Origin of the sequence: Ruminococcus sp., from assembly GCF_024691275.1 — a bacterium.
GTDB lineage: Bacteria > Bacillota > Clostridia > Oscillospirales > Ruminococcaceae > Ruminococcus.
On the sequence record NZ_JAILNU010000006.1, the window covers coordinates 1 to 47,007 of the forward strand.

General features: G+C 46.3%; 44 protein-coding genes, 1 tRNA gene and 2 pseudogenes. 27 read left to right on the forward strand and 20 right to left on the reverse strand.

Features of this window, described 5'->3' with window-relative positions:
- The first annotated feature begins 152 nt into the window (after positions 1-152).
- The gene (locus K6G33_RS00625; protein WP_296775116.1) at positions 153-479 is read left to right on the forward strand and encodes a hypothetical protein; all 327 of its coding nucleotides are present in this window, start codon (positions 153-155) and stop codon (positions 477-479) included.
- A gap of 225 nt (positions 480-704) precedes the next feature.
- Here the strand turns inward: K6G33_RS00625 and K6G33_RS00630 are convergent, their stop codons facing one another.
- Together K6G33_RS00630 and K6G33_RS00635 are read right to left on the reverse strand one after the other, a co-directional pair.
- Positions 705-1,235 carry a 3'-5' exonuclease gene (locus tag K6G33_RS00630; RefSeq protein WP_296775117.1) on the reverse strand — a complete coding sequence of 177 codons (531 nt, stop codon included), beginning with the start codon at positions 1,233-1,235 and terminating at the stop codon, positions 705-707.
- A 168-nt stretch (positions 1,236-1,403) separates the two neighbouring features.
- Positions 1,404-3,143, reverse strand: coding sequence for a hypothetical protein (locus K6G33_RS00635; RefSeq protein WP_296775119.1), 1,740 nt, complete (start codon positions 3,141-3,143; stop codon positions 1,404-1,406).
- A gap of 273 nt (positions 3,144-3,416) precedes the next feature.
- Here K6G33_RS00635 and K6G33_RS00640 point away from each other — a divergent pair, with 273 nt between their 5' ends.
- Genes K6G33_RS00640 through K6G33_RS00660 form a run of 5 tightly spaced genes read left to right on the forward strand, consistent with a single transcriptional unit; the run spans position 3,417 to position 9,167 of the window.
- Complete coding sequence (locus K6G33_RS00640) at positions 3,417-3,614, forward strand: hypothetical protein (RefSeq protein ID WP_296775121.1); 198 nt, start codon at positions 3,417-3,419, stop codon at positions 3,612-3,614.
- 26 nt (positions 3,615-3,640) lie between these two features.
- Entirely contained in the window at positions 3,641-5,548 is a 1,908-nt protein-coding gene (locus K6G33_RS00645) for a phage/plasmid primase, P4 family (RefSeq protein WP_296775122.1), read from the forward strand.
- Positions 5,545-7,383, forward strand: coding sequence for a DEAD/DEAH box helicase family protein (locus K6G33_RS00650; RefSeq protein WP_296775124.1), 1,839 nt, complete (start codon positions 5,545-5,547; stop codon positions 7,381-7,383). Before K6G33_RS00645 ends, K6G33_RS00650 begins: the two co-directional genes overlap by 4 nt.
- Before the next feature lie 42 nt (positions 7,384-7,425).
- Positions 7,426-7,650, forward strand: coding sequence for a hypothetical protein (locus tag K6G33_RS00655; protein WP_296775126.1), 225 nt, complete (start codon positions 7,426-7,428; stop codon positions 7,648-7,650).
- A gap of 56 nt (positions 7,651-7,706) precedes the next feature.
- Entirely contained in the window at positions 7,707-9,167 is a 1,461-nt protein-coding gene (locus K6G33_RS00660) for a tyrosine-type recombinase/integrase (protein WP_296775127.1), read from the forward strand.
- Between the two features lie 283 nt (positions 9,168-9,450).
- On the opposite strand, the gene K6G33_RS00665 is transcribed toward K6G33_RS00660, so the two are convergent.
- The 5 genes from K6G33_RS00665 to K6G33_RS00685 all read right to left on the reverse strand — a co-directional run bounded on the left by K6G33_RS00665 (position 9,451) and on the right by K6G33_RS00685 (position 12,519).
- A tRNA-Met gene (locus K6G33_RS00665) sits at positions 9,451-9,527 on the reverse strand.
- A gap of 149 nt (positions 9,528-9,676) precedes the next feature.
- Positions 9,677-10,183: a GNAT family protein gene (locus K6G33_RS00670; RefSeq protein WP_296775129.1), complete on the reverse strand. Its 507-nt coding sequence runs from the start codon at positions 10,181-10,183 to the stop codon at positions 9,677-9,679.
- A 10-nt stretch (positions 10,184-10,193) separates the two neighbouring features.
- Complete coding sequence (locus K6G33_RS00675; protein WP_296775130.1) at positions 10,194-10,628, reverse strand: GNAT family N-acetyltransferase; 435 nt, start codon at positions 10,626-10,628, stop codon at positions 10,194-10,196.
- A 63-nt stretch (positions 10,629-10,691) separates the two neighbouring features.
- Positions 10,692-11,156 (reverse strand): GNAT family N-acetyltransferase, encoded by a 465-nt coding sequence (locus K6G33_RS00680; protein WP_296775132.1) that lies wholly within the window; start codon positions 11,154-11,156, stop codon positions 10,692-10,694.
- Between the two features lie 79 nt (positions 11,157-11,235).
- Positions 11,236-12,519 carry a galactokinase family protein gene (locus tag K6G33_RS00685; RefSeq protein WP_296775133.1) on the reverse strand — a complete coding sequence of 428 codons (1,284 nt, stop codon included), beginning with the start codon at positions 12,517-12,519 and terminating at the stop codon, positions 11,236-11,238.
- Positions 12,520-12,910: 391 nt separating this feature from the next.
- Between K6G33_RS00685 and K6G33_RS00690 the strand changes: the two genes are divergently transcribed.
- The 12 genes and pseudogenes from K6G33_RS00690 (at position 12,911) to K6G33_RS00745 (ending at position 27,475) form a co-directional block, all read left to right on the forward strand.
- Entirely contained in the window at positions 12,911-13,930 is a 1,020-nt protein-coding gene (locus K6G33_RS00690; protein ID WP_296775135.1) for a glycoside hydrolase family 130 protein, read from the forward strand.
- Between the two features lie 575 nt (positions 13,931-14,505).
- A complete protein-coding gene (locus tag K6G33_RS00695) occupies positions 14,506-15,579 on the forward strand; it encodes a D-alanine--D-alanine ligase family protein (RefSeq protein WP_296775137.1) in 1,074 nt (357 codons plus the stop codon).
- Positions 15,580-15,655: 76 nt separating this feature from the next.
- The gene (locus tag K6G33_RS00700) at positions 15,656-16,078 is read left to right on the forward strand and encodes a DUF1934 domain-containing protein (protein WP_173450089.1); all 423 of its coding nucleotides are present in this window, start codon (positions 15,656-15,658) and stop codon (positions 16,076-16,078) included.
- 23 nt (positions 16,079-16,101) lie between these two features.
- The gene (gene argS / locus K6G33_RS00705; RefSeq protein WP_296775139.1) at positions 16,102-17,871 is read left to right on the forward strand and encodes an arginine--tRNA ligase; all 1,770 of its coding nucleotides are present in this window, start codon (positions 16,102-16,104) and stop codon (positions 17,869-17,871) included.
- A 251-nt stretch (positions 17,872-18,122) separates the two neighbouring features.
- On the forward strand, positions 18,123-19,208 hold the full coding sequence (locus tag K6G33_RS00710; RefSeq protein ID WP_019680782.1) for a helix-turn-helix domain-containing protein: 1,086 nt from the start codon (positions 18,123-18,125) through the stop codon (positions 19,206-19,208).
- Between the two features lie 71 nt (positions 19,209-19,279).
- Positions 19,280-19,948 (forward strand): annotated as a pseudogene (gene ftsE, locus K6G33_RS00715) (cell division ATP-binding protein FtsE); the annotation flags it as partial.
- A 341-nt stretch (positions 19,949-20,289) separates the two neighbouring features.
- Entirely contained in the window at positions 20,290-21,201 is a 912-nt protein-coding gene (gene ftsX / locus K6G33_RS00720; RefSeq protein ID WP_296775141.1) for a permease-like cell division protein FtsX, read from the forward strand.
- Between the two features lie 80 nt (positions 21,202-21,281).
- Complete coding sequence (locus K6G33_RS00725; protein ID WP_296775142.1) at positions 21,282-22,679, forward strand: murein hydrolase activator EnvC; 1,398 nt, start codon at positions 21,282-21,284, stop codon at positions 22,677-22,679.
- 68 nt (positions 22,680-22,747) lie between these two features.
- Complete coding sequence (locus K6G33_RS00730) at positions 22,748-23,932, forward strand: S41 family peptidase (RefSeq protein WP_296775143.1); 1,185 nt, start codon at positions 22,748-22,750, stop codon at positions 23,930-23,932.
- A 362-nt stretch (positions 23,933-24,294) separates the two neighbouring features.
- A complete protein-coding gene (gene greA / locus K6G33_RS00735) occupies positions 24,295-24,765 on the forward strand; it encodes a transcription elongation factor GreA (RefSeq protein ID WP_296775145.1) in 471 nt (156 codons plus the stop codon).
- Positions 24,766-24,783: 18 nt separating this feature from the next.
- Positions 24,784-26,403 (forward strand): lysine--tRNA ligase, encoded by a 1,620-nt coding sequence (lysS, locus tag K6G33_RS00740; RefSeq protein ID WP_296775147.1) that lies wholly within the window; start codon positions 24,784-24,786, stop codon positions 26,401-26,403.
- Between the two features lie 157 nt (positions 26,404-26,560).
- Entirely contained in the window at positions 26,561-27,475 is a 915-nt protein-coding gene (locus K6G33_RS00745) for a hypothetical protein (RefSeq protein ID WP_296775150.1), read from the forward strand.
- 48 nt (positions 27,476-27,523) lie between these two features.
- Here K6G33_RS00745 and hemW read toward each other — a convergent pair whose 3' ends face one another.
- The 10 genes from hemW to K6G33_RS00795 all read right to left on the reverse strand — a co-directional run bounded on the left by hemW (position 27,524) and on the right by K6G33_RS00795 (position 36,242).
- Positions 27,524-28,615, reverse strand: coding sequence for a radical SAM family heme chaperone HemW (hemW, locus tag K6G33_RS00750; protein ID WP_296775152.1), 1,092 nt, complete (start codon positions 28,613-28,615; stop codon positions 27,524-27,526).
- Entirely contained in the window at positions 28,612-28,956 is a 345-nt protein-coding gene (locus tag K6G33_RS00755) for a hypothetical protein (protein WP_296775154.1), read from the reverse strand. Before K6G33_RS00755 ends, hemW begins: the two co-directional genes overlap by 4 nt.
- A gap of 2 nt (positions 28,957-28,958) precedes the next feature.
- Positions 28,959-29,384 carry a hypothetical protein gene (locus K6G33_RS00760; protein ID WP_296775156.1) on the reverse strand — a complete coding sequence of 142 codons (426 nt, stop codon included), beginning with the start codon at positions 29,382-29,384 and terminating at the stop codon, positions 28,959-28,961.
- A gap of 16 nt (positions 29,385-29,400) precedes the next feature.
- Positions 29,401-31,203, reverse strand: coding sequence for a translation elongation factor 4 (gene lepA, locus K6G33_RS00765; protein WP_296775159.1), 1,803 nt, complete (start codon positions 31,201-31,203; stop codon positions 29,401-29,403).
- Positions 31,204-31,327: 124 nt separating this feature from the next.
- Positions 31,328-31,783, reverse strand: coding sequence for a hypothetical protein (locus K6G33_RS00770; RefSeq protein WP_296775161.1), 456 nt, complete (start codon positions 31,781-31,783; stop codon positions 31,328-31,330).
- A gap of 221 nt (positions 31,784-32,004) precedes the next feature.
- Positions 32,005-33,867 (reverse strand): cellulase family glycosylhydrolase, encoded by a 1,863-nt coding sequence (locus K6G33_RS00775; protein WP_296775164.1) that lies wholly within the window; start codon positions 33,865-33,867, stop codon positions 32,005-32,007.
- A 152-nt stretch (positions 33,868-34,019) separates the two neighbouring features.
- Positions 34,020-34,571 (reverse strand): SecY-interacting protein Syd, encoded by a 552-nt coding sequence (locus K6G33_RS00780; protein WP_173449758.1) that lies wholly within the window; start codon positions 34,569-34,571, stop codon positions 34,020-34,022.
- A 64-nt stretch (positions 34,572-34,635) separates the two neighbouring features.
- Complete coding sequence (locus tag K6G33_RS00785; RefSeq protein ID WP_296775167.1) at positions 34,636-35,295, reverse strand: sigma-70 family RNA polymerase sigma factor; 660 nt, start codon at positions 35,293-35,295, stop codon at positions 34,636-34,638.
- Positions 35,285-35,722 carry an anti-sigma F factor gene (spoIIAB, locus tag K6G33_RS00790; protein ID WP_296775170.1) on the reverse strand — a complete coding sequence of 146 codons (438 nt, stop codon included), beginning with the start codon at positions 35,720-35,722 and terminating at the stop codon, positions 35,285-35,287. Before spoIIAB ends, K6G33_RS00785 begins: the two co-directional genes overlap by 11 nt.
- A gap of 214 nt (positions 35,723-35,936) precedes the next feature.
- Positions 35,937-36,242 carry an STAS domain-containing protein gene (locus K6G33_RS00795; protein ID WP_296775171.1) on the reverse strand — a complete coding sequence of 102 codons (306 nt, stop codon included), beginning with the start codon at positions 36,240-36,242 and terminating at the stop codon, positions 35,937-35,939.
- 187 nt (positions 36,243-36,429) lie between these two features.
- Between K6G33_RS00795 and K6G33_RS00800 the strand changes: the two genes are divergently transcribed.
- Both K6G33_RS00800 and K6G33_RS00805 read left to right on the forward strand, forming a co-directional pair.
- Positions 36,430-37,257, forward strand: coding sequence for an EFR1 family ferrodoxin (locus K6G33_RS00800; protein WP_296775173.1), 828 nt, complete (start codon positions 36,430-36,432; stop codon positions 37,255-37,257).
- Positions 37,250-37,843 (forward strand): flavin reductase family protein, encoded by a 594-nt coding sequence (locus tag K6G33_RS00805; RefSeq protein ID WP_296775175.1) that lies wholly within the window; start codon positions 37,250-37,252, stop codon positions 37,841-37,843. The genes K6G33_RS00800 and K6G33_RS00805 overlap by 8 nt, the downstream gene beginning before the upstream one ends.
- On the opposite strand, the gene K6G33_RS00810 is transcribed toward K6G33_RS00805, so the two are convergent.
- Complete coding sequence (locus tag K6G33_RS00810) at positions 37,838-38,179, reverse strand: hypothetical protein (RefSeq protein WP_173449752.1); 342 nt, start codon at positions 38,177-38,179, stop codon at positions 37,838-37,840. The genes K6G33_RS00805 and K6G33_RS00810 overlap by 6 nt on opposite strands.
- 190 nt (positions 38,180-38,369) lie before the next feature.
- Here K6G33_RS00810 and K6G33_RS00815 point away from each other — a divergent pair, with 190 nt between their 5' ends.
- From K6G33_RS00815 to K6G33_RS00825, 3 genes are all read left to right on the forward strand, one after another.
- A complete protein-coding gene (locus tag K6G33_RS00815) occupies positions 38,370-41,054 on the forward strand; it encodes a transglycosylase domain-containing protein (RefSeq protein ID WP_296775178.1) in 2,685 nt (894 codons plus the stop codon).
- Positions 41,055-41,074: 20 nt separating this feature from the next.
- Positions 41,075-42,190 carry a class I SAM-dependent RNA methyltransferase gene (locus K6G33_RS00820; protein WP_296775180.1) on the forward strand — a complete coding sequence of 372 codons (1,116 nt, stop codon included), beginning with the start codon at positions 41,075-41,077 and terminating at the stop codon, positions 42,188-42,190.
- 132 nt (positions 42,191-42,322) lie between these two features.
- Positions 42,323-43,027, forward strand: coding sequence for a ComF family protein (locus K6G33_RS00825; RefSeq protein ID WP_296775183.1), 705 nt, complete (start codon positions 42,323-42,325; stop codon positions 43,025-43,027).
- 74 nt (positions 43,028-43,101) lie between these two features.
- Here K6G33_RS00825 and K6G33_RS00830 read toward each other — a convergent pair whose 3' ends face one another.
- Positions 43,102-44,721, reverse strand: a complete 1,620-nt coding sequence (locus tag K6G33_RS00830) for a dockerin type I domain-containing protein (protein ID WP_296775184.1) — start codon at positions 44,719-44,721, stop codon at positions 43,102-43,104.
- Positions 44,722-44,765: 44 nt separating this feature from the next.
- The gene (locus tag K6G33_RS00835; protein ID WP_296775186.1) at positions 44,766-45,509 is read right to left on the reverse strand and encodes a glycosyltransferase; all 744 of its coding nucleotides are present in this window, start codon (positions 45,507-45,509) and stop codon (positions 44,766-44,768) included.
- A gap of 374 nt (positions 45,510-45,883) precedes the next feature.
- Here K6G33_RS00835 and rpmG point away from each other — a divergent pair, with 374 nt between their 5' ends.
- The 4 genes and pseudogenes from rpmG to K6G33_RS00855 all read left to right on the forward strand — a co-directional run.
- Positions 45,884-46,033, forward strand: a complete 150-nt coding sequence (gene rpmG / locus K6G33_RS00840) for a 50S ribosomal protein L33 (RefSeq protein ID WP_164163891.1) — start codon at positions 45,884-45,886, stop codon at positions 46,031-46,033.
- Between the two features lie 15 nt (positions 46,034-46,048).
- Positions 46,049-46,282, forward strand: a complete 234-nt coding sequence (secE, locus tag K6G33_RS00845) for a preprotein translocase subunit SecE (RefSeq protein ID WP_296775190.1) — start codon at positions 46,049-46,051, stop codon at positions 46,280-46,282.
- A 27-nt stretch (positions 46,283-46,309) separates the two neighbouring features.
- On the forward strand, positions 46,310-46,837 hold the full coding sequence (gene nusG, locus K6G33_RS00850; protein WP_296775193.1) for a transcription termination/antitermination protein NusG: 528 nt from the start codon (positions 46,310-46,312) through the stop codon (positions 46,835-46,837).
- Positions 46,838-46,933: 96 nt separating this feature from the next.
- Positions 46,934-47,007 (forward strand): annotated as a pseudogene (locus K6G33_RS00855) (50S ribosomal protein L11); the annotation flags it as partial.

Below are 47,007 nucleotides of genomic sequence, written 5' to 3' on the forward strand. Positions count from 1 at the left end.
TACCACTATGTAACACGCCTAATTATGTAAGAACTGGCTGTTGTCGTAAACTTTCTCTTCCTGTAAATACAGGTCGTGAACTTTTACAGTGGTGTGAGCTTCACGCTATACGCAATACTCCGTACATGCTGATTGAAGAGAATGGAGATCTTATGGCTTGGTATAGTCTTTCAAGAAAGTATAAGCAGATGATCCGTGCAGCTCATGTCAGACCGCTTGTATTCGATGCATTGAGAAACACATTTGTATTCAACGCCTTGAATGCAGGGCTTTCCGTTGATGTCATAGAGTTGATACTTGGACTTCAGCCAAGCTATGAGCTCTCAGAAGCAGAATCAGCACAGATCGGGCAAAAACTTGCCTGTGGCTTCTCTGCATCACTAATTGGCGTATTCCCGAGAGTAGACTATACCCCTATCGCTCCTGAAATACAGGACATTCGTCAAAAGAACGAAAGAATGCTCAGACTTATGTATTGATCCACCCGCAACCTATAAGTGAAAGATTCCCTGTGGCGATTGCTACAGGGAATCACTTTGTCTCGTCATTCAAATCGCCTCTACAGTGCGCTATGTAGCCATCTTTAGGCAATCATACATGGATGCCTCTCAAACGCTCTTCTCGTAGAAGTGGGAGTTCCCAACAACGCCTGCACAGGAAGTCTCAGGAACTGCACATGGCAGATTTCTATGCTCATGTCTATCTTATAACCAGTACTGTCTCAGGTACTGGCTTACATCTACGCCGCTCTCCATGTACCTCAATAGTATCTCTGCACAGGCACGGCTATCGCTGTCAGCTTGGTGGTGATTCAGGGCTATATCGTAGTATTCGCACATCACGTCAAGGTTATGCTTCATGTTCGGAAGTACACGCCGACCTATCTGTACCGTACATAAATAGTCAGCAGCAGCTTTCCATGAAATACCGTAACTCCGTAGACATTGACGAAGAACACTCATATCGAATACAGCATTGTGAGCAACAAGAATGCCTTTGCTCATGATAGGCTCGATTTTCTCCCACAGTTCAGCAAAGTTCGGAGCGCTTTTGACCTTCTCGGCATCTATGCCTGTTAGCTGGGTGTTGAAGTAGTCGAAGTGAGTTTCCGGGTTGACGAGAGAGTAGTAATTGGCAACAATCCTGTTATCCTTGATTGCAGATATGCCTATCGCACTCATACGGTCATTGGCACGGTTGGGTGTCTCAACGTCGAAAGCTATGTATATTGCCATCAAGTATCACTCCTTGATCGATAATTGAGGTTGGATGCAGCTACAGTGCATTCTGTGTATGACTGTAAGCAGATGCCTCTTACAATTGATGCTAGCAGAATCAGGGGGTCTTCAGAGCCTCTGTACTGGTACTTTCAGCATTCGCCTATGATAGTTTTCATACATCATTTAGAAATCAGTCATCATATCCTTGATCTTCTGGATATATCTCTCAAGACTCGCTTTAACTTCCTCAAACACGTTACAACGAGAGCTTCTCCAGTCTCCCCACCTATACGATTCCTGACCATCGTATCCATTCTTACATTGTTCATTCTGTTCATCCATACGCTCCAACTCTTTGTTCATTTCATCAATCGCACCAGCAAGTTGTTGGCTTTCGGCATACTCCTTCATCTTCTTACCGTGTTCTTGTATACTGCTATCTGCGGTCGAATAAGTATAATTCTTTGGTAAGCTGTTAGCGAATTTATTGATTTCGGCTCCTACCTCTCCTATCCATTGTAACAAAGCAAATGATAGCTCGGATGCACTGAATGAATGTTCTTGATTGATCTCTTGTTCCTCTATTTGGCCTTGTTCTAATACATCATATAGCTTATCAAGCTTACTGAGTTCGGGTTCAATCAACATAGGCAACTCGGTATACAGTCGATATGAAGCATTGTTAAAGTGGTTTTCGATGTACGATTCCATATATGATTGGGCAACGCTTTCTCGTTCATACTCATTATTACAGAACAATTGTATCATATCTTCGTTAACAACAGTTTCATGTATCAGTGAACTCAGATCCAGTGAGATTATCAATTCCATAAGTTCTTCTATGTATCTCTTAGTACATCGATATTGTTCAATGTAGTCTTGGATAAACCTACTATAGATCAATTCTTGAATCTCGCTATGGGAATACCTACTACCTGACGCCTCATTCCTCTTGTAGTATACACGATAGTTAGAGTCTTTAGGAGCCTTGATCATATCCGACATGTCAATATTGGGGTAAAGAACTTGTGATTTGTACTTCATTGACGGAATGCATATACTTGGAGGAACAAGAATGTCATCGATAATGTGCCATCCTAAAGTATTATCTAAGTTCATGTCAACCTCATCAAATTTCTCATACTTGCTATCTAAGACAATGATGTATTTGAACTCGTGGTGATGCAGTCGCCTTCCTTCCCATTCACCTGTTATCATATTACGCCTGCCGTATAGGATTTGCAACAGTTCACGTTTCGAGTACTTATATAATTCCTTAAATCTATAACGTAGATAACTATAGTCATTATAACAATCAATGTCAAATAGTAGTGGTATGAAGTTTTGGCAAAGAAGCTCATATATCTTTGTGGCCATGACTGTTCCATACATATCATCTTTTTCAAGTAACTCCAACAACGGGATACTTCCAATTCTACATTCCTGATCCTGTTCACAACTAGTTGCTACCTGTGCTTCACTGCAGCATACTACAATCTCACCATATGGAGCGTATGCACTTGGTGTTTTAAGTACTTCAAATGGTGAATCTGCCGTTCTTACATATGTATAGTTGTATCGTGGATTCAACACATCAACATTCTTGATGCCGACTGCCGAACAAAAATTAGCTATGCAGTGAAGATCATCGAAATCCTTACTTGTGGGGTCAAACATGACCTCAGTGCCAGGGCGATTAACAAAAGTGAGCCCAAATATTTCCATAAGCTTAGCCTGATATGTAGGAGTAAATCTAAGTTCATCCATAAAGCCTGTGCCATGTCTGCCCTTACAGATTGTCTTTACATTACTATTATTCTCATCAACATAAAAGTTAACATGTTTGACGCCGTAGATATCTTTCATCAGTGTTTCGAGGCACTCCATCTTTACACTTTCATGTTCACTCATCTGCTTACTCATACTATACCTCCTGTACGTTCGGAAAGTTTCCGAACGTACTCAAAAATTTTTTTATAGGTTCTGAATCTTCCGCTACCCCTTTGTTAAGCAAGTAGTTTATAATATAATCATACCAAGCTGATACAGCGTATTCATTCTGTTATCTCTATGATAGCAGAAATCAAGGAGCAGGTAAAGGGTGTAAATGTAAACTTTGCCTCTCATTGGTCGAAGAAAACGCTGCACGCTGGCATAACACAAACCCATATACTATCACAAAGGAGGCGTATCTGTATGGATACTAACAAAAAGAAACGTGACGTAACAAAGTCACAAACACGCGAGAGTAACACAAAAGAGCCGTCCAAGGCAAAGGCTTCATTGTTGGAAGCAACAGCAATGGGAATCGCATCAGGTCTTCCATTCGAGCTTGTTGAGCCTATAAATCTCGACGAGAACGAAGGTCCGGGACTGACCATGATCGTATTCTAAGAGCTATATGGAAGGAGGAAATCTAAATGAATCCGAACGACAACTCGGCCAATAATGGCTTCACTGTCACATCGTCAGAAGGCATTTCTCAGGGAGCTGTGGAAGGTGGAACAACATCATCGGCGACAATTGTTCCTAAAGCTGATACAAGTAGCCCTCCATTAAGAATTGCTGGAGCTATAACTCCAGAAGGAGAAATAGTTCCTGTGCCTACTGATTCAACAATCCCTCGGTCGCCGTTTAACATTGTTAATCCTCTTACTAATGAGGTATTCATACAACTGACAGGGCAATCTGATAATAGCACAGCTGCCACAGGTGTCACTGCTAATGCACCACCGTTGAGTGTAGGAGGCTCTCCTCCTACACAGCCACCGTTTCCTCAACTTAGTTATGATGAGCGGAAAGCACTTGCTGAAACGACAACAGGCATCAGTGGCACAGCTGCAATGGGTGCCGTTGCCAATCCACCACCGATGAATGTAGGAAATCTACCTCCACCAAATAATCTTCCATACGTCAGCAGCACAGCTGTAACTGTAGCCACTGCTAACGCACCGCCGCTGACGATGAATGGAGTATACTATCCTACAGCATCAGATTCTTACAGTTACATAAGGGACTCGCTCAATGACGAGCAACGATACGAAATAGAGCAAAAGCTCGTTAGGGAGCGTTGGATAGTTCTGTATAACTCGAAACCATATATGTTTTATAACAGGAGATATGTTCCGATCAATGACATACTTATCATACGTATGATTCTATGGATGATACATGTTACATTCGGAATAGATCCTGAACCTATTGATGTTTGTCACAGTATCCTAAAATCAGCGATACCTCGTGCATTTCTTGTTACTGTTCAAGCAAACGATGATCGCTACACTATCTTTATAAATGGTAGCTTTGATAACACAACAGGCGATTTTTATGAGAACCAAATTCCTGGAGACTACTTCCATACTATGATCGTCGAAGCAAACTTTCTTGGTTTCGATGTTCAGCTTGATCACCCTGTTACAGATAAATTCTTCGGTACGATATCTGGTGGAGACACTCTTTTGATAGAGCTTCTTTATGAGGTTATCGGTTACTGCATCTCTCCTGATGCCAAAGCAAAGGCTATTTTCGTTCTCTATGGTCCTAACGGTGACAACGGCAAGTCAACCTTCCTGAGAATGCTTGAATCATTCATCTCTGATTCTGGAGTTGAACACAAGTCAATGAAGACGCTTCTCGGTGATAGATTTGCCATTGGCGAGCTAACCGACAAGAGGATAAACATCTCCGGTGACGAAGGCGCTGTAGATATAAGTAAAGATGCTATTGGTAAGCTGAAATCTCTATCAGGTGGTGATAAAATATCTGCACCTGTTAAGTTCCAGAATCAAGTAAAGGTTCAACCGTCCTGCAAGATTCTTATTGCCTCCAACTACAACATTGGCATGGCATACTCTGCAATAGATAAAGCTTTCGCTAGAAGGATCGTACCGATACCCTTCGATTATTCTGTTCCCAAGGATCAACAGGATCCATATCTATTGAATAAGCTGTTGGCTGAGCGAGATGCTGTTTGCACCGAAGCTATGAGGCATTACATGAAGCTTAAGAACAACAACTACAAGTTCACCAACAGGGACGCTTATCTACAGGAGTTGACATTCGGACCGAGTACACAGCCCTACGAACTGGTACGTCAGTTCAGCAATGAGTACTGTGAGTTCACAAATCCTGAAACATTCATATACTCGCAAGAGTTATATGAGGCTTTCGTAAAAAAATACGGTGGTGATGTGTTCAAAGACCTATCTGCCTTTTCACAAGCGTTCTACAAGACAAATGAGCATCGAGTAGATAAAGACAGAAAGCGCACAGGAAATATCAACCAACGTGGCTTCTACGGAGTCCGTCTAAAGGAGGTACTACAATGATAGTAAAATCCAAGCATACTGAGAAGCACATGAGCAAGAATCTAGAAGTTGTGCTTGTTGAAGAAGAAAAGCGGTGTAAACTGAACCCCGATTGGGACGACTGCAGGACTTGCTGCTATAAGGTAGGATGTAAAGATGTCGCAGAATGGTCGCAGCTTATTACTGAACGTAAGAAAGAAGCAGCTGAAGCTACATCAAACGAAACCTTAGTTAACGCGAGTGGACTTGTTGAGACAACAGTAGTCCCCTCTAACAAATATCTTGCAGATTTCTTCGATAAGGAAAAAATACGTGAACTTATCTGGGGACAAGCAAGCTTCATATGTACTCAAACTGGCTCAGGCAAGAGCTATGCATTAGAAAACATTACATTTGATCTTTCTGGAGAGTACTATGTACTAGTACTCTCCCCTCGATTATGTAATGACCTTCAGTTCTTAAAAGAACTCGCTGAGAAGATGGGCGTTCCTATTGAGACGCTGAAGGAACTACAGAAGCATATGAGGGTAACAATTACTACATATCAAAGCTTTGTCGGACGAGAATCCGAGTTTACGGACAAGAAGCTTATAGTAATATGTGACGAGGTTCACTGCTTAAGTGAAGATGCAACCTTTTCATCATATCCTCAGAGAGTGATACGGTGGCTTAAGAATAATCGTGACAGAACCATAAGGATATATGTTACAGGAACACCAGCTGACATAGCTCCTTTGCTGTGGGATCTTGAGTTTGAGCCCAAGGAAGGTTCTTTATATCAACCTCTTACATCAAAAGGGATTCTTAATGCTTCATCAAAAGATGTTGTTACGCATAGGCTTGGACAACATACGCGCATCCAACATCTTTACCTGATGAAGTCAGATTATAACTACATTACGTTCAAAACATATGATAATCTGCAGCAGCTTGCTGATTTCACTAACAAGAACTCAGCAGATGGTCATAAGACATTGATGCTGATCAACGATATCGATAAAGGTCGTGAGTTCAATGCTCTACTAAATCCGCCTGGACAGCAGATCTACTCAGACAGTCTGAATGACGAGCTTAACGAGGAGATTGAGAAGATCACGATGAACTCCTGCTTCGATTCATCAGTACTGATAACGACCAAGGTCGCAAATAACGGTTTATCGATTCATGATGACAAAGTGACGATTATCGTCGCTCACTCTTATGATCCTATTGCCATTCAGCAGATCATAGGTCGAGTTAGAGTTAACAGGAAGAATCCGCGAAATATCACGGTTCTCATTCCTGATTACAACAGTGGTGATTTAGGTCGAATAGAGCATATGCTTTGTGAGCAGCTGAATAAATTCAAAAAAGCGAAAGCTAATCCATACGCATTTGATTGTGAGCCATATAGATATTCTTCGCCAGAAGGAAGAATACTTGTTCCTAACGAGCTTGCTATCAAGACTCTTGAAATCAAGCTCAAGTTCATTCAAAAGCTCAAAGCTGAGGAGCAGGAGAACCCACATGCATTTGTGAGATACATCCTCAGCTTATACGGCAAGGGAAATGTATACAGTGATAAACTGCGTATCGACTATGATGCCATTATCGATTGTAAGTCACGTATACAGGAAGCAGCAAAAGTGTTCGAGAAAAGTGATGGCAGTGCTGCTGCATTAGATAAGTTGAGAGATGGGTTAAGAGCTGCTTTTGAAGCAACTGGAACCGACTTTAAAAGACGTAACAGTAAAAAGGCATTTGATCTTAGCACCAACTTTCAAATTAATACTATCAATGACATACTTGAGTATGGTGAAGTAGAACGGCCTGTTCAACAACGCTATATCATGTGTGATAAGGAACCGATAGAGTAGTACGAATCGTCTATATACTATATAAAGGAAGGAGGTGTCATCATGAAAAAGATGAACAGTATCAACGAAACTTATAAGCTCTGCTGTGAGCACAGTGTGGGCATAAGCAGAGGTTTACTTCTCAATCTCGTTAACAGCGGTGAGATACCATGCGTTAAAGCCGGTCGCTCAACACTTGTTAACTGGGAGAAGCTCGTGGAATACCTTGACAATCATACACTGCCGCCAAGTGATCCTGAGTCAAAAATCAGAAAGATCTCAGCCTGACCGATATATATGGGGCATTCTCAGGAATGCCCCATATTCATAGAAAGGAGGCCATTATGGCTACTGCAAAGAAACACATATCAAAGGATGGAAAGGTTACATATTATATTCGTGCATATGACGGATATGATAGCAATGGAAAGCATATCGAACGCTGCATGACATGGATCCCACCCGATAAGATGAAACCTGACCAAATCGAAAAAGAGCTTGAACGACAGAAGATCAGATTCGAGGAACTTGTCAGGAACGGAACATACTTTGACGACAATACACGATTCAGCGAATACGCAGAGACATGGCTTGAAAACAACAAGCCTATGCTTGCGCCTAAGACATATGAACGATATAAGGCACTGCTGAAAAATATCAATCTCGCTATCGGTGATACAAAGCTAACCAAACTGCAGCCCCATCATCTGAAAGCTTTCTACAACAATCTTCGTGAGAAAGGCATCAAGCAAGTTGGGGCATATGCCCATTCCGATAAGCTGAGAGATCTTATATCAGAAAAGCATCTCACAATCAAAGCTGTAGCCAGCAAAGCAGGACTTTCCGCTGCGACTGTCTCAGCTGCCTGCAAAGCAGAACACATAAGCATAGAATCTGCTGAGAAGATAGCAGCTGCACTGGGAAGAAAGACAGATAAGCTTTTTAAGCTACACACCGAAACGACTGGCCTATCATCGAAGACCATACTTCACCATCACAGGCTCATTAGTTCAATTCTTGCTGAAGCTACCCGTGACGGACTTGTTCCAAGAAATATCGCAGACCGCAACTACATGAAAGCTCCGAAACTTGAGCATTCAGAAGCAGCATTCCTTGATGATGAACAGGCACGACACGTACTTGAACTGCTTGACGAGGAACCTCTCAAGTGGAAAACGGCAATGTACCTTCTTATTTTCAGTGGTATGAGACGAGGCGAACTTCTTGGCCTGGAATGGAAGGATATCGACTTTGACAACCGTGTTATACATATCAAAAGAACCAGTCAGTATGTTCAGAACATGGGCATAATAACCAAGTCCCCCAAGAATGAAACATCTTACCGCACCATAAAGCTCTCTGAAATGGTATTTGACCTTCTCGGAGAATATCAGGCTTACTGGAACAAGCTCAGAAATGATATGCTTGATCGCTGGGAGCATTTCATCACCATAACGCTTGCAGACGGAAGTACGAAAACCGTAAGAAACGATAGGCTCTTCATAAAGGATGATACGACTCCTATGAATCCAGATAGCTTGACCGACTGGACAAGCAAGTTCGTAAAACGCAATAAGCTGCCTCATTTTACGCCTCACTCACTTAGGCACACTCATGCAACGCTTCTTATAGCTGAAGGAGTATCTATACCAGCAGTTTCTAAACGCCTCGGTCATTCTTCGATAACTACAACAAGTAAGATATACGTTCATGCAATACAGTCTGCTGACGAGATAGCTTCGGATGTGATTGACAGCAAACTCAATCCTGTTAAGCACAAAGACACAAAGGAAGAAGCAAAGTAATGAAAAGCTCCTTCTCCGATATGGGGAAGGAGCTTTTTATGTCATGTGGAGGTATAAAAGAAGTGTAGAAATGACACCCTGCATGGTTCATTGATTGCCACAGTTTGACATGGTTTCGCACCGTTAGGACGGAAATCGTCGGAAACGGAACATACTCAAAGTTCAATTAAGCTTTCTTTTTTGTCAGCAACATAGTCCCTGATTCCAAAGATATCACGGTCGCAGAAGCCTATTCTAAGCCATATAACAAAAGGACTATGTTTAACAACATAGTCCTTGTTTCTGGTTGCGGCGGCTGGATTTGAACCAACGACCTTCGGGTTATGAGCCCGACGAGCTACCTAGCTGCTCCACACCGCGATATATTTAACATTGTCGCTTACGACTATATTATTATATCACGGTTACATCAAAAAGTCAACAGTAAAAATATATTTTTTTGTTTTAACAGTTGTTTTTTACCTATTCCACTAAAAACGCAAGTTGAAAACCTCAAATTAAAGCAAATATCACGTCAGGGAGATACAAATTTCGATACACTTCCATTTTTCTCCAAAAACATTATAGGTTTCACCGCCTTCGTCCAGCTCACAAAAACCTGCTGCTTTATAACATTTACGCGCTGAAAGATTATTCTTGAACACTCCGAGAGAGAGTTTTTCGGCATGAAGCACATCTATGGCATATGATTTAGCAAGTTCGAGCATTGCTCTTCCGACTCCCCTGCCGCGAGCCGACCTATCAACGATAACGAAACCAAACCTGACCTCGTTCTTATTTTCATCAGTATAACGCAGAATAAGGTGTCCGAGCACATTGCCATGTTCATCTGCAGCAGTCAAGGGAAAGAAAGTGCCCGAACTGCTGCACTTTTTGTAATGATCGACCAGATTTTCAGGAGATACAGGATAATCACCGAAGCGGTCGGCGCTCCACATTCTAAGCTCTCGTTCATTGTTTATCCAGCTAAGTATTGATGCAGCATCATCAGGACGGAATTCTCTCAAAGTCAACATAAGTCTCTCCTCAAAGCCATTTAATAAACGCGGTTTTATCGTTACTGTTGTAGCCTGCTTTTCTGTAAAAATCAAGAGTACCGCTTTCCTTAGAGCCCGTAAGCAGCATCATTTTATAGCAGTTTTCGCTTTCAGCGATCTCACGAGCACGGTCAAGGCAGGCAGAAGCCAGTCCCCTTCTGCGGTATTTTTCAGAAGTCACCACATTCTCAATGAGAGCATACGGACGCTGACCTCGCGTAAGATTTGGTATTATGACACAGACGCAGGCTGCTGCGATAACGCCGTCAAGTTCTGCGACGATGATATGGTGATTTTTATCATCAATAATACTTTTCCACACAGACATTACTCTGTCATCTTTCTCAGGAAAAGGATTACTGTGGAGTTCCATATAAAGCCGCATCAAACCGTCAAAATCGTCATTGTTCAATTCTCTTATCATATAAATCAACTCCTTATTTTAAATTATAACGCAGTTATTCCCGAACGAAAACCTAAAAACATTTCATATTGAAAGCTCCATAAAAATTTCTGCCATTTCATTATCATTATAGCGTTCGCAGCGCCTGAATCCCATTTTCTCATAAAGTTTCAATGCCTTATCGTGCTTTAGCATAGTATCGAGAACAATTTTAGCAAATCCCATCTCTTTTGCAAAATCCACAGCTGTTTCAGCCAGTTTATAACCAAGCCTGCGACCATGATATCTTTCATATACATAAAGGCATTTCAGCTCACAGACCGTTTCGCTGAGTTTTTTTACAGCCACCGTCCCAACGACCTCATTATCGAGCATCAAGCACCAGAAGCCGATAAAATTCCGCTCTATATCATTAAATGCAGCGTGTCTGCCGTCAGGTTCAAAGGTCTTGCCCGCCTCCTGAAACACACTTCTCAGAAAATCGTGGACTTTTCCACACTTATTGGTTGAATACACTGATAATTCAATTTTTCCCGAATCTTTTTCCATTTTTTATTTATGCTCCTTTCAGAAACATATATCACATCATTATACAGGCAGCAACAGCGAACAAAATCCAACTGTTTACTCAAACAAGCTCATACCCGCCCACAGGTCGAACTGACAGCACATAGCAGCTTCCCGTACCGAAAATGCGTTCCATTTCCCTTGCATAATCATTGGTCAGATAATTGGGAACAAAAGCCTGTATCGTGCCTGCAAAGCCTCCGCCATGAACTCTGACAGCGCCGCTGCCGTTCAGGAAACGCTTACTCATCATAATTGCGAGGGGAATCTGCTGAGCCTGAGGACTGCCATTTGAATAGACATTCTGAAGCAGCTCATACGAGGAAGTACCCGATTCATTTACAAGCTCAAAAAAACGCTCTGTATCGCCGTTTGAAATGGCATCTGCCTCTTCAGCGGCTCTTGTATTTTCAGCGAAGAAATGCGCAGCTCTGAGTATCGCCCTGTCGGTGCAGTTCTTTCGCAGCTCGGGTATCTTCGCGTAGAACTCGCTCTCATCGGCTTCGCGGAGAACAGTGCAGCCGAGAGCCGCCGCGACCTGCTTCATTTCGCCTGACACAGCACTGTATTCGTCCGAAAGATCGGCGTGACTTTCCTTGGTATCAGTAATGCAGACGGAATACCCTGCCCTCTCGAAGTCAAAATCCACCGCAGACACCTTTGGCACGTCAGGATCGGCAAAATCAATGGAAACGAAGCCGCCTGCCGCGCATACCATCTGATCCATAAGTCCGCTCTGCTTGCCAAAGTAGGCATTTTCCGCAAATTGTCCGATCTTAGCTATATCAGCAGCACTGACTTTTCCGTCGCAGTACTTCTTATTAATAATGGTCGCCACAAGCACCTCAAAAGCAGCCGATGACGAAAGACCGCTTCCGCCGAGCACCTCAGAGGTCATATAAGCATCAAAGCCGCCTATTTCAGTGCCCATTTCCGCAAATCTCGCGGCAATACCGCGGATAAGACCTGCGGAAGTACCCTTTTCCGCCTCGCGTACCTCCAGCTCGTCAAGCCTTATCTCGTCAGCGGTGTAGCCCTCGGACTTTACGCGGATAACTCCGCTGCTGTTGAATTTTACCACTGCGATTATATCCAGACTGACAGCCGCCGCCAGCACACAGCCGTGCTGGTGATCGGTGTGATTTCCGCCTATTTCAGTCCTTCCCGAAGCCGAAAATACGTGTACATCTGTACATTCGGGGTACATACGCGAGAAATTCTCCACAGCGCTGAGATATCTCGCCCTTGCACGTAAAGCTGCCTTTTCGGAACATCCGTACAGCATTCTGAACTGCTCATCGAAAGTCCCGTTGGAAATTCCGTTTATAAGATCATAAATATTCATAGGCTCAACTCCTTTAAGAGATAATTTAAGTAAGTTCCGATAACGAATGAGCTGCTGATATCCCCTGAAAGACAATGTACGATAATTTAAAAGTCTATGCCGCTCCAGCAGCTTTGCTCTTTTGCAGAGCCGATCCGTCAAACAGGCAGATAGCCGCCAAATCCGAAAGCACTGCCTGTCTTTTGGCAAAAATACCTTTTTTACCATTATACACTAATATGCCCATTGGATTCTATAACATTATGTAAATTATATAGTGTAAAATAATGAGCGGCAAAATAGTGCATTCTTACAAAAATACTTAAATCTTAGCTTTTCCCTTGACTAAACATACACTATACAGTATAATTTAATTAAGCGATTTCAAATACTTAATTAAAAGGAGTTTGTTATGACGGATATTAAAATGATAGGAGAAGCTCTCCCGAACATACCATGGCAGGATAAGCCCGCAGGCTGCACCGCTCCCGTCTGGAGATACACTGAGAACCCTGTCATCAACAGAAATCCGCTGCCCAATGTGGCAAGGATATTCAACAGCGCCGTAATGCCTTACGAAAACGGCTTCATAGGAGTTTTCCGCGGTGAGCAGCGAAACGGTATCCCCCATATCTACCTTGGTCGGAGCCGCGACGCTCTGCACTGGGAATTCGACGAAGAAAAGATTCCGTTCACAAACGGCAAGGGCGAGCCTTTCATGCCCATATACGCATACGATCCGCGGCTTGTAAAGGTCGATGATACGTATTATATAATGTGGTGTCAGGACGCATTCGGCCCTACCATAGGCATCGCAAAGACCACGGATTTCAAGACCTTCACCCGTGTGGAGAACCCATATCTTCCATACAACCGCAATGCCGTGCTTTTCCCACGCAGAATAAACAACAATTTCGTGATGCTTTCCCGTCCGTGCGATAACGGACACACAGCTTTCGGCGATATATTCCTGTCAGAAAGCCCCGACATGGAGTTCTGGGGCAGACACCGCCACGTCATGGGACGCTCGGACAACTGGTGGGAAAACCTAAAAATAGGCGGTGGAGCTGCTCCTATCGAGACTGACAAGGGATGGCTCATGTTCTATCACGGCGTGGTAAATACCTGCAACGGATACGTTTACAGCATCGGAGCTGCTATCCTCGATATCAACGAGCCGTCAAAGGTGCTTCACCGCTGTTCAAACTATATCCTCACCCCCGAGGAATGGTACGAGGAACGCGGATTTGTACCGAATGTATGCTTCCCGTGCGCTGCTCTCACAGACGCAGAAACAGGACGCATAGCAATATATTACGGCTGTGCCGACAGCTATGTGGGAGTTGCCTTCACTACGATTCAGGAGATATATGACTATATCCTGAAGTACGACAAGCTCCAGCCCGAGGACAACACCCTCGGTATAAGATAATATTGACATCTTCTATTATCACTCACTTTCATATTTATAAAAAAGGACTGCTTCCCGCAGTCCTTTTTTGCAGCGTGACGCTGCACCCTTGCCACGTTGACGCTTGTTCCACTCGCTCACTTCATCAATTATCCCTACACGTACTCGCTTACGGTACAAAAATGTAAGCATAGAAACCAAATACATCAGGTGTTTCGCAAAATGAATTAAAAAGCAGTCCAGTGGACTGTTTTTTTGACAAACCGAAAGGACTGCCCCATGCAGTCCTTTTTGCATTTTAAGGCTGCCTGTGGTATAATTATACAGATATTGCAGTTCATTAACGCTATAATACCTTCGTCATTTTTACCAAGGGTAATTCCGTCAAAATGATGAAAAACGAAGTTTTCTGATGTCAAAATGTACAAATCATAGCGTTGAAAATTGTCGTTAATGTACTTTCGTTGCGAAATTCGCCGTCCGATTCTGCATTTTATCAAAAAACACTTGCAGTTTTTTGTGAATTGTGATAAAATATAGTGATACTTGAAAATGACAATAAAAAATAAGGACTACTATTTATAAAGGAGAAACATATGGCAAAGATAAAGGCTGCCGTTATTTTCGGCGGCACTGCCCGCGAGCATGAGCTTTCACTGGCTTCTGCCGCTGAGGTGATACAGAACATACCAAAGGATAAATATGAGGTCGTCTGTATCGGCATAACCCGCAAAGGACGCTGGCTGTATTTCCCTGGCGATGTATGCGATATAGCAGACGGCTGCTGGGATCAGGACCCCGACTGCACATCTGCGATGCTCTCCCCCGACCCGCTCTACAGAGGCATAATCACCATCGAGAACGGTGAAGCCACTGTCAGAAAGATCGACGTGGTGATGCCGATACTTATGGGAAAACGCGGCGGCGACGGTACTATACAGGGACTTCTCGACCTTGCAGCTATCCCATACGTGGGAAGCGGCGTTCTCGCATCAGCATCGTGCATGGACAAGTCCCACACACATATGGTAATGGACGACTACAACATAAAGACCGCTCAATGGGAGCTCATCACCCAGCGCGAACTGAACCGTCTTGACAAATGCTGCCTCGAGATCGCAGGCAAGCTCGGTTTCCCGCTTGTGGTAAAGCCTGCAAACAGCGGAAGCAATGTGGGTACAAGCTTTGCCGAAAACGCGGAGCAGCTCCTCGCAGCTGTAAAAATAGCTTTTTCCAACGACAACAAGGTAGTTGTTGAAAAATATATCAAGGCACGTAAACTCGAAGCCGCAGTCCTCGGATACGACCAGCCGATATGTTCACCTGTCGGCGAGATAACCGCTCCAGAGACTGTTTACGATCCGAATAACTTCAACGTCAGCACAGGCGACGACCTTACAATACCTGCCGATATCCCCGAAGAGCTCACAAAAAAAGTTCAGGATACAGCGGTAAAAGCTTTCAAGGCACTCGGCTGCAAGGGTCTGGCGCGTGTTGACTTCTTCCTCACTGAGGACGGCGAGCTTCTGCTCAACAAGATAGGCACAATGCCCGGACTCAGAAAAAACAGCGTTTTCCCGAAGCTCATGGAAAAAATGGGCTACTCACACGAAGAACTCATCGACGACCTGCTCGAACAGGCTGTAGATAACGCAGACAGAACATATTGATATCACCTGTCCATCAAAAAGCTGATGTATAATTAGATGATATCATACAACTTCTGCGGCTATAAAGGAGGTTATTTTGAAAAATAACGTTTTGATTTCCCTTACGAGTATCCAGTGGCAGGATAACGAAAAAAGCGAGACTGAGCTGCTCACAAAAGCAAGCCTGACCAGCAAGAACGGCTGGGACATCATCTCCTATGAGGACACCTCCGCTACAGGCTTTGAAGGCTCTGTTACGACCATAAAGGTCGATGACTGCAAGAACGCCTCCATAACACGCGAAGGCACAGCAAATTCAGTCCTCTCCCTTGAAATAGGACGCAAACATTTCTGCCAGTACGGAACTCCTTACGGCAACCTTCAGATCGGCGTCTATACCCACGCTATCGAGAATACCCTCGCCGAAAACGGAAGGCTCTACCTAAAATATACACTTGATCTGAATTCCTCGTATCTTTCAGATAACGAGATAATCATGACAGTTCAGTCCCAGAACTGAACACAAAAGAAAGGATAGATAAAATGTCAGACCTTATCAATTCCGCTTCGATCAGGCTCCGCGAGATAATAATGGATTCTCTCGGAAAGCTCGTTGCCGACGAAGCGATCCCCGCAGTTCCACTCCCGTCATTCAACATCGAGATCCCTGCTGACAAGTCTCACGGCGATTTCGCAGCAAATACCGCAATGGTATGCGCAAAGGCTCTTAAAATGCCTCCGCGCAAGATAGCTGAGCTCATCTGTGAGAAGCTCGACCTCGAAGGCACTATCTTCGACAGAGCCGAAGTCGCAGGTCCCGGATTCCTCAACTTCTTCCTCAGCAGGAAGTGGTTCTCGGACGTTGTTGCAAATGTACTCGAAGAGGGCGAAAATTACGGAAAGACTGAGCTCGGCAAAGGCAAGAAAGTCCTTGTGGAATTCGTTTCCGCAAACCCCACAGGTCCTATGCACATCGGTAACGCAAGAGGCGGTGCTATAGGAGACTGTCTCGCAAGTGTCCTCCAGTGGGCAGGCTATCACGCAGAGCGCGAGTTCTACGTAAATGACGCAGGCAACCAGATAGAAAAGTTCGGCAAGTCCCTTGAGCTCAGATACTTACAGCTCTGCTCCCCAAGAGGTCAGGAGCTCATCGCTCAGTACAAGGACGACACCGACAAGCTCTGCTCAGTTATCTATGAGGGCAGCGGCGAAGGCGGAGAGTTCGAGATGCCCGAGGACGTTTACCTCGGCACAGACATCATCGAACACGCTAAGAACTTCTACGATATCAACGGAAATTCATTCGCAGAAGCTTCCGAGACAGACCGCAGAAAGGCTCTCGTTGAGTATGCGCTCCCTATAAATATTGCTGGTCTGGAACGCGACCTGAAAAAGTACCGTATCGTTTACGACAACTGGTTCAGAGAGAGCACAGTCCACGAAAAGAACGAGACAAAGCTCGTAGTAGACAAGCTCATGGAAGCAGGAAAGGCTTACGAGCAGGACGGCGCTATCTGGTTCAAGGCTACCGACTACGGTATGGATAAGGACTTCGTACTCAAGAGAAGCAACGGCCTCTATACTTATATAGTACCCGATATCGCTTACCACTACAACAAGCTTGTCACACGTAATTTCGACAAGGCTATCAACGTTCTCGGTGCCGATCACCACGGCTATGTACCGCGTCTGAAAGCAGCTCTCAACGCTCTCGGAGTTGACGAGACAAAGCTCGATGTAGTTCTCATGCAGATGGTCAGACTTGTCCGCAACGGCGAAACGGTCAAGCTTTCAAAGAGAAGCGGCAAGGCTATCACACTGGTAACTCTCCTCGACGAGATACCGATAGACGCAGCTCGTTTCTTCTTCAATCTCCGTGAAGCAAATTCACAGTTCGAGTTCGACCTCGGTCTTGCTATCGAAAAGACTTCTCAGAACCCTGTATACTATGTTCAGTATGCTCATGCAAGAATTTGCAGCATGATAAGGGCTCTTGCAGAAGAGGGCATAAATGTTCCCGATTCGGCTGACTTCGACCTCCTCGCAGATGCAAGAGAGATAGAGCTTATCCGTCACCTTGCTTCACTTCCGAAGGAGATCGACCTTGCAGCAAAGACCTACGACCCTGCAAAGATCACAAAGTACGCTATCGACCTCGCAACTCTGTTCCACCGCTTCTACGGCGCTTGCAGCGTAAAGAACGCAGAGAACTATGCTCTCAGAAATGCACGTATCCTCCTTTGTGTTGCAGTACGTCAGACACTCAGGAACGTCCTCGAGATACTCAATATCGACAGACCCGAGAAGATGTGACAACTATTCGCTCAACTCGTAAAAATTACAGCTTGGTTACAAAGAATTCAGTTGCTTTGTAAAATATAAACAAAATTCAACACATATGTAAGTCATGTTTGTGAGCCTTCAGACGAGAGTTAACAGTTTGTTAACAAACAGAAGCAGAAAATGTGTTACAATTTGTAATATGTTGAGGAGAGAACTGCTCTCCCGACTCTCCTTGAAGGTCCGCTCAAAATAAGATCTTATTAAGAGAAAGGATGTAAATCATGTCCAACAGATTATTTCAAGGTTTAGTTCATCAGATGCGCGACTCTATTGATGCTACTATCGGTGTAGTAGACGAGACCGCAACTATCATCGCTTGCAGCGACCTTACCCGCGTAGGTACAACAAATGAGTTTGTTTCACTCGACCTCAGCGATTCACACGACATCTTTATTCGTGACGGTTTTACATACAAGCCTTTCGGCTCACGAGTAAAGCCCGATTATGCTGTATTCGTGGAAGGCGTTGACGACGCTGCTGCTAAGTATGCAAGCATTCTTGCTATCGCACTTTCAAACATCAAGCAGTACTACGATGAAAAGTATGACAGAAACAATTTCATTAAGAACGTTATCCTCGACAACGTTCTCCCCGGCGATATCGTTATCAAGGCAAGAGAACTCCACTTCAATGCCGAGATCAGCCGTGCAGTATTCCTCATCAGAATAATCTCAGCTAATGATATCTCCGCTTATGATGTTATCCAGAACCTGTTCCCTGATAAGAATAAGGACTTCGTTTTCAATATCACAGAGACCGATATCGTTCTCGTTAAGGAGCTCAAGAGCGCTGTAGATTCCAAGGATCTCGAAAAGCTCGCTCGTTCTATCGCTGATACCCTCAGCAGTGAGTTCTATACAAGAGTAAACGTTGGTATCGGTACAGCAGTTGTAGGTGTAAAGGACCTCGCACGTTCATTCAAGGAAGCTCAGATGGCTCTTGAAGTCGGCAAGGTATTCGATACAGACAAGGTTATCGTAAGCTATGACAACCTCGGTATCGCTCGTCTTATCTATCACCTCCCGACAACTCTCTGTGAGACCTTCCTCCATGAGGTATTCAAGGTAGGCAGCATCGAGTCACTCGACCACGAAACACTCTTCACTATCCAGAAGTTCTTTGAGAACAACCTCAACGTTTCAGAAACATCAAGAAAACTCTTCGTACACAGAAATACACTCGTATACAGACTCGAAAAAATCAAGAAGCTTACAGGTCTTGATCTCCGTGAGTTCGATCACGCTATTATCTTCAAGATCGCTCTCATGGTAAAGAAGTACCTGTCTGCTAATCCTGTCAAGTTCTGATAAGCCCTGCGGCTTATATGAACTTTCGGGCGGTATACCGCTCTTTTACAGATTAAGGTAGGTGTAACCCATTGGTAGAACTTAAAAACGTATCCGTGACCTACTCCAGCGGCGTGGACGCTCTCAACAACGTCAGCCTCAAGATCAACGACGGCGACTTCGCCTTCGTGGTAGGTTCATCAGGTGCGGGAAAAAGTACTATGATAAAGCTTCTTCTCAAGGAGATAGACGCTACAAGCGGTGTCGTCACCGTAAACGGCTATAACCTGAACAAGCTCAAAAAAAGAAAGATCCCCGAATTCCGCCGTACACTCGGCTTCGTATTCCAGGATTTCCGTCTGATCCCGTCAATGACCGTATATGAGAACATCGCTTTCGTTCTCAGAGTTATCGACGCTCCGATCAAGTATATCCGCAAAAGAGTCCCCTACGTTATAAGTCTCGTAGGACTTCACGCAAAGACAAACTCTTACCCCGATGAGCTCTCGGGCGGCGAAAAACAGCGTGTGGCTATCGCCCGTGCACTGGTAAACGACCCCCAGCTCATCATCGCAGACGAGCCTACGGGTAATATCGACCCCGAGCTCTCCTACGAGATCGTCGAGCTCCTCAAAGGAATCAACGATCAGGGTACTACTATACTCATGGTAACTCACGAACATGACCTCGTCCGTCACTTCGGCGGAAGAATAATCAATATCACCGAAGGTGAGATCGTATTCGATGAGGTCATTACAGGTACAAATGACGAGCTTCTCGCCGATATGGACTCGGAGATACCAAGCGAAGCTATGGCTGCGGCTATCAGTGAGGCTGAACGTATAAACGACCACACTCCCGATAATGCCGAAGTCAATACCGAGGAGGCTATCGACCTTCCTATCGAGAATATGACAGCCGATGATATCATTTCCGCTATCGGAGGCGTTCCCGAAGGAAAAAGCGACGCCGAAAGCAGGCTGATGCCGAAGGTCGCTGATAATATCGACGTCGACCTCTCCGAGGCAAGCAATGTTTCAGCCGCAGCTACCCCAGAGGAACTGCTGGCAGCTCTCACAGAAAAAACTGAGGGAGGTGCTAAATGAAGCTAAGCGGTATCAAATATCTCGCAGATCAGGGCGTAGAAAATATATGGAAAAATAAAATGATGGCGTTCGCAACATTCTGCGTTCTCCTTATATCCCTTCTTCTCGTCGGAATAGCAGGTCTTTTCTATATTAACCTCAATTCCATGATAAAGGGTCTTGGAAGCCAGAACGAGATCGTCGTTATTATGAAAGTGGGTACTTCCGAAAGCGAAAATTCAACTGCTGAATCCGCTATCAGGGAACTGCCCAATATCGACAAAGTAACATTTGTCTCAAAGGAAGAAGCTCTCGAAAGACAGCGCGCTAATCTTCCTAATGCTGAGAAGATCTTCGATGAGTACATCGGCTCAGATGCAAGCTTTATGCCCGATGGCTTCAGCGTTACGGTAAAGGATACCGATAAGATCGCTGAAACCACAACGGAAATAGGCAAGATCGCTCACGTACAGAGCGCTTCTGCATCACCACAGGTAGCAGAGTTCCTCAGAGAGCTCCGCAAGGTCGTTTCTCTCATCGCAGGCGCTATTATAATCGCGCTCTCAGTCATCTCTATGATAATTATCTCCAATACCACCAAGGCAAGCGTTTTCGCCCGCCGTGAGGAGATACAGATAATGAAGTATGTCGGCGCAACAAATGCCTTCATTCGTATGCCTTTCTTCGTTGAAGGCATGGTAACAGGTTTCTTTGCAGGCGCAGGCGCTTACTTCATAACATGGGCGATCTATCGCTCAGCCTATGATATGATAAAGGAACAGGGTATGCTCATGAACACCTTCGGTGTCAGCAGCCTTATCCCCTTCTCCGATATACGTCTTTACGTAGTTGTTGCCTACCTCGTTGTCGGCGCTCTGATCGGAGCTTTAGGAAGTGTCATAAGCACAAGAAAACACATTGATGTCTGACGTTATCCCACCCTATAATAATGTGAATTTTTTTATGAAAGGAGTGTGCATTCGGAGTATCTCCGAGACGCAGCTTAATTATGGAAAAGCTAAACATATTCAAGAAAACTCTTTCCTGTGTTATGAGTGCAGCTCTTACATTTGCACTTGTTTCGGTCTACCCAAAGACAACAGGCAAGAACGCCAACAACGCATCAGCTCAATCTATCGCTGAGATGCAGGAGCAGATCAACGCAAACAAAGGTAAAATTTCCGAATTGCAGGCACAGCTCGACGAGCTCGCAGGCAATAAAGCTGAAAATCAGCAGTATCAGGCTGTTCTCAACGAACAGATATCTGTGATCCAGAACAATATCAACCTCCTCAATCAGGAGCTTGAGACCCTTAACAACGATATCAACTCCGCACAGGAGAATATCGGAAACCTCAATCAGGCTATCGACAATCAGCAGCAGGCTATCGACGATAAGGTCGAACTCTTCAAGAAGCGCCTTTGCGCGATGTACGTTTCAGGCAACGACAACCTCGCTTCAGTAGTTGTAGGTACATCAAGCTTCTATGACATGATGTCAAGAGTCGAAATGGTAAACCGTATCGCTACCTACGACGAGGAGCTCATAAACGATATCCTCGGCGAGATCGACAATATGGAGGCTGACAAGAAGCAGCTCGAATCCGAAAAGCTTACTCTCGAAATGAAGGTCTCTGAACAGACCAAGCGTAAGGAAGAAAAAGCTGCCGAAATGGACAACCTCACCGAAAAAATGCATCAGACTCAGGCTGAGATCGACCGTATCGCTCAAGAAGAAGCTCTTGCAGCCGATCAGAAGGCAGAGCTTGAAGCTGCAAATGCAGAATTCAATAACAAGATCGAAGAAATAATCGCTGCTCAGGCTGCAGCTGCTCAGGCTGCATATGAGGCAGAACAGCAAAGACTTGCTCAGGAAAGAGCTGCTGCAAACGCTGCTGCCGCTCAGCAGGCTGCTCAGCAGGGACAGAGCTATACTCCTACATATACAGAACCGTCATATATCCCGGCACCTTCCGCTTCAGGCTTCGCATGGCCTGCACCCGGCTGCTGCTACATCTCCAGTACCTACGGTCCGAGATGGGGGTCATTCCACGGCGGTATCGACGTAGGTGATGCAGGTATCCACGGCAGAGCTGCTACTGCTTCTAAGTCAGGCACTGTTGTATACGTTTACAATTCATGCAGCTATGACTACCCTAAGAACGCAGGCTGTCCGTGCGGCGGCTGCGGAAATTACGGAAACCACGTAATCATCTCCCACGACGGTACATACTCTACAGTTTATGCACATCTTGCTTCTGCTTGCGTATCTGTAGGTCAGCACGTTGAACAGGGACAGACTATCGGATATATCGGCTGCACAGGCTGGTCAACAGGAGCTCATCTCCACTTTGAGGTGCGTGTCAACGGAAACCGTGTAGATCCGCTTGGATACGTTAGTCCATAACAATAAAATATACAGATTCAGGGCAGTTCACGCAACTGCCCGAATTTTTGTCAGAAAGCGATGATAAAATGAACAAGAAGATCAGTCTTGGTCTGGCACTGAGCCTTATCGCCATAGCTTCTGCGGTAACGTTCATACTCACTTCCTTCTTTTCACTTCAAAGCTTCAATAAAAAAGTCATTGATGTAAATGAGAAGAGTAAAAAATACAACTCGCTGCAGACCCTCGATTCCTACGTCCGCGAACACTACCTCGGCGATATCGACGAATCAGAGCTCAGCGACGGTATCCTAAAAGGCTATATCTCAGGACTTGACGATAAGTACTCCCGCTACCTCTCGGCTGATGAATATATCGCCGAACAGAATGAGGACGAGGGACAGCTCGTCGGTCTCGGTCTGACTCTAAGCAAGGACGAGAGCGGTTATATCCGTATCGACGAGATAATGCCCGATTCACCTGTTATCGAAGCAGGACTTAAGGTCGGCGATATCATCACTCTTATCGACGGTATTGATGTACTTGAAGCAGGCTTTGATGAATCAGTTGAAGCTATGCGCGGTCTGGAAGGCTCAGAGATAAAGCTCACCGTCCGCCGCGGCGGTATCGACAAGGACTACACCTTCACACGCCGCTCTATCGAAATGATAACCGTAAACGGCGAGATGATAACCGACCGCATCGGCTATATACAGATAACAAGCTTCAAGAAGAATACTCCCGAGCAGTTCGTGGATACGCTGGAACGCCTTACCTCAAACGGCGCAAAAGCTATAATCTTCGATGTCCGCGACAACAGTGGCGGTCTGGTCTCGGCTCTTTCGGACTGCGTTGACCCGCTTCTCCCAGAGGGAGTTATCGCCACCGCCGAGTATAAGGACGGTCACAGCGAGACTATCGTTTACTCCGACGAGAGCAGCCTGAATATCCCTATGGTAGTCCTTGTCAATGAAAATACCGCCAGCGCTGCCGAGCTCTTTGCTGCTTCACTGCGCGATGTGGGAGGTGCTGCCCTTGTAGGCGGAAAAACATACGGCAAGGGCGTTATGCAGCAGACTACCGAATTTGATAATACTAAGGGAGCTGTTGTCCTCACAGTCGCAAAATACCGCACTGCCGTTTCGGAGTGCTATGACGGCGTGGGTCTTACTCCAGATTATCCTGTGGATAATCCCGATGAGGTCGAGGACAGATCTGACGACGATCAGTACTATAAAGCGCTCGAAGTCGCTAATATGCTCCTCGGACATTAAATATGCATTCATGGGCGGAATTTTCCGCCCATTTTCTTTTTGTCAGATTGACCCTTATAATATGCGTTTTCATAAACGGTACAAAATGATGTGAAATTCAAGTGAAACACCTTGAATTTCAAAAAATAATTTTCAGATTCTACACTTTGCACAAACGAGTCATCTGCCAATAGTATAATATTGACAATAAATAAAACTTGTACGGACACCAGAGGTCATATATTATGTGGTGAGACACTTTTAAATACAGCTATTGACTTTTATTGCGTGATATAGTATAATTATATGTAATGCTATTTAAAGCTTCGGGAAGTACATGGTTTCTTTCTCTCCCGAAATGATAATATAAGGAGTGTATTGATATGGCTACAAAGAAGATGTCCAGAGAAAGCTACGACAAGCTCGTTGCAGAACTTGATGACCTTAAAATCAATAAACGTAAGGAAGTTGCCGAAAGACTTAAAGTTGCTCGTTCCTACGGAGACCTCTCCGAGAACGCAGAGTACGATGAAGCTAAAAACGAACAGGCTATCCTCGAAGCTCAGATCAACGAACTTCAGTATACTATCGACAATGCTGAGATCGTTGATGACGATAATATCTCTGTTGATGAGATCGGTATGAGCTCCAAGATCACAATAAAGCGCTTAGATACAGGCAAGGTACAGACATTCACTATCGTTGGTACAAACCATGCTAACGTTAAGGAAGGTCTTATCTCAGATGAGTCCCCTATCGGCAAGGCTGCTATGAAAAAGAGAGTCGGCGATATCTTCATCGTTGAGGCTCCCGCAGGCGAGCTGAAGTTCGAGGTCATTGAGATCTCCAAGTAATTTGAAAGGATACTTAAAATGAGCGAAAATCAGGTAAACAACCCTGTACAGGCAGAGGAAGAGCCTGCGCAGGATATAAATATACTCAAGAAGGACAGAATGGATAAGCTTGCTGACCTCAAGGAGCTTGGCAAGGATCCTTTCCAGATCACAAAGTATGACGTAACAGGTCACGCTGCTGACTACAAGAAGGAGTTCGAGGCTAAGGAAGCCGAGATACTCGCAGCTGTAGGCGATGACGAGGAGAAGAAGGCTGCTGAGCTGGAAAAGCTCAACGCTAATATTATCCGCATCGCAGGCCGTATCATGAGCTGGAGAGATATGGGCAAGGCTAACTTCATTGATGTACGCGACGCTTCCGACCGTATACAGGTATACGTTCGTTCAAACGATATCGGAGCCGACCTCTTCAAGGAATTCAAGAAGAAGTGGGATATCGGCGATATCATCGGCGTTGAAGGCTATGTATTCAGAACTCGCAAGGGCGAGATATCCATACACGCTAAGAGCATCACTCTCCTCACAAAGTCACTCCTTCCGCTCCCTGAAAAGTGGCACGGTCTGAAGGACACCGATACAAGATACCGTCAGCGTTACACTGACCTTATCATCAACCCCGAGGTAAAGGATACTTTCGTTAAGCGTTCAAAGATAATCGCTTCTATCAGACGTTACCTCGATAATCAGGGCTTTATGGAAGTCGAGACTCCTATGCTCGTTTCCAATGCAGGCGGTGCTGCTGCAAGACCTTTCGAGACTCACTACAACGCTCTCGACGAGGAAGTAAAGCTCCGTATCAGCCTTGAGCTCTACCTCAAGAGACTTATCGTCGGCGGTCTTGAAAGAGTTTACGAGATCGGCAGAGTTTTCAGAAACGAAGGCGTTGATACACGTCACAACCCTGAGTTCACTCTTATGGAGTTATATCAGGCATATACAGACTACTACGGAATGATGGATCTCACCGAGAATATGTTCCGTCACGTTGCTCAGGAAGTTTGCGGAACTACCTGCGTGCCTTACGGCGAGTACATGATCGACCTGGGCAAGCCTTTCGAGAGACTCACCATGATCGACGCTGTAAAAAAGTACTCGGGAGTTGACTTCAGCGAGATCAAGACTCTCGAAGAAGCTCGCAAGATAGCGGACGAAAAGGGTGTAGAGTACGAAGACCGCCACAAGCGCGGCGATATCCTCAACCTCTTCTTTGAGGCTTATGTTGAGGAGCACCTCATTCAGCCAACTTTCATTATGGATCACCCGATCGAGATATCTCCTCTTACAAAAAAGAAGCCCGATGCTCCTGATTATGTTGAGCGTTTCGAGCTCTTTATCACAGGCCGTGAGATGTGCAACGCTTACTCAGAGCTCAACGATCCTATCGACCAGCGTGAGCGTTTCAAGGCTCAGGAAGAAGCTCTCAGCCAGGGCGACGAAGAAGCTAACCGCACAGACGAGGACTTCCTCCGCGCTCTCGAGATCGGTATGCCTCCAACAGGCGGTATCGGCTATGGTATCGACCGTCTTGTTATGCTTCTCACAAACAGCGCATCTATAAGAGATGTACTCCTCTTCCCGACTATGAAGAGCCTGCCTGCTAATAATGGCAGAAATACACAGGAAATCAGCGAAGAATAAAACACTCGGGCGGCATAAGCATGGTGCTTATACAGAAACTTTACACGAATTTATCGGGGGAACCTTTCTGAGGAAAGGTTTTCCTCAATATCTCACGTAAAAACTTCTGTATCAGCACTGACCTTAATGCCGCCTGTTATCTTAAAAGGAAATATCTATGAAAGACAAGGATAAAACCAATATCCCCGATCCCGACAGCGAAGACAAAAAGCTCGATATACAAAAAAGCGTCTTCCAGGTCAATAAGGAGCTCCGTCAACAGCAGGAGGACAAACTCAAAAAACAGCAGGAGGAGCTCGAACGCCAGTACGCCGAGCGTGAAAAGAAAAAACGCGAGGAATACGAAAAACAGCTCCAGAATGAACGCATAGAGCTTATGCGCATGAAGCAGGGGCTCATAGATGAAAGCGAGACCATCAAGGAGGAACAGCCCGAGGAAATAAAGCTGTCGTTACCTAAAAAGATCGGCAATTTCTTCTTCCATAACAAGTGGTGGCTGGGTATTGGTGCGTTCTTCGTGTTCCTCATCTCGTTCCTGTTATACGACCTGCTGTCGAAGCCGAATCCTGACATGGTAATTCTCATGCTGTGTCCGAACGAATCTATCAGCTCGTCGGTATATCTGGAAAGCTATTTCTCGGAACTCGGCATTGACTCCAACAATAACGGAAAAGTCCTCGTGTCGGTATACTATATCCCCTACAGCGACGACGAGTACCAGAACTACACAAAGGGAGTAACAAACAAGCTCACCACCTTCCTCAACAATGCAGACGGAGTTGTCATTATCGGCGATAAAACAACTGTTACCGATCTGCTTGTGCCCGAGGAGTCACTTGTGGATCTCAGCAAGATATACCCCGATAATCCCCATGTAAAGGACTACTACTTCTATCTGAAGGATACGGATTTTGCACAGCGTCTGGGCATTCCCGATTCCGAGATACCTGATGATCTGTATTTTGCGATCCGCAAGCCGAAGGATCTCATCAATTCAAGCAAGGAAGATATGCAGGCGACATACGACAAGGACTTCCCTGTTTTCAACAAAATAGTAAACGATCTCACATAACAAAAACGGAGCTTTGTGAATACAAAGCTCCGTTTCTGTTTATCAATATCAAAACACAAGATACTCGATGACAGAGTTCGACATAAGAAAGCCCTTTGTCGTCAGCCAAACGCGCTCGCCGTCGGTTTCTGCATAGCCGTCCTTTAAAAGGGGCGGAAGTTTTCTCAGTATCTCTCCCCTGTGCTCCTCCGCATCGGACAAAAGGAGTCCCTCTTTCAGTCTCAGTCTCAGCATGGCGAACTCCTCAAAACCGCAGGGGCTTTCGTCCGTGACCGTTACATTCTGCACGGGACTGCTCACAAAATCCGCAATATCACGCTCGACTGCGAAACGCTTTCCCTTATAGCAGGAATGAGCCGCAGGACCTATGCCGAGATAGTCCATGCACTTCCAGTAACGGCAGTTATGGCGGCTCTCGAAGCCGTTTTTCGCAAAGTTCGACACCTCATACTGCATGAAGCCGTGATTTTCAAGAAGTTCCACCATTTGCAGATAAAGCTCTGCGGAAGCGTCCTCATCGGGAAGTCGGCTTCTTATCTCCTCGCAGTCGAAAGCAGTTCCGTTCTCGGTTTTCAGAATATACGCGGAGATATGCTGTATCGGCAAAGCTGCCAGACGCTCAATGGAGTACCTGAGTGCTTCGGGCTTCTGGTCGGGAAGAGCTGCCATGAGGTCGCAGGATATATTCTCAAAGCCTGCCGCAGCTGCATCGAGCACAGCCTGCTCCGCTCTTGCCGCAGTATGCAAACGTCCCAGCGTCCTTAGCTCATCATCTATCATGGACTGAACACCGATCGAAAGGCGGTTCACGCCGATATTTCGCAGTTCCGAGAGTTTCTCTGCATTGAGCGTACATGGGTTGGCTTCGAGAGTTATCTCCGCTTTTTCATCAAGTCGGAAGCTCTTTCCTATTTCATTTATCATGCTGCCGATCTTCGAAGCCGCAAGCAGCGAGGGTGTTCCTCCGCCGAAATACACTGTATCAACAAGCTGTGAATCGTCCGCGTAATGTCGTATATTACGCAAAACTGCCGCGGCGTATCCCTCCGCAGCAGCTTTAGACCAGTTTACCGAATAAAAATCACAGTATGAACACTTCCTGCCGCAGAACGGCACATGGATATATATACCGAGACTCATTTTTCGTATGCGTCGATGCGCAGTGTCTCCATCATTTTAAAGCAGAAACCGTTTACGATCTTGGGAACGATATACATATTGAGTATCAGCGCCATTACTATCGGCACCTCATGGGTATCCCACCATACGCTGTCCTTGCCGTGCATGAAAACATAGACTACAAATATAAATGAAATAAGGAAATATATAGCCGCAAATATCGTAGCTCCCTTACCGTTCACGCAGCGTTTTCCGCACTTCGGGCATACTCTGCCCTTTGATCTCATTGTCCCTGCCATTGCCTTTGTCAGCGGATTGAAGGTCTTCTCACCGCAGCATGGGCAGTTGTATATACTACTCATATTTATTCCTTTCCTTCCACAGCTGTGGACTCGACTTCTATCGGTTCAAGCTCTTTTGCGAGCTTAGTCAGCGGAACTTCGCCTGCAAGCTTTGGTGTAAGTCCAAGGCGAGCAGCTTTCTTAGCCTTTCTGCGTGTCCTGAACATACTTATAAAGTCCTCGGGGTGGAGCACTATCAACGTAAGCAGCAGCACTCCCAGCGCGACGAATATATCTCCCATATTCTCATCGAAAACAAGTCCGAATATGAGCAGGACTGCCGCTGTAACACAGAAGCCTGTTAGCGATATCTCCCTCAGCCTTATCCTTACAGCGCGGAGAACTCTGTCCGCCTTTGTATTCCTTTGCACAAACGGTTCGGCAGCAACTGTGATGATACTTGCGAAGCATATCATAACGATCGCTCCGAAAATGATATAATTTATCATATAAAGCCTCCCGTTCTCAGCTGTCCAGCTTGAGAACGCTCATGAACGCCTCCTGTGGCACTTCTACCGTACCCAGCTGGCGCATACGCTTCTTACCTTCCTTCTGCTTTTCGAGCAGCTTCTTCTTACGAGTGATATCACCGCCGTAGCACTTGGCAAGAACGTCCTTGCGCATAGCCTTAACGGTCTCACGAGCGATTATCTTACCGCCGATAGCCGCCTGAATAGGCACTTCAAAGAGCTGACGCGGAATGTTCTCCTTGAGTTTTTCCGCTATTTTACGAGCTCTTGCGTAAGCCTTGTCGGTATGGATTATAAAGCTCAGCGCATCGACTATCTCGCCGTTGAGGAGTATATCCAGCTTGACAAGCTTGCTTGGAACATATCCCATCATCTCATAATCGAATGATGCATAGCCCTTTGTGCGTGATTTGAGCACGTCAAAGAAGTCGTACACTATCTCATTGAGCGGCAGCTCGTAGTGAAGCTCGACACGGGTATCGTCGAGATACTTCATGTCCTTGAAAACGCCGCGTCTGTCCTGACAAAGCTCCATGATATTGCCCACATAGTCCGACGGCGAGAGTATGCTCGCCTTGACCATAGGTTCTTCTGCGATCTGTATGAGCGCAGGGTCGGGATAGTTGGTAGGATTGTCGATATACTGCACCTCGCCGTTGGTGAAAGTGACTTTGTATATAACCGAAGGAGCAGTTGTTATCAGGTCGAGGTTGTACTCTCGTTCAAGACGCTCCTGAATTATCTCCATGTGGAGAAGTCCGAGGAAGCCGCAGCGGAAACCAAAGCCGAGAGCGATAGAGGTCTCGGGCTCGAACGACAGCGATGCGTCGTTGAGCTGGAGCTTCTCCAGAGCTTCGCGGAGATCGCCGTACTTAGCGCCGTCAGCAGGATATATACCCGAGAATACCATGGGATTGACCTTGCGATAACCGGGGAGCGGCTCGTCGCAGGGGAACTCGTCATTAGTAACGGTATCACCCACCTGAGTGTCGCCGATGCTCTTGATAGAAGCCGCGATATAGCCAACTTCACCTGCTTCGAGACTGCCGTTGTTCACAAGGTTCGTAGCGTCCATAAAGCCTGCTTCAACAACATTGAAAACAGCTCCTGTAGCCATAAGGCGGATATTGTCTCCCACCTTAACCTTGCCTTCCTTTACGCGGACGTAGATGATAACGCCCTTGTAGGAGTCGTAATAGCTGTCGAAAATAAGCGCTTTGAGGGGCTTTTCGGGATCACCCTTAGGCGCAGGGATATCGGTAACTATCCTTTCGAGAACCTCCTCGATGTTCACGCCCATTTTCGCAGAGATACGCGGAGCGTCCATAGCAGGGATACCGATGACGTTCTCCACCTCGTTGCAGACGCGCTCGGGGTCAGCCGAGGGCAGGTCTATCTTGTTGACAACGGGGACGACTTCGAGATCGTGCTCGATAGCGAGATAGGTATTCGCAAGAGTCTGCGCCTCGATGCCCTGTGAAGCATCGACCACGAGGATCGCACCCTCGCAGGCAGCGAGAGAACGTGACACCTCGTAATTGAAGTCAACGTGACCGGGAGTGTCGATGAGGTTGAAGATATAGTCCTCGCCGTCCTTGGCAGTATACTTCAGGCGTACCGCACGAGCCTTGATAGTGATGCCGCGCTCACGCTCGATATCCATATTGTCGAGAAGCTGATCCTCCATATCGCGGATAGCGACAGTTTCGGTCTTTTCGAGGATACGGTCGGCAAGTGTGGACTTACCGTGGTCTATATGTGCTATAATACAGAAATTTCTGATCTTATCGTTAGCCAATGTTTTACCTCTTTTCAAAACATATTTACTCATGATAATTATAACAGAAACGGCGCGGTTTGTAAAGAGTTTTGCGGCATAAAAAAGAGCGGACACAAAGTCCGCCCTCAGTTTTTATTAAAACTTATCTATATCTGTTGTTATGTTCTTCTATAGCTTTATCAATAAGTCTGTTTATCTTGCGAACTGTAATTCTGCCTGCATAACCGTCAGCATCTACTGCACCAATATTTTTATAAACCTTAGCCTGAATATATTTAACTGACTTTATTGTGTTCGGACCATAGTATCCATCAACTATCAGCCTTTTACTTCTGTCAAAATTCAGATTTTCGATAACGAAGTTAATAGCTGACTGAATCCATTTTACTTCATCGCTACAAGCGTAAGGATTATAGTATCCATTTGCTCTTGTAGGCTCAGGATACTGCTGAAAATATGTATCATAGTTACCAGATGCTGATGCGGTCAGTGTATTTTCACTGAAAACTGATACATTATTTGATACTGCTGGTGCAAGTGTAAGCGCACACATAACTGCTGCTGATGTAACAACAAATGCTCTTTTAATTTTGTTCATTGATATAAACCCTCTTTAAATTAGTAATGTTAAAATTGGTATGTTTTGTAAAAAGTGCACTAAATTACAGTTATTATTATAGCATAGATATTGCTGTTTGTCAAGTTCTTTAAATTTAAATAAATAATAATACAATAGTAATTAACAAATATTAAATCATACAAAAAATTGACGGATAAAAAATAAGGGCGGATAATATCCGCCCCTACACATAGTATCAATTATGCTTTTCCGGCGATAGATCTCTTGCCGAGGAGGAACTCCTGGATAGCCAGAGCGTCCTCGGTAGTAACTCCCTTGCTTGTGCCGGGGATATCAGCGTTATTCTGACCCTGAACAGTGATATGTGTCTTTTCAGTACCAGTTATGCTGTACTTGTCAGGATTTGCAAGACTCTGCATTACGAGAACAACGTCACCCATGTCAACGCTTCCGTCGCAGTTAGCATCGCCGAGCTTAACGTCCTTGACCTCGGTAGTAACTGTTGTAGTGGTACTGCTTGTAGTAGTGGTATTGCTTGTAGTAGTGGTATTGCTTGTAGTAGTTGTCTGCTTTGAAGTAGTCGTTATAGTCGCAGATGTGGTAGTAGTAGTGATCTTAGGCTGGTCACTGCCATTTTTACCACCGTCCATATTGCTGCCCTCGCCTGAAGCCACGAAGTCGCCCAGTGAAACGCCGTTGCCTGCTGTTCCGAGCGGTATCTTGTGGTCAAGGCTTATGTACTTGCCGCTCTTTGTCTGCCAGAGTGAAGGCTCAACGAATTCGTACTTCTCGTCGTCCCACTTCTGGAAGTTATCATACATAAGTCCGCCTGTATCCGATGAATTCTCATTGAAGCACCAGAATGTGTGGTGGATACGCTTCTTTATCATGTAGTCACGCAGAGTTGTGAGCCAGTGAGTATTTGCACCTGACGGGTCATTCTCCTTGTCTATGAAGCCGCCCCATTCGCCCATGAGCAGCGGAGCCTTATGCTCCTCAACAAGATATGCCCATGTGTCGTACCAGTACTCTTTAAGGAGAGACTCCTCGTCGAATTTATAGCTTGTCCAGTTTGGCTTTGTGCCTGTTAAGTGGAACCACTCCTGCTCATATACAAACGGACCGTAGTCGTGAGGAGAATATACGAGCTGGCTCTGGCTTGAACCAAGATCTACAGGGAAATCCTTTGCGCCGCGGAAGTTAGCTCCCCACCATGCGCCGTAATACGGCTGATACTCGGACTCGCCGTAGTGAGCATAGTCAGTAGATGGTGAATTCCAGTCGAATCCCTTTTCGATCTTCGGGTAAACCTCGATACCCTCTACCATTATGAGGAGGTTAGGGTTCTTATCGAGGCACGCCTTAGCACCCTTTTCAGCACCGTAGCGCCAGTTATTGGCATCTGAGGAACCGTCCCATTTTGCAAAGCTGCCCTCGTCCTTTTTGCCGTGGGGTTCGTTCTTCAGGTCGATAGCGATAATGGTATCGTCGTCCTTGTAGTAGTCTGCGAACCATGCAAGTGCATCGAGCCAGTCCTTCTCGGAAAAGTTATTATCGTACCAGAGCGGAAAATTATGACCAGCGGAATTTGTGGTAGCGCAATGGATATCCATCATTATCTTGATGCCGTCCTCTTTGCACCATTCAACTACCTTGTTCCAGATGTCAAAGCTGTACATAGGTGTACCGCCTTCAACGCCCTCTATGGTAAGCTCAGGATTTTTATACTCGTTGAGCTTGATTATTGGATCGGGCTTTCCTGCCTTCCACTGGAGAAGAATCTCTGTAGACATAGGTACACGGAGCAGATTGAAGCCGTGATCTGCGATAAGATCAAGACAGTGGTGAACGTTTGCCGACCATGCACCGTCAAATATCTGGCTGCCTACGTTGTAGCCGAACCAGTTTACACCTGTGAGCCATACCTCGTTGCCGTTCATATCAACGATCTGTGCTTTATCGTTGACATGGAGCCAGTCGTCGTGACAGTCATCTACAGCAACTGCGACATTAGTATCGCCGCTCTGAGCTGCTGTAGGAACAAATACTAATGCTGCGGCTGAAGCTGATGCAACGAGCTTCTTTAAAATTGATGTTGCCATGTTTTTTCCCTCTCTTTTCAGCAAAAATATGATAACTTCATTATAACCTCTTTTTACACGGTTGTCAACGATATTTGCGTGTTTCCGCAATAATTGCAGCTTTTTATCATATTTTCACGATGCAAAGAAAAAGTTTGAATCAAAAGAGAGTATCACAGCTCCATTTTTATCAACAGCTCTTCTATGGAATCTGCAAGGTGCACCGACTTTCTGTCAACGGACTGAACTGCCAGTACCTCGTCGGACTCGTTATCTGCCATTACCAGCCATCCGTCGTCGCCGTCTATGGAGCAGCCTCCTATTTTCAGCCAATTGTGCTCATTAAGGTAATTCGTGTCCTCGAAATTGAAGTTTACCGCAAGCAGCTCCGATATATCGGTATCGGGAACAAGCATATCAAGAGTCACCCCTATAGTGCCGAGCTCGCTGTCAAAATGCCCGTCAAGGGGCAGAAACCGGTATACCGACAAATATTCCCTTATCTGTTCGGATACACGGAATCCCAGTATGCTTTCGGCTTTGGCAAAGTCCACAGGCTTATCCTGCAAAACGGGTGTCCATTCCGCATAGCCCTCATTATCAAGAGTATCGTTCAGATACAGTCCCATATGGCTAAGTTTTTCGATATACGGCTTTTTTCTGAGAAAAATGACAGCGTTTGCGGCTTTTTCAAAGTAGGTATCGAATGCTTCTTTCATTGACATGGCGTTTCCTCCGTTTACTGATTTTTTATTATTATATCAGCACACAGCGCCAAAGTCAATCGCCCTATTTCAGCAGCTCCTCACGCATATAGTTCAGCAGTTTCTTTTCGCGGCGCGACACCTGCACCTGCGTCATACCGAGAGCCTTTGCGGTCTTTGACTGAGTGAGCCCCTTGAAATAGCGGAGCTCCAGCAGAACGCGGTCATTTTGGGCGAGCCGTGACATTATCTGCCGAAGTGCAAGGAGGTCGGTTATGTTCTCATCGGGAGCTTCGGTAGGGATATCGGTCTGTCCCTCGTCGTCATCAGCGGAAGTAAGTGACAGCAGCGGCTGGCTAACGCAAAGCGCTTCTGAAACGTCGCTCTCATCTGCCCCCGAAAGCTGTGAAAGCTCGGCTATAGTTGGTTCGCGCATCTCGCGCTGACGGAACTCCTCGCAGATACGCTGCAAACGCATAGCCAGCTCCTTCAGGCTGCGGCTGACACGGATAACTCCACCGTCCCTGAAAAGCCGCTTTATCTCTCCCAGTATCACAGGAACGGCATAGGTGGAGAACTTCACGTCCCTGCCGCTGTCGAACGCCTTCACAGCTTTGAGCAGCCCGATACAGCCTGCGGAATACAGGTCTTCGTACTCTATCCCACGTCCGCGGAAACGGTTCGCGCAAAGGTGGACAAGTCCCAGATTTTCCTCGGCAAGAGGCTTCTTTGTCTCAGTCTCCATGTTCCGACAGCCTTTTGCGCATAGTTATGGTAGTCCCCTTGTCGGGAGCGCTTTTCACTTTCAGCTTGTCCATAAAGGTCTGCATGACGGAAAAGCCCAGTCCCGAGCGCTCCTCCTCGGGAGCAGTAGTAAAGAGGGGCTCCATTGCCTGCTCCACGTCTGCTATCCCGCAGCCCTTGTCCTTTACTCTTATGTATATTATCCTTTCGGGCAGCAGCCTTACTGTCAGCTCGATATTGCCTTTTTTATGCCTGTAGCCGTGGACTACCGCATTCGTAACTGCTTCGGAGACAGCTGTCCTTATATCGGAAAGCTCCTCCACTGTGGGATCTGCCTGCACCAGAAACGACGACACGACAGCCCTTGCCGTGCTCTCGTTGACAGACAGCGACGGCATGGTGAATTTTATCTCATTCAGTATTTCCATTGCTTTTTCTCCTTTTTTCAGTCAGCCGTTAGTCTTCAGCTATTGCAGGAGCTGCCTTTGGCAGCCCGTATTTGCAAGTTCATGTTATATTTGCATATCGTGCCGAAACGAAAACAAATCAAAGTTTTCGTACAGAGTGAGCGAGACGGCTCAGTCCGCAGCATGGCAAGGTGGCAGCGTCACTCTGCGGCTAAGGGCTGACGGCTTTATTACATTACAGTATCTTCACTATGCGTTCTATGCCTGCAAGCTTCAGAACGCGCTTTATGTACGGCTGAGGATTGTGTACCTCAAGCCTGCCGCCGCACTCGCGCATCAGCTTGCTGCGTCCCATTATAAGCCCGATGCCCGAGCTGTCCATGAACGTTATACCGCCGAGATCTATGGCAAGCTCACGGGGCTGGGCTGTTATTATGTAGCGGTCGAGCTCACTGCGCAGTTCCTTTGCATTGTGGTGGTCTATTTCACCGCTGAGCACCGCAACTGCTGAACCGTTCTCACTTTTTATGTCTATTTTCATCGCCTTTCCTCCTTTTCAGTGACGGCTTATGCCTCTTTATGCCCTATTATACCACCGCAGCCGACAGAAATTTGTCGAAACCGCGCCCGTGTTTATTTTTCTCAAAAACAATTGAAACTTTCGCCCTTTGGTGATATAATGTAGTATGTGTTATTATGACCGATTAAAAATGTTTCAGGGGGAAAATATGGTTTTATACTTTTCGGCTACGGGAAACACCGAATTTCTGGCAAAGGAGCTTTCAAAAAGGCTCGGTGACAGTTCTCTGAACCTCATAAACAGGATAAAAGAGCAGGACTTCTCGCCTGTCGCTTCCGACAAGCCCTTTGTGATCTGCGCTCCTGTATATATATGTGAGATGCCTCGTTTTCTCAGCGCTTACCTCAAAAAGCTCCCGCTGACAGGCTCTGATAAAGTATACTTCATCATGAGCAGTGCCGGCTACAGCGGTATTTCGAGCTATCTTGCGAAAAAGCTGGCAAAGAGGAAGGGACTTCGTTACATGGGGTGCAGCGAAGTCGTTATGCCGAGAAATTACTTCATCGGGCATTATCCCATGCAGTCGGGCGAGGAAATAAAGCAGCGCCTGCTCAATGCTTACGAACAGGTCGGCAGCATCGCCGATAATATCGCAAAAGGCAAGATGCTCCGTTCCCGTCACGTCTATATGTTTGAGAAAGCCATCACACTGCCCTTCAATCCTGTCTGGAGCAAACTCAAGCTCAAGGCAAAGGACTTCGCCGCTACTGACAAATGCGTGACCTGCGGCAGATGCGTGCAGGTGTGCCCCCTCAATAACATCTCCATAAAGGACGGCAGACCCGTATGGAGCGACAACTGCACACACTGCATGGCGTGTATCGGGAACTGTCCTGCCGAAGCCATAAATTACGGCAATGCAGGCGCTTCCAAAGCAAAGTACAACTTCAGTAAGTACAAACACTTCCTGAACGAAAAAAATACCGATATCCACACCCCTGACCCAAAGATATACAAAAGGAGAAAAAATGGCTAAACAATTCTGGAAAGGCAGTACTCTTCTCGCACCCGTGCCTGCCGCTCTCGTGACCTGCGGCACTATGGAAGAACCCAATGTGCTCACTATCGGCTGGACGGGCATAGTATGTACAAGACCGCCAATGACCTATATATCTGTGCGTCCCGAACGCTATTCCCATGATATCATAAAGAATTCAGGCGAATTCGTCATAAATCTCACTACCTCGGCTATGTGCCGCGAGACCGACTTCTGCGGTGTCAAAAGCGGCAAGGATACCGACAAGCTGGCAGTCTGCGGCTTCCATACCGTCCCTGCACACGAGGTAGCTCCGCCGCTTATCGAGGAATGTCCCCTGAGCCTTGAATGTCGGGTCGTTGACGAAAAGCTCCTCGGCTCTCACACCATGTTCCTTGCCGAGATAGTCGGCATAGACGCTGACGAGAAGTTCATCGACAGCAAGGGCAAACTCAATTTACAGCAGTGCGGTCTCATGGCTTTTGCCCACGGTGAATACTTCGCCCTCGGAAGGAAGCTGGGCGACTTCGGATTCTCTGTCCGCAAAAAGAAGAAGCACCGCAAGCCGCCGCAGAAAAAGTCATGACGAGATATCCTCGATGAAGCGCTTCAGTTCACTCTCGGACGAGAAATATATCCCATCGGCGAGCATCTCCCTGTCATGGTCGGGAAGCAGGCGCAGGTCAACATCTATCAGCAGGTACGGCTTTTCAGCTCCCCTTCTGAACACCGCAGCCCTTCCCCCGCTCTCACGGACAGTGAAAAGAGGGTCTTCCTCCTGCTCAATGGCAGCTGCTGCCAGCCGTGTTTCGAGATTGTGTCTGCGCACTGTTTGTCCCAATGTGCATACCGTTATGAACCCCGATACCGTTATTGCTGTAAGAAGCGTAAAATAAATCATTTTCGCACTTTTCAGCGTCATTATATCACTCCTTTGCCGAATTATCCTTAAATATTATCGCCCGATTTTTCTATATTATACAAAATGCCGATTTTTTCGGAAAAGCCTTAACATTTACGCATCAAAGTGATATAATGTATAATGTATATTTATATGCAAAAATATATTTGAAAGGAGCTGCCGCCTCTTTCATGGCGGTCATTCTTGCAAAATGAAAGATAAAAATTACCCACCTTCCGATCAGTTCAGCAGCAGACCTGCCGAACGTCAGACACCACCAAAAAAGAAAAAGAAAAAACACAGCAAGCCTTTCATCATCTTCAAAAAGCTGATGACTGTTATCGCTACCACGCTGCTCTCGCTGACGCTGGTATGCATTATAACGGGTACTATCGTTACAACGGCTCTGACTGTCTACGTCCTCAACTTTATGGACGAATCAACAAATATTACTATCCAGGAGCTGGAATCGGGAAGCGATACCTACTTCTACGGTGACGAGCTCAATCCCGAAACAGGCGAACCTGAGCTTTCTGTCATACACTGGGTGCCTAACCAGGTAAACCGTATCCCTGTCGGCATAGAAAGAATCCCACAGCACGTCCGCAACGCTTTCGTTTACACCGAGGACGAGCGTTTCTACGTTCATGACGGTGTTGACTACAAGCGTACATTCTCGGCTTTCGCAAATATGTTCCTTCACTTCTACGATACCGAGCAGGGCGGTTCAACTATCACTCAGCAGCTCATCAAAAACCTTTCGGGCGATGACGAACATACCCCGCAGCGTAAGATACGTGAGATATTCTCCGCTATGCAGCTGGAAAAGACCTACTCAAAGGACGAGATACTTGAGGAATACCTCAATTATATCAGCTTCGGCGGCGCTACAAACGGTATACAGCTCGCTGCTATCAACTACTTCGGAAAGAGCGTCGAAGACCTCACTATCCCCGAGGCTGCTGTTCTCGCTGCTATCCCTAAGAGCCCTGAGGAATACGGCCCTTACGTTGAGTACTATGAGGACGACGACCCGAACAAGCGCCTGCTTATCGACGGACGTGCAAATAACAAGCCCCGTCAGGAATACGTTCTCTACAAGCTCTATGAGAACGGCGTTATCTCATACGATGAATACCAGCAGTATATAGCTGCTCCGCTCATATTCAGAGACTCAGAGGAATACAAACAGGCTCACCCGGAGGAGGAAGCTCAGAAGCTCGAAGAGGAAGAGCGTTCTTACAGCTGGGTAGTCGATGCGACTTACTATGAAGCTGTACAGATATTCATGGACAAGTTCGATCTCGAATACGACAAGGCTATGGAAAAGCTCCAGAAGGGCGGCTATAAGGTATATACCACCTACGATGCAAGAATGCAGAAGCATGTTGAGGATAAGCTCCTCGACATAAACAATATAGTACCTGATTGGCAGGTACGCAAATACGCCGACATGGAGCCATACGGCAGCCCTGACGGCGTAGCAGAGGAATACCTCCCGCATATCGCTTTCGTCGCTCTGAACTACGAGGGCGAGGTGCTCTGTGCAGTCGGCGATATCGGACCAAAGGTAGGCTCTCTCGGCACAAACTACGCTGTTCGTAAAGCAGACGGCAGACAGGTAGGTTCAACTATCAAGCCTATCACGACCTATGGCTACGGTATCGAAACAGGTCAGATCTGCTGGGGAACACCTATAAAGAACTACGGTATCTTCAAGGGCGAGGACGGAAATATGTGGCCGTTCAACTACGGAAGAGAAGCAGGTAACGGTAGTAACCTTCCTGTATATTACGCACTCCAGAAGTCTTTCAATACTGTTCCTGCTCAGCTCTGCGAACAGTTCGGCATAGATAACGTATACAAGTTCGCTACGGAAAAGCTCGGCTTACAGCTCGATCCCGCAGATAAGAACTACTCACCTCTGACCATCGGTTCACTCGATACAGGTGTAACTCTCGAAAACCTCGTAAACGCTTATCTCCCTTACGGAAACCGCGGTATCTATAACGAGGCTCACATAATCTCACGTATCGAGGACAGCACTCAGCAGATAATCTACCAGAACAACGGCAACCCAAGACCTGCCGTATCTGACGAGACCGCATGGGTAATGAACAGACTCCTCAAAAACGTTGTTGAAAACGGTACAGGTACTGCCGCAAGACTCACCAACAAGGTCGTAGTCGGAAAGACAGGTACTACCGAGGACTGGTACGACGAGTGCTTCGTAGGTCTTACACGCGATTTCGTAAGCGGTATGACCATGGGTTATAAATACAAGACTCCTTCGCTTGAACTTAAAGGCATCAATTCAGCTCAGATATGGCAGAACATCATCGGTGATTACGCTAATACGATGTACCCTGATACAGGAAGTGACTTCGACTCAGTCAAGTCTGTAATCGAAGCTCCTATGTGTACTTCTACAAACCAGATCGCAGGACAGTACTGCGGCAAGGGTCCGATAGGCTACTGGAAGTCGGAAGTTACAGATACCTATTCTCCTCCATACTGCGCAGGCGCTCACGGTTACTCGAATAATTCACAGACAGGCGGCAGCACCACAGGCAACGGCGGCGGTACTGCTACAGGCGGCGGTACTGCTACAGGCGGCGGCACTGCTACAGGCGGCGGCACTGCTACAGGCGGCGACGCTACAGGCGGCGGCACAGGCGGCGGTACTGCTACAGGCGGCGACGCAACAGGCGGTGCAGGCGGCTACACAGGCGGCGATGCAACAGGCGGCGGCACAGGCGGTTACACAGGCGGCGGCGACGCTACAGGCGGCGGCACAGGCGGCGGTACTGCTACAGGCGGCGGCGGTGACGCAGGCGGTTACACAGGCGGCGGCGATGCAGCAGGCGGCGGCGGTGACGCAGCAGGCGGCGTTTAATATTGATAACAGGTGATATTTTGAACGATAAGATCAGATTGTGCTGTCCATGCCATTTTGGGCTGGAAAGCGTATTAAAATATGAAATACAAAAAATAGGCGGTACTGACCTGAAAGTCAGCGACGGAAAGATAAGCTTCACGGGCGACGAGAATATCCTCGCCCGCGCCAATCTTTGCCTTTCTACCGCAGAGAGAGTTCTTGTTGAGCTCATCGAATTCAAAGCCACGACCTTTGAGGAGCTCTTTCAGGGCGTTAAGGCTGTGGAGTTGGAACGCTACATCGGTCCACAGGACGCTTTTCCTGTAAAGGGATACTCCCTCAACTCTGCACTTCACAGCGTTCCCGACTGCCAGTCTATAGTAAAAAAGGCGGCAGTTGAAAGGCTCAAATCCAAGTACGGTATAAACTGGTTCGACGAAAGCGGTCCCACAGTGCAGATAAAGTTCAGCATACTCAAGGACGTGGTTTCCATTTACCTCGACACAAGCGGTGTGGGACTTCACAAGCGCGGCTACAGGAGAAATTCCAACGCCGCACCGATCAAGGAGACTCTCGCAGCAGGCATCATCGACCTTGCAAGAGTCCGTCCCGACTCAATAGTATGCGATCCTTTCTGCGGAAGCGGTACTCTCCTCATAGAAGCTGCTCTCAAAGCGCTGAAAATAGCTCCCGGCATCAACAGACGCTTTGCGGCTGAAAAATGGAGCTGCTTCGATCCGAAGCTGTGGCAGGAAGAAAGAAAAAGAGCTATCGACAGCGTTGACAGAACCGCTGAATTTCACGGAATAGGCGCTGATATCGACGACGCAGCCGTAGCGCTGACGCTGGATAACGCTCACAAGGCAGGCATAAAGTCAAGGCTGAAGATCGAACAGGCTGATATAACGAAGTTCGTTCAGCCTGAGGACTCAATAGTCATCTGCAACCCTCCATACGGCGAGCGACTGCTCGAACTGAGAGAGGCTGAGGACATATACCGCAAAATGGGAAGAGTCCTCGGAAAGGGCGGCAGCAAACAGAGCTACATCATCTCCCCACACGAGGAGTTCGAGAAGTTCTTCGGCGCGGAAGCACACAAGCGCAGAAAGCTCTACAACGGCATGATAAAGTGTCAGTTATATATGTACTTCTAACTATAATTTTCATAGAGCCATTTAAGGGAACGCTTTCATTTGCAAGGCGTTCCCTCTTTCAAAACAGACCAACATACTGCTTGCAAAACTAAAAGCTCCGTTTTTCGCGGAGCTTTCATTTTAGGTGATGATATGAGATATGCATTAAAAAGAAGGCTGCTGCACCTGTTCTTCCCGACCCGATGCCCCATATGCGGCTGCATAATAGGAGCTATGGACAGATTCTGCACAGACTGCTCCGATAAGCTGAACGTTTATGATGACTGTCTTAGCATTGAAGGCGCTGAGAGCTTTACTGCCGCTTTCAGATATGACGACACTTCTAAGCCTGCAATATTTCTCCTGAAACGCGGCGTGGACGGAAATGCAGCGTATGCACTCGGCGGAGCTCTGGCTGACAGGATAAAAGCCGACGGTATCGCAGACTGTATCGACGTTATAATCCCTGCACCCATGCACCGAAAAGACATAAGGCGCAGAGGTTTCAATCAGGCAGTTCTTATAGCCCGTGAGGTCGGACGGGAGCTCGATATCTCCGTCGATGAAAAGGCAGTCTCCAAAACACGCCTTACTCAGGCACAGAAGCAGCTGGACAGACTTTCCAGAACAATGAATCTAAAGAACGCTTTTACCGCCGATCCCTCCCGACTGAAAGGCAAACGTGTACTGTTGGTCGATGACATATGCACAACGGGCAGCACTCTCCGCGAGATAACCTCTGTCATAAAGAAAAACGGCGCAGCTTCTGTCAGATGTGCCTGCTGCTGTAAGACCTACAGGAATGATCCCAAAGGAACTTCTGAACGAGTATCGCAAAATGCTCAGCCCAAAACATAATAAAACTGCGGTTTTAACATCTTGAACAGCTAAACCAAAGCCCCGAAGCATCGCAAAACACTTCGGGGCTTTTATCATCTCTTTTTCTGGAATTCCTTTATGTCATATATCGGGTCGCTGCCTGACAGATTTGCATAAAACGCAAGTATCACCGAGGCATCTGACGAATCCACAAAGCCGTCGCTGTTTACGTCAGCCGCCTTGTTCTGGCGTGGGTCAGTGAATGAAGATGCTTCGCCAATGGACTGCAATGCGTATTCCTTGAGGACCGTCGATGCGTCAACTGCATCAACGAACTTGTCATTGTTTACATCGCCGAGAATATAATCAAGGTTTGCAAGAACCTTTATACCTCCCCTATCAAGACCACTGCTGAATATGTACTTTGTCATGGCATCTGCCTTTTCGTCATACGCATAATTGCTGAAAAGCGGCTGTAACTTGCCGTATTTGGACTTTCCAATCTCAAAGGTGAACTCGTCCCCTGCCTTGCAGTCATCAGGGAGAGTTACATCTATCGTCCACATTACGCCGTCCTTGCCGAGGTCAGCCTTACCGCTGGTGCTCAGCACAACGAAGTCCCCTGTATCGCCCATTACATTTACAGCGGTAAGCTCGTCTATAGCCGCACCCTTCTTGATCTCGCCTATCTTCAAGCGCTTGTCGTAGTATACATATAATAATGTATCACAGTAGAGCTTGTCCGCGCCTTCAACGGATATAACGAGCTGTTCCTTTCTGCCCACAGCATCTTCAAAATAGACCTCTGTGCGGCTGAGTCTGAACTCAGGCTTTCCCTGCTGAGCTGCTCTGCTTGTGGTAGTGGAAGTAGTTGTCGAAGTTGTTGTGGTGGAAGTTGTACTCGTAGTTGTGGTAGTGGGCTTCGATGTTGTGGAAGTCGTACTCGTTGTCGTGGTAGTGGGCTTCGATGTTGTGGAGGTCTTACTCGTAGTCGTGGTAGTGGGCTTCGATGTTGTGGAAGTCTTACTCGTAGTCGTGGTAGTGGGCTTCGATGTTGTGGAAGTCTTACTTGTGGTCGTGGTAGTGGGCTTCGATGTTGTGGAAGTCTTACTTGTAGTCGTGGTAGTGGGCTTCGATGTTGTGGAAGTCGTACTCGTTGTCGTTGTCATGGGAGCCGGAGCAACAGAAGTAGTTGTTAAGACAGGCTGCTCATTCCTGATAGTTCTGCTTATGTAGTTGTACCTCATTGCATAATCGAGAGCCATTGAACCTCTGTAGCTGCGGATTATTCCGTTATATCTTGATGCTTTGCCGTCCGCAGCAGCTGCATTGCATATTGTATCTCCGCTGTCATATATCTTGCATTCCGAGTTGTATATCTCTATCTCGTCAAGCTTTGAGCAGTTCCTGAAAGCGTCTTTTTTTATCTCGGCAACACTTGCAGGAAGCTTTATAAAGGTTATCGCCGAACCGTCAAAAGCAGTTTCGTCAATAACAGTCACGGGCAGTCCTGAAATATTCGTCTCCACTGTGATCTCGTCCTTTGCAGCTTTACCGCTGTATAGCTCAACGTGATCGCTGTACTTTCGGTATATCACGTCACCTACCGATACTGTGGAATAGCCGAAAGTATCTGTCTTAACTATGTCCTCGCCGACTGTACTTGCCGCAGGAACTGAACCTGCCATGATAAAAGCTGCGATAGCTGCTGATATTACTCTATTAAGCTTCATACTTACCTCCCTGATATAATAAACTGCCGAAGTCTCGGCAGAATTTATTTTTTGTCGTTATAATCGTAAAAAAGCTCGTCCATGAGCTTGTCATAGCCGCTTCTGTCTCCGAAGGCAGCTTTTATCAGAGCGCCTGCATTTCTGAATATGAGCTTGAAATACAGCAAGTCTCCCATATCGTCAAACTTCCTTGTGGAATTGATGAGGTGATTTTTCTTCAGACAGCCATACCTCCTGCCAATCGACTTCCCGTATGCTCTCAGAGCCTTTGCAGTAGCGATATCCTCGCCTGCCTTTTTATCGGCAAAGCCTCCCACAGCCTCAAAGCTTGACTTTTCAGCCCAGAATATACCGCAGTACAGTCCCGTCAGTCCGAAACCTGCACGGCACATCATATCATTGAGCCATAACGGAAACGAATAACGCTCGAAGCGAATGGGCGCTCCGCCGCCAATGTACTTTCTGCTGTTGAGCATACCAAGAACTTCACGGATAGTCCCGTCAGTCATGCGGTTATCGCAGTCGATGGTCATTATCACCCTTCCTTGCGCAGCCCTGATGCCTGCATTTCGCACAGATGCTATGCACCTGCTCTCATCTGAAATGACCCGCGCACCGTTTTCAGCAGCAAGCTCTGCCGTTAAGTCGGTGCATCTGTTGCATACAACGATGATCTCAACACCGCACTTTACACGAGAAGCCGCCTGTTTTATGGAATCAATGCATCTTACCACATATTTTTCCTCATTATGTGCAGGCACGATCACTGATACAGCTATTTTACCCATAAATGGCTCATCTCCTCCGAAGTTGACTATAATACTCTATTATTATAAGCTTTTAATTAATAAAAGTCAATAGCAGCGCGGACGACAACCGTTCGTCCCTGCAACAGGCTCATGTTACATATATTCAGATCCGTCCGTGATATCGGACACGATCAATTCCATCTTCCCCGTTCCGAATTATGCTAAAGGCTGAGCTCTCTGACTAACCACTAATTGCTGAATCTTAAAAAACTTTAAAAAAATGCTTGACAACTACAATTATATATGTTAAAATGGAAGTACCTCGTTGGGGGTCTATTTTTTTGTCCCGGTGCGAGGGAGGCAAACAACCTACCTTCGGTAACGAAGGAAGTACTAATTCAGGAGGTGCCGATATGAGAGTAAAGGTTACTTTAGCTTGCACAGAGTGCAAACAGCGCAACTATGTTTCCAAGAAAAACAAGAAGAACGACCCTGACAGAATCGAAATGATGAAGCATTGCAAGTTCTGCAGAAAGCATACTCTTCACAGGGAAACAAAGTAATCGGAAGGGGTATTTATGGCTAAAGATACAACTTCAGAAAAGAAGTCCGAGAAAAAGGAAGGCGGAAAACTCCGCAAATGGTTCAAGGACCTCAAAATCGAATTCAAAAAAGTGGTTTGGCCAACCAAGAAGACAGTTGTCAACAACACCTCAGTTGTTGTGGGCGTTATAGTCGCTTCAGCTGCACTTGTTGGAATCATCGATCAGTGCTTTCTTTTCGTACTGCGTCTTATCTATAACGCAGGCTAATTTCTAAAGGAGATCAGGAGGAATATTATGTCAGAAGCAGCAAAGTGGTATGTTATCCACACGTATTCAGGCTATGAGAATAAGGTAGCTCAGAATATTGAAAAGGTTGTCGAAAACCGTAAGCTTCATGAACTTATCCAAGAGGTCAGAGTCCCTACAGAAAAAGCTACTGAGATCACAGACGGCAAAACCAAGGAAGTAGAACGCAAGACCTATCCGGGCTACGTTCTCGTAAAAATGATAATGAACGATGACTCATGGTACGTCGTTAGAAATACCAGAGGCTGTACAGGCTTCGTCGGACCCGCTTCAGAGCCTACTCCCCTTTCGGAAGAGGAAGTTCAGAAGCTCTTCGGTATTGAGGTAGCATCAGTTACCGTCAATTTCAAGGTCGGCGATAGTGTGCGTATCTCGGGTACTGCTATGGACGGATTCATCGGCGTTGTTCAGAACATCAATCTCGACGATCGCTCAGTAGATCTTCTTGTATCTATGTTCGGTCGTGAAACTCCTACTACCCTGCCTATAAGCCAGGTAGTTCTGGTAGAGGATTAATTCAGGTCAAAAAGAACCCATTAGCTTAGGGGTTCAGTGGGAGAGGTAAAATAATTCTTGCCTCGCCATTTACCACATTTATGGAGGTGCGAATACATGGCACAGAAAGTAGTTGGCTACATTAAGCTTCAGATCGCAGCAGGAAAGGCTACTCCTGCACCACCTGTTGG

What these genes read in the sequence shown, in the direction of transcription:
- K6G33_RS00670 (WP_296775129.1), bottom strand. Translation starts at nt 10,183, where the DNA reads ATGTTGACTTTGAGAGAATTCCGTCCTGATGATGCTGCATCAATACTT.
- K6G33_RS00775 (WP_296775164.1), bottom strand. Translation starts at nt 33,867, where the DNA reads ATGGCAACATCAATTTTAAAGAAGCTCGTTGCATCAGCTTCAGCCGCA.
- K6G33_RS00690 (WP_296775135.1), top strand. Translation starts at nt 12,911, where the DNA reads ATGACGGATATTAAAATGATAGGAGAAGCTCTCCCGAACATACCATGG.
- K6G33_RS00630 (WP_296775117.1), bottom strand. Translation starts at nt 1,235, where the DNA reads ATGGCAATATACATAGCTTTCGACGTTGAGACACCCAACCGTGCCAAT.
- K6G33_RS00680 (WP_296775132.1), bottom strand. Translation starts at nt 11,156, where the DNA reads ATGGAAAAAGATTCGGGAAAAATTGAATTATCAGTGTATTCAACCAAT.
- K6G33_RS00710 (WP_019680782.1), top strand. Translation starts at nt 18,123, where the DNA reads ATGTCCAACAGATTATTTCAAGGTTTAGTTCATCAGATGCGCGACTCT.
- K6G33_RS00770 (WP_296775161.1), bottom strand. Translation starts at nt 31,783, where the DNA reads ATGAACAAAATTAAAAGAGCATTTGTTGTTACATCAGCAGCAGTTATG.
- K6G33_RS00660 (WP_296775127.1), top strand. Translation starts at nt 7,707, where the DNA reads ATGGCTACTGCAAAGAAACACATATCAAAGGATGGAAAGGTTACATAT.
- K6G33_RS00640 (WP_296775121.1), top strand. Translation starts at nt 3,417, where the DNA reads ATGGATACTAACAAAAAGAAACGTGACGTAACAAAGTCACAAACACGC.
- K6G33_RS00745 (WP_296775150.1), top strand. Translation starts at nt 26,561, where the DNA reads ATGAAAGACAAGGATAAAACCAATATCCCCGATCCCGACAGCGAAGAC.
- K6G33_RS00685 (WP_296775133.1), bottom strand. Translation starts at nt 12,519, where the DNA reads ATGAATATTTATGATCTTATAAACGGAATTTCCAACGGGACTTTCGAT.
- K6G33_RS00695 (WP_296775137.1), top strand. Translation starts at nt 14,506, where the DNA reads ATGGCAAAGATAAAGGCTGCCGTTATTTTCGGCGGCACTGCCCGCGAG.
- K6G33_RS00815 (WP_296775178.1), top strand. Translation starts at nt 38,370, where the DNA reads ATGAAAGATAAAAATTACCCACCTTCCGATCAGTTCAGCAGCAGACCT.
- K6G33_RS00635 (WP_296775119.1), bottom strand. Translation starts at nt 3,143, where the DNA reads ATGAGTAAGCAGATGAGTGAACATGAAAGTGTAAAGATGGAGTGCCTC.
- K6G33_RS00785 (WP_296775167.1), bottom strand. Translation starts at nt 35,295, where the DNA reads ATGGAGACTGAGACAAAGAAGCCTCTTGCCGAGGAAAATCTGGGACTT.
- K6G33_RS00730 (WP_296775143.1), top strand. Translation starts at nt 22,748, where the DNA reads ATGAACAAGAAGATCAGTCTTGGTCTGGCACTGAGCCTTATCGCCATA.
- K6G33_RS00675 (WP_296775130.1), bottom strand. Translation starts at nt 10,628, where the DNA reads ATGATAAGAGAATTGAACAATGACGATTTTGACGGTTTGATGCGGCTT.
- ftsX (WP_296775141.1), top strand. Translation starts at nt 20,290, where the DNA reads ATGAAGCTAAGCGGTATCAAATATCTCGCAGATCAGGGCGTAGAAAAT.
- greA (WP_296775145.1), top strand. Translation starts at nt 24,295, where the DNA reads ATGGCTACAAAGAAGATGTCCAGAGAAAGCTACGACAAGCTCGTTGCA.
- argS (WP_296775139.1), top strand. Translation starts at nt 16,102, where the DNA reads ATGTCAGACCTTATCAATTCCGCTTCGATCAGGCTCCGCGAGATAATA.
- K6G33_RS00625 (WP_296775116.1), top strand. Translation starts at nt 153, where the DNA reads ATGGCTTGGTATAGTCTTTCAAGAAAGTATAAGCAGATGATCCGTGCA.
- K6G33_RS00795 (WP_296775171.1), bottom strand. Translation starts at nt 36,242, where the DNA reads ATGAAAATAGACATAAAAAGTGAGAACGGTTCAGCAGTTGCGGTGCTC.
- K6G33_RS00650 (WP_296775124.1), top strand. Translation starts at nt 5,545, where the DNA reads ATGATAGTAAAATCCAAGCATACTGAGAAGCACATGAGCAAGAATCTA.
- K6G33_RS00645 (WP_296775122.1), top strand. Translation starts at nt 3,641, where the DNA reads ATGAATCCGAACGACAACTCGGCCAATAATGGCTTCACTGTCACATCG.
- K6G33_RS00760 (WP_296775156.1), bottom strand. Translation starts at nt 29,384, where the DNA reads ATGATAAATTATATCATTTTCGGAGCGATCGTTATGATATGCTTCGCA.
- K6G33_RS00825 (WP_296775183.1), top strand. Translation starts at nt 42,323, where the DNA reads ATGAGATATGCATTAAAAAGAAGGCTGCTGCACCTGTTCTTCCCGACC.
- lysS (WP_296775147.1), top strand. Translation starts at nt 24,784, where the DNA reads ATGAGCGAAAATCAGGTAAACAACCCTGTACAGGCAGAGGAAGAGCCT.
- K6G33_RS00805 (WP_296775175.1), top strand. Translation starts at nt 37,250, where the DNA reads ATGGCTAAACAATTCTGGAAAGGCAGTACTCTTCTCGCACCCGTGCCT.
- K6G33_RS00780 (WP_173449758.1), bottom strand. Translation starts at nt 34,571, where the DNA reads ATGTCAATGAAAGAAGCATTCGATACCTACTTTGAAAAAGCCGCAAAC.
- K6G33_RS00810 (WP_173449752.1), bottom strand. Translation starts at nt 38,179, where the DNA reads ATGACGCTGAAAAGTGCGAAAATGATTTATTTTACGCTTCTTACAGCA.
- secE (WP_296775190.1), top strand. Translation starts at nt 46,049, where the DNA reads ATGGCTAAAGATACAACTTCAGAAAAGAAGTCCGAGAAAAAGGAAGGC.
- hemW (WP_296775152.1), bottom strand. Translation starts at nt 28,615, where the DNA reads ATGAGTCTCGGTATATATATCCATGTGCCGTTCTGCGGCAGGAAGTGT.
- K6G33_RS00725 (WP_296775142.1), top strand. Translation starts at nt 21,282, where the DNA reads ATGGAAAAGCTAAACATATTCAAGAAAACTCTTTCCTGTGTTATGAGT.
- rpmG (WP_164163891.1), top strand. Translation starts at nt 45,884, where the DNA reads ATGAGAGTAAAGGTTACTTTAGCTTGCACAGAGTGCAAACAGCGCAAC.
- K6G33_RS00800 (WP_296775173.1), top strand. Translation starts at nt 36,430, where the DNA reads ATGGTTTTATACTTTTCGGCTACGGGAAACACCGAATTTCTGGCAAAG.
- K6G33_RS00830 (WP_296775184.1), bottom strand. Translation starts at nt 44,721, where the DNA reads ATGAAGCTTAATAGAGTAATATCAGCAGCTATCGCAGCTTTTATCATG.
- K6G33_RS00835 (WP_296775186.1), bottom strand. Translation starts at nt 45,509, where the DNA reads ATGGGTAAAATAGCTGTATCAGTGATCGTGCCTGCACATAATGAGGAA.
- K6G33_RS00755 (WP_296775154.1), bottom strand. Translation starts at nt 28,956, where the DNA reads ATGAGTAGTATATACAACTGCCCATGCTGCGGTGAGAAGACCTTCAAT.
- spoIIAB (WP_296775170.1), bottom strand. Translation starts at nt 35,722, where the DNA reads ATGGAAATACTGAATGAGATAAAATTCACCATGCCGTCGCTGTCTGTC.
- K6G33_RS00655 (WP_296775126.1), top strand. Translation starts at nt 7,426, where the DNA reads ATGAAAAAGATGAACAGTATCAACGAAACTTATAAGCTCTGCTGTGAG.
- nusG (WP_296775193.1), top strand. Translation starts at nt 46,310, where the DNA reads ATGTCAGAAGCAGCAAAGTGGTATGTTATCCACACGTATTCAGGCTAT.